The following is a 57,281-nucleotide window of genomic DNA, read 5'->3' on the forward strand; positions in this document are numbered from 1 at the left end:
GATCGTCATTTCGGCGATTTCCTCGGAAGTCGGCACCATCTTCACATAGGTATCGGTGAAGAATGTCGCGCCGCGCTGCGAGATCAGCAGGCTCAGCGCGGAAAGTTCCAGAACCCCTTCCCGCTTGCCGATGATCTGCGAAACATCGCGCAGATGCTTGGCAAATCGGCCTTCGACGCCGCAGATCAGCGCATCCGCATCGCCACGCCGCACGGCTATCGCACCGATGACGGTGGAGTTGGTGCGAACGACGGTGCGGGCGGCTTCCGGGATGACACCCTTACGGCCAACGAGGGAGAAGTATTCGTCGACATAATCCTTGTATCGCGGATCGTCCTGCGGGTTGACCAGTTCGAAATCCACGCCCGGCCGAATGCGTAGACCGTAGCGCTGCAGACGCGTTTCGATGATCGACGGGCGACCGATCAGGATCGGCCTGGCGATTTCCTCTTCGAGCAGCACCTGGGCGGCGCGCAGCACGCGTTCGTCCTCGCCTTCGGCAAAGATCACCCGCTTCTTCTGCGCCACCTTGGCGGCAGCGAAAATCGGCTTCATGATGAAGCCGGAGCGGAACACGAACCGGTTGAGCTGGTCGAGATAAGCCTCGAAATCCTCGATCGGCCGGGCTGCTACACCGGTTTCGGCGGCGGCCTTGGCCACAGCCGGTGCAATGCGCAGGATCAGCCGCTGGTCGAACGGCGATGGAATAAGATAGTCAGGCCCAAAAATCGGCGTTTCGCCGCCGATTGCCTTGGCCGCGACTTCGTTGACCTCCTCGCGCGCCAGACCGGCAATCGCTTTTACCGCCGCCATTTTCATGGCTTCGTTGATGGTCCGGGCACCGCAATCGAGCGCGCCACGGAAGATGTAGGGGAAGCAGAGAACGTTGTTGACCTGGTTGGGATAGTCCGACCGCCCCGTGCAGATCATCGCGTCTGGGCGAATGGCCCGCGCCTCTTCCGGCATGATTTCCGGCTTGGGATTGGCGAGCGCCATGATCAGCGGCTTTTCCGCCATCTGCACCAGAAGCTCGGGCTTCAGGACGCCTGCTGCCGAAAGGCCTAGGAAGACATCCGCGCCGCCGATGGAATCGGCAAGCACCCGGTTGGCGCTGTCCTGCGCATAGACGTCTTTCCATGGGTCCATGAGCACCTCGCGGCCCTTGTAGACCAGGCCTTCAAGGTCATGCACCCAGATGTTTTCGCGTTTCGCGCCGAGAACGACCAGCAGGTTGAGACAGGCAAGCGCCGCCGCCCCCGCACCCGAGGCGACAATCTTGACCTCGCCGATCTTTTTGCCGGCAAGCGCGAGCCCGTTGAGGATTGCTGCGGCGACGATGATCGCGGTGCCGTGCTGGTCGTCGTGGAAGACGGGGATGTTCATCTTGTCACGCAGCTGACGCTCGACCTCAAAGCATTCCGGCGCCTTGATGTCTTCGAGATTGATGCCTCCGAAGGTCGGCTCCAGTGCCGAGATGACCTTGACCATGTCGTCGATGCCGGGCGCGTCGATTTCGATATCGAAGACGTCTACGCCGGCGAATTTCTTGAACAGGACGGCCTTGCCTTCCATGACGGGCTTAGAGGCCAGCGGACCGATGTTTCCAAGGCCGAGCACAGCCGTGCCGTTTGAAACGACCGCCACCAGATTGGCGCGCGACGTGTAGGCGGCGGCCAATTCCGGGTTGTCTTTTATGGCAAGACAGGGGGCGGCCACGCCGGGCGAATAGGCAAGTGCGAGGTCGCGCTGGTTGCCGAGCGGCTTGATGGCCTGGATTTCCAGTTTGCCCGGTCGGGGATAGCGATGGAAGAAAAGCGCCTGTTCGTCCAGTTCTCCACTTGCCGGCACTGCGCCGCCCTTGCCCTTGTCATCAGCCATCGTACGATTCCCTTTTTATAAGCCACAGACATTTAGCGGATTCTCGTGTCAAATCCAGTTCAATGAGCTGCTGATTAACCTGGGTTCAGTTAATACAGCCAAACTTGCAATGCTGACGGCTATTTCAAACGCTCAAAGTCGCTGGGTTGCAAAGCAGGTGTGCCATCCGCGCCGACAGCTTGACTTCACCTTGACGATGCGCAATTCCGGAGACATCGCGCCAATCCAGTTGGATCCGAAGCCATGTCGACACGTCCGCATTCCTCGTCCTGGGCCTATGTCGTGATGGGCGTCTCCGGCTGCGGCAAGACTTCGGTGGGAAAGGCGATTGCCGCCCATCTCAACCTGCCATTTGTGGAAGGCGACCAGCTTCATCCGCAAGCCAACGTCGAGAAGATGTCGCAGGGCATCCCGTTGACCGATGATGACCGATTTCCATGGCTGGACAAGATCGGAAATGGACTTGCGACGGCACTTGCAGGCGGAAACGGTGTCGTCGTGTCATGCTCGGCTCTACGCAAGATCTACCGCGACCGGCTGCGCGCCTTTTCCGGAGAACGTCTGGTCTTCATCTTTCTCAACGGCTCGGAGGAGCTTCTCGCGGGCCGGATGGCTGCGCGCAAAGGCCATTTCATGCCCGTTTCGCTGCTCCGCAGTCAGTTTGCCACTCTGGAGGATCCATCCACCGAACCGCATGTTATCAGCATCGACATCAGCGGACCAACCAGCGAGGTCGTGGATATGGCAATTGCCGCCATCGACCGGCACCGGCAGGGCCACCAGCCCTAAGCCCTATTTACTTCGATCCGATCCCAACGACCAGAACGCGCTTTTCGGCAGTTGACTCGTGCAATTGGATTGAGGCATCCTAATATCAGACATCGATCAGGAATTGCATTCTAAGCAGGCATTTCAAACGGCATTCGCGTTCAAGGACTGACATCTGGGATGGCAGGGACGCTGGGAGGGCACGTTGAATATTGCGTCAAGATCGTTCGGAACGGCTTTTGCCGTTGCTTTGTCAGTGGCTTCAGTCGCACCCGCCATGGCTGCGGATCTGGTGATCGCAATGCCCAACTGGCCATCCGGCCAGGCAACGGCGAATATTCTCAAGCTCGCCATCGAAAACGAATTCGGCCTAAGCGCAGAAGTCCGTGAACTGGGTGCGCTTAACGCTTTCAACAAGCTGGAATCAGGCGAAGTTGCCATTCACCCCGAGGCATGGCGGCCGAATTTCGATACCATCATCGACAAGTTCGTCACGAAGAACAAGACCGTCGTGCTGACCAAGCACTCGGTTGCTGCCTGGCAGGGCTTCTGTGCAACGCCGGCGGCTGCGAATGCCGACGGTATCAAGGCAATCGAAGATCTGAACGACCCCGCAAAGACCAAGGCTCTGGACACCGACGGCGACGGCCGTGGGGAAATCTGGATCGGTTCCCCCACCTGGCTTTCGACCGGCATCGAAAAGGTAAGGGCAAACAGCTACGGCTATGCCAAGAGCATTGCCCTCATCGAGACCGAAGAAGAAGTGGCGATGGCCGCCGTGGATGCCGCAATCGCCACCGATCGCCCCATGGTATTCTGGTGCTACGCGCCGCACCACGTTTTCAAGCTGCACGATGTTGTCAGGCTGACCGAACCGCCCCATGACGGATCCAAATGGAAAATAGTGGCACCCAGCGATCCGATGTGGATCAGCAAGTCGACGGCCCTGGGAGCCTGGGACGCGGCCCGCTTCCACATCGCCTACGGCGCGGCTTTTGCGAAGGATCACCCGGATATCGCCAGATTTCTCGAGAAGGTCGATCTCTCCACCGATGAGGTGGCCAATATGAGCTACGCCCTCGAAGTGGAACGGCAGTCGCCGGCCGACTACGCGAAGAAGTGGGTCGAGGCAGAAAAAGCCCGTATCGATGGGTGGGCAAAACCATGACGAACCGCTTCCTCGCACTCAAGCGTCGCAATTTCCTGGGCTTGGCACTCGGCGCGACTACGCTCTTGGCCCCGCTGCCCGCCCTTCCGGCAACGGAAGCAATGGCCAAGACGCAGATCTGGGATCCAAAAGCGCGCAAATGGGTCAACTACGACTCAAAGAAGGCGCGGCAATACTATATGCGCAACAAGATGCAGGCGCCCGAAGCGTTCCGCAAACAGGTCGTCACCTTCCGCACGGCCGAAAAGCCGGGCACGATCATCATCGACGGCAATCAACACTATCTCTACCTCGTTCAGCCTGACAGGCAGGCCATCCGCTATGGCATTGGCGTGGGACGCGACGGTTTCGGTTGGGCTGGCATTGTGCGCGTGGGTCGGATGTCCGAGCAATGGCCGACATGGACGCCTCCAGCCGAAATGGTGGCACGCGACGAAAAGGCGCGTAAATGGGCGAACGGCATGCCGGGAGGTCCGGACAATCCACTCGGGGCCTTTGCGCTCTATCTCTATGAAGGCGACCGGGACACGATCTACCGCATCCACGGCACACCGGAACCCTGGACCATCGGCCTCGACGTTTCCTCAGGCTGCATCCGCATGCGCAACGAGGACATCATCGATCTGCATTCGCGCGTCCAAGTGGGTGCGAAGGTGATCGTACTGATGCAGGGGGCGGCTCTTTACAAGGGCGTCTGATTCAACCGGCGCTAGCAGGGCATTTGAAATTTACTTAGGGGGATGGACGTGTTCAATACTTGCTCGAATGCTCTCAAGTTGATCCTGACCGCGGCCTGCCTTGTGCCGATTGCGGCATGCCAGAGTGCACCACCGCCTGACAAAATGGCCCGGACCGAGATGCAGACCGCGCCGGCGGACCTGCAATTGCTGTGCGCCAATGCTGCCGCAGCCCCTTCCGGAGTGGATGCTTCGAAAATCTTGCCGGTCAGTTCCAGCCGCACGGATGCTGAAAACTATTCCGTCCAGCTCGACGCCGCCGGCAAGAAATTCGCCTGTGTGGTCGACGTCAATGGCTCCGTCAAGTCGGTTGTTCCGGCCTAGGCGGCTGGCGACAGGCGACTCATTTTAGAAGCCACTAAGAATTGTGTCGGATTGCGATCGGTCATGACCCCTGCGAGGTTTTCAAACCGGTGCTTTCGTGCCAAACAATCCTGATGAAGGACATGATTCCGAAGAAGGCTGGCGACGGCATCACACGGCGTAATCTGCCGGCCGAAGAACGCAGGCGCGAGTTGCTCAATGCAGCGCTTGATCTGTTCTCCCAAAAGGGTCAAAGCATCACGGTTCAGGAACTGGCCGACCGGGTCAATGTTACCCAACCGCTGGTGCATAGGTATTTTCCCGCCAAAGCGGACCTGATCGCCGCGATCCGCGACACCCTGCACAACGCACATTGGGATCCGCAATGGCAGGAAATCCTCACAGAGGGTAACCGTGATCTGGGCGAACGCATCAAGGCTTTCTATGCTGCCTATCTCCCGCATGTCTACAACGATCGCTGGTATCGCGGCTTCTGGTATGCAACGTTGGAAGATCCGAGCTTCGCGCAGGCTTATGTCGACCATGTTCACGACGAGCTGCTGGTGTCGATCGCCAACGAAGCAAGGCGCGCCTTCGGATTTGCGTCGATCGAGGATGTCCCGGTTTTCGAGCGCGAAATGGAACTGATCTGGGGCCTGCACTCCACGGTCATTTTCGTCGGCATCCGGCTCTACGTCTATCACACGCCGGTATCCAACGACCTGGCCGCCATCATCGGTGATCAGGTGCGCGCTTATCTGGCGGTGGCCCCGATCGTCCTTTCGGAATTGATGCCGAGCTAGATCCTAGCTCGCGGCAAACCCTGCATGAAAAGTCACAACCCCGTGGGGTTCCACGCCGCCAAATGGCAATGCCTGGAAGTATTCAGGCGGAACATCCGCCAGCACGAGCCCGGCTTGGGCTTTGAAGCCGAACCTGCCGTAGTACATGGGGTCGCCGAGCACCACGCATCCACGTGCGCCTATTGTCTTCAGCCTCTGCAGCCCCTCGTGCACCAGCGCTGCCCCGATGCCCTTGCCCTGCTCGCCGGGCAGGACAGAGAGTGGACCAAGGCCGAACCAACCCATATCCCTGCCGTCGATTTCAACCGGGGAAAAACCGATGTGTCCAACAACCTCCCCAGCCTTGTCAGCCACAAGGGAGATCACCAGAACCCCGGCCTCGCGCAGCGCATCGACAATCGCCGCCTCGGTGTGGCTGCTGTGCGGGGCATACTGAAACGCCGACGTTACGAGCTTGCCTATCGGGCCGGCGTCCAAGGGGGCTTCATCTCGAATAAGCATGTATCATCCTGCAATGCGTTCGGCGCCATCTAGAAGGATTGCCCGACCACGCGCAACAGCCACGTCGCAAACTTGGCCTTTACGCGCCAGTCAGACTGTGCACCCGTTCAATGGACGCTCGCAGGTGGATCCAGCCGTTTCATGAATCGCTCGCCGAGCACGATGATTGCGCCGGCCGCAAAGATCAGCCCGGCTCCGAAGAAAACATTGTCCTGCGGCACATCTCCCCAGATCGCAAATCCGAGCATGAATGCCCAGATCAGCGAGGTGTATTCGAACGGCGCGAGGATCGAAACCGGTGCCCGGCGCATGCTTTCGAAGAACGCAAATTGCGCGATGCCCGCGAGCAGGCCCGTCCCAGCCATCAGGCCGAGTTCCGTCGCCGAGACTGGTGTCCAGAGGAAGAGGCAGGCAATGCCGGTGACGACGATGAAGAAGCCGCTCGAAACCATCATTTGCACGATGGTTTTTTCGTGCATTGCCGTTTTGCGAAGCAGCACGGTCGATACCGCCCACAACACGGCGGCCAGCAGCGCCAGACCGACAGGAAGCGACAGCGTCATGCCGTTGCCGATTGGGTTACAGGCGATCACCACCCCGATGAAGCCGAAAATCACTGCCACCCACCGGATGGCCGGCACGCGCTCCTTGAGGATCGGCACTGCGAGCAGCGTGATGATGACTGGCGATGCATAGTAGACCGTCGTCAGTTCCGCCAAACCAAGATCGCGCGCAGCCGAATAGAAGGCGAGCCAGGCGCCGAGCAGAAGCAGGTTGCGAAAGAACAGCGGCAACAGCACCGGCGAGGTGACCGCGGCAACGACGACCGGCTTTCGCCCGATAGCCAGACATATGCAGAAGATCACCACACTGCGGATGAACAGGATCTGGAAGACCGGAAGTCCGACCACAAGCAGCTTGACGGCCGCATCCTGCAATGAAAACAGGAAATAGGAAAATGACGTCAGAATGACGCCTGACAGCACGGTCTTGTTCATGGGGGCTCCGGACGCACGCACCCTGCCATCGCGAAAACGCCGACTCAGTTGCAGGATCGCATCCTTGATACCTGCCCAGCCGTGTTGGTGTAAGCGTTCGGCCCACAAATAATTCGCCGCCAAGGCCCCACCCAGAGCACCCCTAAAGCGTGTGCGCCAGAGTTTTTGAGCCGGCAGTTGTTGGCCTGGATTAGGCCATCAACCGGACATGTTGGGAAATTCACCAGCCGAAGCCGCGCTCCGCAGCAGCGCGCATGGTTCTTCCGAAAGCCCGCGTGTCGACATACTTTCGAGCTTTGCAACGATATCAGCGAGGCCCCTCGCCTGCGCATAATGCATAAGGCCGCCTCGCCATCTGGGAAAACCGTAACCGTGAATCTCGACGAGATCGATGTCGGAGGGTCGCAAGGCGACCTTGTCTGCGAGGATTTTTGCGCCCTCGTTGACCATCGGCAGCACGATGCAATCGACGATATCGTCATCGTCCAGAACCTGCCGCAGCCGATCGCCCGCCTCTTCGCCGATGATCCGCTCCACCGTTTCCGAATGCAGCGGCGTCCTTTCGCCTTTCACATAATCGTACCAGCCACCGCCGCTTTTCTGGCCGAAGCGTTCCATCGCGCAAAGCCGGTCGGCAACCGGCGCGAATGGCGTTTCGCCCCGGTCCCGGGCCGCGCGCCGCTGGAAGGCGGCGATGTCCAGCCCACCCAGATCCTGCGCCTCGAACGGCCCCATCGGCATTCCAAAGGCCCGCATGGCGGCATCCACGGCATGTGGCGCGATGCCCGACAGCAGCAGCTGTTCGGCCTGCGCCCGGGTCACCTTGAGAATGCGGTTGCCAATGAAGCCGTCGCAGATACCCGCGCGCACCGGAATCTTGCCGAGCTTGCGGGCAAGCGCAAAGCCGGTTGCCAGAACATCCGGCGCAGTGTGCCCGGTCGGCACGATCTCGAGCAATTTCATCACATTCGCCGGGCTGAAAAAATGCAGACCCAGGAAACGCTCCGGCCCCTCCATTCCGGCGGCGATGCTGGCGGGATCAAGATAGGACGTATTGGTCGCGAGCATGGCATCGGGACGACACACCGCGGCTAGCTTGTTAAAGACCTCGCGCTTGACCTCGAGATCCTCGAACACCGCTTCGATAACCAGGTCGGTATCGGCAAGCGCATTGTAGTCTTCGGTGCCGTGCACGCCCTTGACCCGCTCCACGACCTCCTCGGCACTGAGGCGTCCCCGCTTGACCGAACCGCCATAAATCGCAGCCACGTTGCCGAGGCCGCGTTCCACCGCTGCAGCGTCTCGCTCGACCAGTCGCACCTCAAACCCCGCGTCCCTAAGCGCGACCGCGATGCCCGCGCCCATGGTACCGCCACCGACGACTGCCGCCGAACCTATGTCTCGAGCCGGAACGCCGGAAATTTCCGGTGGGCGGGATGCAGCGCGCTCGGCGAAGAAAACATGCCTGAGCGCTGCCGCCTGTGGCGAGGCGCGTAGCGCAAGAAAGGTTTCCCGCTCGAATGCCATGGCAGCTTCGAAATCGGCCTCGCTTGCCTTTCGCAGGCATGCGAGCGCCCTGAGCGGTGCCTCCTCGCGACGGGCGCGCGCAGCAACTGCTTTCTCGGCCTTAATCCAGAAGTCCCCCTCAGGCTGCGCGGCGGGGCGCTCGCTGAGCGGCAAAGGCAGGGGGTTTTCCAGCGCCTGCCTTGCAAATTCCACCGCTCCCGCGCGCAGGTCGCCATCGATGATCGTGTCGATCAGTCCGGCCTCAAGTGCGTCGGTGGCGGCAAAAGACGAGCCGGTTGTCACCAGTTCCACTGCCGTTTCCATCGTGGTCAGACGCGGCAGCCGCACGGTGCCGCCTGCACCTGGCACCAGACCAAGGCGCACTTCGGGCATCCCGACACTGGCCGACGCGTCCGAAACCCGAAACAGGCAGGCCATCGCCACTTCGAAACCACCGCCGAGCGCACTGCCATGGATGGCTGCGACCCATGGCTTTTTCGATCTTTCGATGCGCGCGACGACATCAGGCAAATACGGCGGCTGCGGCGGCTTGCCGAACTCGTTGACATCGGCGCCCGCGATGAAAGTCCGGCCTGTGCAGGTCAGGACAACCGCCACGATCGACTCGTCGGCCTCCAACTCTTCAGCCGCATCCCATAGCGTCTGGCGCAAGGCCTGCGACAACGCGTTCACAGGCGGGTTGTCGATGGTTACGACGGCAATGCCGTCGTCACGGGTAATGGTGGCAACCATGGAATCAAATCCCCAGATAGGCCTGACGGATACGTTCGTCTGCGATCAACTCGGCGGCCGGCCCCGACATCGTGATGCGCCCGGTTTCCATGACATAACCACGATCTGCTATAGAAAGCGCGCCGAAGGCATTTTGTTCCACGAGCAGCACCGTGACATCGTGGGCGCGCAATCCTTTCACCACATCGAAGATCTGCGCGACAAGGATCGGTGCGAGCCCCATGCTTGGCTCGTCGAGTAGCAGACAGGAAGGACGCCCCATCAGGGCGCGCGCGATGGCCAGCATCTGCTGCTGGCCGCCCGACAGGCCACCTGCAGCCTGGTCCCTCTTCTGCTTGAGGATCGGGAACATGACGAACGCATCTTCCATGTCGCGCTCCACCTTCTCGTCTGCGAAAAGGTAGGCGCCGAGACGCAGGTTTTCCTCGACAGTCAGATTGGTGAAGATCTGTCGACCCTCGGGCGATTGCGCCAGCCCACGCTTGAGCCGGCGATAGGCGGGAACTGCCGTCAATGCTTCGCCACGAAAGACGATCGAGCCGGCTGATACCGGCTGGATCCCCGACAGGCACTTGAGCAGAGTGGTCTTGCCAGCACCATTGGCGCCGACGACGGTCACGATCTCGCCGGCACTGACCGAAAGTTCGATGCCGTGCAGAACCTCGATACGCCCGTAACTCGAACGCAGCCCCTCAACCGACAGCATCGGCATCCTCCTTGGCCTGCGCGCCGAGATAGGCCTCGATCACGCGCGGATCGCGCGACACGACAGCCGGCTCGCCCTCGGCAATTTTCTCGCCGTGATCCAGCACGACGATATGATTGGAAATGCGCATGACCATCTTCATGTCGTGCTCCACGAGCAGTATGGACACACCCTCCGCCGCAACCTCGGCGATAAGATGGTCGATCTCTTCGGTTTCCACAGCATTGCAACCCGCCGCCGGCTCGTCGAGCAACAGCACACGCGGCTTGAGCGCCAGCGCCCGTGCAATCTCGAGCCGTTTGAGCGCGCCGTAGGAAAGCGAACTCGCCTCCTGTTCGGCGGCCTTTGCAAGCCCGACGCGTTCCAGCAACAGTCGAGCGCTGGTTTCCGATTGCCGGCTACGCGCCCGAGATCCGGGCAGGCAGAACAGATCCGCCAGCACGGAACCTTTTTCATGAAGATGGTGGCCGGCGACTGCGTTTTCGAGAACGCTCATCGACTGGAAGATCTGCAGGTTTTGAAACGTGCGCGACAGGCCGCGCCGCGCCAGAAGATGCGGTCCCATGCCGGTCACATCTTCGCCCTCGATCAGGACTCGTCCCCGTTTTGGAAGATAGACGCCCGAGATCATGTTGAAGAGCGTGGTCTTGCCGGCGCCGTTCGGGCCGATGACGGAGACGATTTCGCCGGGCTTGAGCGAGAAGCTGACATCATTGACCGCGCGCACGCCGCCAAAGTCGATTCCGAGCCCTTCCACCTGAAGAAGTGTCATTCTCCCCTCCCTCCGATACGGCGCATGATGCTCGGCAGCAGGCCGCGCGGCATGAAGATCATCACCAGCATCATCACCAGCCCGAGCATCACCTGCTCGTATTCCTGAAACACCGTCAGCACCTGCGGCAAAGTCGTCAGGATCGCCGCGCCGAGGATTGCGCCCGGAACGGACGCAGCTCCGCCAAGAACGGCCATCGTCACCATCTCGATCGAATGCATGAAACCCGCCACGTCAGGGGTGATGAACTTGTTCTGCAGCGCAAGCAGCGAACCTGAGACAGAGGCATAGACGGCAGAGATCACGAAGGCCTGCAACTTGAGGCGTGCGACATCGACACCAACGGTCCGTGCGGCGATTTCCGAGCTGTGGAGCGCGCGCAAGGCCCGTCCGGTGGGGCTGTTGTAGAGATTGAGCGCCAGCCAGGCGCCGACAACAAGCACGAAACCAGAAAACGCATACCAGAACGCGGTATTGCTTAGATTGAGCCCGATGTCCTTGAGCAGGCCACGCAGACCCAGGTCTTCGACCGCCATGCCGTCTGGACCGCCGGTCAGCCAGGCTTCGTTGGAGAGAACCATGGATACGAGCACGCCGAGACCAAGACTTGCCACCGCAAGATAGTAGCCTCGCAGCCGCAGGATCGGCCGGCCGACAAGCCACGCGAGCGCACCGGAGATGATTGCACCGAGCACGGCCGCCAGGCCCGGATGCAGGCCGAGATGCGCCGGTGCGAGCGCACAGGCGTAAGCGCCGATCCCGGCAAAACCGGCATGGCCCAGGCTGATCTGTCCGGCATAGCCGATCAGGATGACGAGGCCTGTGACCGCAACGCCGTTGACGAAGATCAGCGAGCCGACGCGGAAGTAATAGGAGGATGGAAAGAATATGGGCGCGAGCGCGATGAGCGCGGCCAGCCCCAGCAGGATTATGGTCTTTGCCGAGAGCTTCATGATTACACCCGATCCGTGGACTTGGCGCCGAAAAGGCCCTGCGGCATGGCAAACAGCACGCCGAGGATCACCACGAATGCGGCCGCATCCTTGTATTGCGAGCTGATGTAGCCGGCGGTCATGGCTTCCAGGATGCCGAGCAGCAGGCCGCCGACAAACGCACCCTTGGGGTTGCCCATGCCGCCGAGCATCGCGGCGGCAAAGCCCTTGAGAGCCAGTGAAATACCGATGTCATAGCTCGTCAATGTGATCGGCGTGACCAATACGCCCGCCAGCGCACCGATGGCTGCAGAAAGCGCGAAGGAGAGCGTCATCACATATCCGGTGTTGATGCCGACCAGTTGCGCGGCGATCCGGTTGTTGGCGGTCGCAAGCACGGCGCGGCCGGTGAGCGTCTTGGTAAAGAACAGCCACAATCCGAAGAAAACCGCGAGCGCGCCCGCGATCACCCAGAGACTCTGAGGCAAGATGGTCGCGCCGATAATCTCGATGGGGTTATCGCCCGAGAAAGATGGTAGACGGTGAAGCTGCTTGTCGAACGCAATCTGGCTTACACCGCGAATGAAGATCGAGGCGCCGATGGTGATGATGATCAGCGACACGACCGGCGCACCGCGCGCCGGCTCGATGGCCAGCTTGTTGAGTGCAACGCCGACAGCGGCGGTGGCGATGATGGCCAGCAGTGCGGCAAGCGGCAGCGGCAGCCCGGCGTCAAAGGCGAACACCGTGATCATGCCGCCGAGCATGACGAACTCGCCCTGGGCAAAATTCACGACATCGGAAGCGTTGTAGATGATGGTGAAGCCGAGCGCGACGAGTGCGTAGACCGCCCCCACCGTGATCCCGGACAACAGGAATTGCATTAGCTCTGACATCGATGCCTCCCTTGGGCTGCAGGCGCGTGTTCGGCCCGTGCACCGGTCAGATGCACGGGACCAGACTGGTCGCAGTTATTCGACGATCTTCCACTTGCCGTCGCGGATTTCGAGCATCCGGAAAGCAGTGAGATCGAGGCCAAGGTGATCCTCGGGGGACATCGTGACGGTGCCGGTCGTGCCCACGAGCTTGGAGGTGGATTCGATGGCGTCGCGGATAGCGGCGGGATCGGCCTTTCCTGCGCGGTTCAGCGCGTCGACGAGGATGCGGAAGGCGTCATGTCCATAGCCGCCGAATGTGGAAACCGGCTTTCCGGTCGCCTTTTCATAAGCTTCCTTGTAGGCCACGACGACAGAACGCTGCGGGTCGCTGTCCGGCAGCAGACTGGCGACGAGCAGTGCGGTGCCCGGCAGGCGAATGCCCTCGGCGGCGGCGGGACCGGCCAGCTCGATGAAGCTGTCGGAAGCCACACCGTGCGACTGGTAAAGTGGAAGCTTGATGGCGAGCTGAGCATAGTTGCGCGTCACGATGGCCGGACCCTGGCCGAAGCCGGGATTGAGGATTGCCTGGATGGCCGCGTTGCCCTTGATGTTGGTCAGCTGCGGCGTCATGTCGGCATCGGTCGGGCCATAGGTCTCATCGGCCAGGACTTCGATGCCATAGTCGCCGACGATTTTCAGGCACTGCTTGTGCATCGAGGCGCCAAAGCCATCGGAACCCGAGATCATGCCGATCTTGGTATAGCCTTGCTTCTTCATGTCTTCGAAGATCTTGGCGCAGGCCATGCGATCGGTATGCGGCGTCTTGAAGGTAAAGGGCTTGACCGGGTCGATGATTTCGATCGCTCCCGCCAGCGAAATGAACGGGATTTCCGCATCTTCGACGACCGGAATGATCGCCATCGAAGTGCCTGTAGTGGTGCCGCCGATCACGGCCACAACCTCATCGTCCTCAATGAGGCGGGTCGCAAACGTGCGCGCCTTGTTGGGATCGCCACCGTCGTCATAGACGATCAGCTCGATCTTTTCGCCGAGCACGCCGCCCTTGGCGTTCAGTTCATCGACCAGCATCTTCAACGTCTTTGCCTCGGGGTCTCCGAGGAAGGATGCCGGTCCGGTTTCGGAAAGCGTTGCGCCGATCTTGATATCGGCGAACGCCGGCGCGGCAAATCCAAGCATGACGGCCAGCGAGCCGGCTAGCGCAGTCGAGAAAGTCAGTTTCATGTCGTCTCCTCCCAGAGAATAAAGGATTGGGTTGGTTATTAAGTCTTGGGTTGGCGCCACATCGCCACGCGGAAACGATTGGCGACGAAGGCCGCATCGGTCAGGCTGGCATTGCCGGAGGGGTTGCCGCCGGTGACATGGAAATCGCTGAAAGCCGCACTTTGATTAACGAAGATACCGCCGGTCAGGTTCACGGATAGGTTGACTCCGGCGAACGCGAAGTCACCGGCAGCAGCCTCGATCCGCGCCCTGTCCGTCTCATAGAGAGCAGCCGTGATCGCGCCCTTGCTTCTTGCCAGATCGGCCGCGCGGCGAATGCCGTCGTCTGCGCTGCCGACGGCGATGACGAAAGCGATGGGACCAAAGCGCTCCTCTTCATGCGCATCGGTGTCGTCGGCATCGACGGCGAGAACCAGCGGCGTTGCCGTGCGTGCGCCCGGCGCGCCCGCGATCGGCGCGGAGTCACGGACGACACGGCCAAGCCCACGTGCCGCCTCGACGCGGGCGAGCGTTGCCGGATTGGCAATCGCACCGCAAACGCCCGCCGCCCGCGCCGGATCCGAAAGCAGACTGTCGATCGCGCTGGCAATGCCTCCTGCGACCTCATCATAGCTTTTCAGACCCTGTTCTGTGACGATGCCGCCGCGTGGAACAAATATGTTCTGCGGAGCCGTACACATCTGGCCGCTATAGAGCGACAGCGAGAATGCGATATTGTTGCACATGCCGGCAAAGTCGTTCGTCGAGGAAATGACGATCGAATTGGCCCCCGCCTCCTCGGTATAGACCTGCGCACCTGCCGCATTGGCACGCGTCCATTCGCCGAAGGCATTCGAGCCGGTATAGTCGATGATGGAGACCGCCGGATGGGTCACGAGATCGCGGGTGATCTCCGCACCCGTGGTATCGGCAGCGAGCAGCACGACATCGGCTGGAAGACCCTGTTCCGCGAGAACTTCGCGCGCCACGGCAACCGTGATCGCCAACGGCAGGATCGCGCCCGGATGCGGCTTGACGATAACGGTATTGCCAGTGGCGAGGCTGGCAAACAGCCCGGGATAGCTGTTCCATGTCGGGAATGTCTGGCATCCGATCACCAGCCCGATGCCACGCGGCACAATCCGCCAGCGCTTTTCCAGCACGATAGGCTCGGCCTTGCCTTGCGGCTTGGTCCAGACCGCCTGCGAAGGCGTGCGTGTCATTTCCATCCAGGCATAGGCGACCGCCTCAAGACCGCGATCCTGCGCATGCGGTCCACCCGCCTGAAACGCCATGGCGAAGGCCTGCCCGGTCGTGTGCATGACGGCATTGGCCATCTCGAAGCTGGCGCGATTGAGCCGCGCGAGGATTTCCAGACAGATACCGACACGCTGCTCAGGCGGGGCGGACGCCCATGCCTGTGCGGCTGCCTGCGAGGCAGAGATAAGCGTTTCGACGCGGGCTGCCGGATAGGTGATTCCAAGGGCGGGACCAAAGGGCGAAACTTCCGCGCCGACGCGACTTTCTTCGGGGTGAGCCGGCAGCGAAAATGATTTGCCGAGCTTGGCATTGTACGCCGCCAAGCCGTCATCCTTGGCCGTTTCGCCGTAAATCTTGCCGCTTGGAACTTCAGGATAGGCAGACCAGTAGCCACGTTCGGCCGCGGCCTTCTGTGCCGCTTCCAGAGTCTGGCGGTGCCGTTCGAACAGATTGTTCACCCGAAGTTTCCTCCCTCGCTTTTCTTTATAATTGACTGACCGGCCGGTTTATGCAACAACTTTTTTCAGGAAGCTGCGGAAAAGGCCCCCGCGGCACGGGAGAAAACATGTCCGATTCCGATACAATCCTGTCGTCACTGGCAGATGGCGTGCTGCGCCTGACGCTCAATCGCCCCGACAAGCTCAATTCCTTCAACGAGGAAATGCATCTGGCGCTTCGGGCCGGTTTCGAGCGCGCCCACAACGACCCTGAAGTGCGCACCGTGCTGCTGACCGGCGCCGGTCGCGGCTTCTGCGCCGGGCAGGACCTGAGCGACCGCGATCCGCGCAAAGGCGTCAAACTCGACCTCGGCCACACCATCGAAACCTTCTACAATCCCTTGCTTCGGCTGATCCGCAGCCTGGAAAAGCCCGTCATTTGCGCTGTCAACGGCGTGGCGGCCGGTGCAGGCGCAAACATCGCCTTTGCCTGCGACATTACGCTCGCCGCACGTTCGGCGCGCTTCATCCAGGCATTTTCGAAGATCGGCCTGGTTCCGGATTCAGGTGGCACATGGAGTCTTCCGCGTCTGATAGGCGAAGCGCGCGCCAAGGCGCTGGCGCTGACCGCCGAGCCGCTCGGCGCCGAGAAGGCAGCTGACTGGGGCCTGATCTGGAAGGCCGTCGACGACGCCACCCTCATGGATGAGGCAAACGCGCTTGCAGTGCAGCTGGCAGCCGGCCCGACCAAGGGGTTGGGCCTGACCAAGCGCGCCATCCAGGCTGCGGCCAGCAACACGTTCGACGAGCAGCTCGATCTCGAACGCGACCTGCAGCGCGAGGCCGGCGCGAGCGCCGACTATGCCGAAGGCGTCGTTGCCTTCTTCGAAAAGCGCAAGCCGGAGTTCACTGGACGATGAATGCTGCCAGCAAACTTTCGCCGCAGGCGCTTGCTGAAGCCTGCGCCAAAGCCATGTGGGACGAGGACAACGCCTCCGAGCACCTCGGCATGAAAATCGAGACCGTCGGCCCCGGTTCGGCGACGCTGACGATGACGGTGAGCGCCATCATGACCAACGGCCACAAGACCTGCCACGGCGGCTATATCTTCACGCTGGCAGATTCCGCCTTTGCCTTCGCCTGCAACAGCTACAATCAGCATGCCGTCGCACAGCATTGCTCGGTTACGTATATCGCACCGGCTTTCGAGGGCGATCTCCTCACGGCCAGGGCGCACGAAGTATCGCGACGCGGTCGCGGCGGCATATACGACATCGAGATCACCAATCAGAAAGGCGAGCAGATCGCCGAATTCCGCGGCCATTCGCGGACCGTCAAGGGCACGCATCTGCCGGAAGGCTGATCGCAGTCCAATACTACGTGGAATTCTCGGAGGAGAAATAGATGGAAGACCTCTCACCCCGCCCCGGCGACCTGGAGCCGATCGAAACCGCCTCGCGCGACGAGATATCAGCTCTTCAGCTCAACCGCATGAAGTGGTCGCTGACCCACGCTTATGAAAACTCGGCGTTCTACCGGGCGCGTTTCGATGAGGCGGGCGTTCATCCATCCGATCTGAAGTCGCTGTCCGACCTGGCGAAGTTTCCCTTCACCACCAAGAAGGATCTGCGCGACACTTATCCTTTCGGAATGTTCGCCGTTCCACGCGAAAAGCTTTCACGCATCCATGCCTCCTCGGGCACGACCGGCAAGCCGACTGTCGTCGGCTATACCGCCAAGGATATCGACACCTGGGCGACAGTGGTTGCCCGCTCTATCCGCGCCTCGGGCGGACGCGCCGGTGACGTAGCGCACATTGCCTACGGCTACGGCCTGTTCACCGGCGGTTTGGGCGCCCACTACGGCGCCGAGAAGCTCGGCTGCACGGTTGTCCCCATCTCCGGCGGCATGACCGAGCGTCAGGTCACTTTGATGCAGGATTTCAAGCCGCGCATCATCATGGTCACCCCGTCCTACATGCTGTCCATCCTCGACGAATTCCGCCGGCAAGGTATCGATCCGCGCGAAAGCTCGCTGGCCGTCGGTATCTTCGGCGCCGAGCCCTGGACCAATGCGATGCGCCAGGAGATCGAGCAGTCCTTCGACATGCATGCGGTCGACATCTACGGCCTCTCCGAAGTCATGGGTCCGGGCGTCGCCAACGAATGCGTGGAAACGAAGGATGGCCTGCATGTCTGGGAGGATCACTTCTATCCGGAAATCATCGATCCCGTGACCGGCGAAGTGCTGCCGGACGGCGAAATGGGCGAACTGGTTTTCACGACGCTGACCAAGGAAGGCCTGCCGATCATCCGCTATCGTACGCGCGACCTCACCCGCCTCCTGCCGGGCACGGCCCGCTCGATGCGGCGGATGGAAAAGATCACCGGCCGTTCCGACGACATGATGATCCTGCGTGGCGTCAATGTCTTCCCGACCCAGATCGAAGAGCAGATTCTCAAGTGTCGCGGACTTGCCCCGCACTTCCAGATCGAGCTCAGCCGCTCGGGCCGCATGGACAACATGACGGTGCATGTGGAATGCACCATCGAAGCCGCTGAAGAAGCGATGCGCGCCCACTCGGCCAAGGAATTGGCACATCACATCAAGAGTATCGTCGGCGTCAGCACGAAAATCACCGTGCACGCACCCGGCGAAGTCGCCCGCTCCGAAGGCAAGGCGAAGCGCGTGGTCGATAACCGGCCCAAAGAATGAGGACAACCGCCCGGCGCAGTGGCGAAAATGCACCGACTCCGTTTATAGGAGGAACATCAGCCTCCTCGATCCGGGCGGATGCGACCGGCAAAGAAACTCGACAGGGACAGCATGGCACGTACCCGCGCAAGCGATTTTGAGGAAAAGCAACGCAGCATCTTGAGCAGCGCTGCCGCGGTCTTTGCTGAAATGGGCATGGAGAAGGCGTCCATGGCCTTGATCGCAACCCACAGCAATGTTTCCAAGGCGCTGCTCTATCACTACTACCCCGGCAAGGACGCGTTGATCTTCGACATCATCCGGACCCATCTTGCCGAACTGGAAGCCGCCGTGGAAGCCGCGGACCAGCCCGAGGTCGCACCGCAGGATCGCCTGCGGCGGCTGGTACGCACGGTAATCGAATGCTATCGCGGCGCCGACAACGAGCATAAGGTGCAGCTCAATGGCACGACAGCGCTTTCAGAGGAGCAGCTGACGGAATTGCGTGCGATCGAACGACGGATCGTCAAGCGTTTCTCAGGCATCATCAACGACATCAATCCGGAACTCGATCGCGACCGGCCGTTGCTGATGCCGGTGACCATGTCTTTGTTCGGCATGATGAACTGGGTCTATATGTGGTTTCGCCCGAACGGGCCGATCACACGCGAGGAATATGCCGATATTGCCACGACCCTGATCCTCGAAGGTGTCCGCGCGGTTCGCTGACCACGTCTGGTTCAATCCCCGAACTTCACCCGCTCGAGGATGAGCGGATCGTATTCCGGTGCCTTGATCCGCCGGCGTCCGGGCTCGGGCGCGGCTAAGGGATCAACCGGCAGAAGCTTGTCGCGAGCCTCCAGCGCCAGCCGCTGGTAGACGGCGGTACCTCGGCGCTTCCAGTCGATTTCCTTTTCCGTGAGTTCGCGCACCACCCGCGCCGGCGCGCCGACGACGAGGCTGTTGGGCGGAATTTCCGCGCCCGCCTTGACGAAGGCCATGGCAGCCACGATGGAGTTCTCGCCAATCACCGCCTCGTCCATGACGACCGCATTCATGCCGACCATGGCGTTGCGACCGATCCGGCACCCATGCAGCACGGCTCCATGACCGATATGGCCTTCTTCCTCGATCAGCACGTCCAAATCCGGAAAGCTATGGACCACGCAGGTTTCCTGCACGTTTGAACCCCGTTCCATCACGATACGGCCGAAATCGCCGCGCAGCACTGCACCGGGACCGACATAACAGGCCGGCCCGATGATGACATCGCCGATGACCACCGCGGCGGGGTGCACGAAGGCTGCGGGATCGATGACCGGCACAACGCCGTCATAGGAATAAACCTGCGCCATGGTCTCAGGTCCCCTCATATTCAGCGTCACGCCCGGTTTCAGCGACTGCTTCGAGCCGGTTGGCAAACTCTCGCCGCAACGTCCGACGCAGTTCGGCGGCGCGGTGGCGGCGCTGATCCAGCATGGTCTCCGGCTGCCACTTCGGCACAGCCACCGGATGACCAGCGCTATCGACAGCCACCATGGTAAAGTAGCACGAATTCGTATGCCGCCGATTGCCCGAACGGATCTCCTCCGCCTCGACCCGGATGCCGACCTCCATCGAGGTACGACCGGCATAGTTGATCGAGGCGCGAAATGTCACCAGTTCCCCGACGTTGATAGGTTCCTTGAAGATCACCTGGTCAACCGACAGAGTGACGGCATATTGCTTGGAGTACCGGGATGCACAGGAAAATGCGACGCGATCGAGCAGGTTCAACAAGGCGCCACCATGCACCTTGCCGCTGAAATTCGCCATGTCTGGCGTCATCAGCACCGTCATTTCAAGACGGCGGGCGTCCTGCTCGGTCGATACCATCGCTTACCCCCAGGTCTTGGCCACCATCGTCAGAACGTCATATTGGGCAACCGTGGCGCCGGTCTGGTTGGTGACGCGGCAATCCCACCGAACTTCACCGTGCTCGGCTTCTATTCGCGGATTGATGTCCTTGCAGGTCAGCCGGACCTGCAACGTATCGCCAGGATTGACGGGTGTAAGGAAGCGTAGATTGTCGACACCGTAATTGGCAAGTACCGGACCGGGCGCGGGATCGACAAAAAGGCCGGCCGCAAACGAGACGATCAGGTAGCCGTGCGCCACACGCCCGTCGAAGAACGGATTGGCGCGCGCCGCTTCCTCGTCCATGTGGGCATAGAACGTATCGCCGGTAAAATTGGCGAAATGCGCGATGTCATCGAGCGTCACCGTACGTGTCGCCGTGACCAGCTGGTCGCCGATCTTCAGTTCGGCGAGCGACTTGCGGAACGGATGCCGGCCATCCGAATAGGTGGCCGCGCCCTCCGTCCAGCGACCGGTCACAGCCGTCAGCAGGGTCGGAGCGCCCTGGATGGCCGTGCGCTGCATATAGTGCTTGACGCCCCGCATGCCGCCGAGTTCTTCGCCACCGCCTGCCCTGCCCGGGCCGCCATGCACGAGACCAGGCAATGGCGAGCCGTGACCGGTCGAGGTCTTGGCACTCTGACGGTTGCCGATCATCACGCGGCCGTGGAACGGCGCGAGACCAAGCACGGTCTCCCGTGCAAAATCGGGATCGTTAGTGAACACGGACGACACCAGACTACCCTTGCCGCGGCGGGCAAGTTCAACAGCGTCGTCCACCGTGTCGTAGGGCATCACCGTGCTGACCGGCCCGAAAGCCTCGACGTCGTGAACAGCCTGCGCCGAACCCGGATTGTCGCAATAGAGAAGCACGGGGTTGAGGAAGGCGCCGGCAGCAGCATCGCCGGAGACGATTTGCGGCTGGTCCGGATTGCCGGCGACGATTTCGGCTTCCGCGGCGAGATCGCGAATGCGTGCACGCACCTCGTCACGCTGGGCAAGGCTTGCGAGCGGACCCATGCGGACATTCTCGTCGGCGGGATTGCCGAGCACGGTTTTTCCGAGCCTATCGCCGAGCGCCTTGATGACCGCGTCACTGAACGCACGCGGAACGAAGACACGACGGATGGCGGTGCATTTCTGCCCTGCCTTGACGGTCATTTCGCGCGCGACTTCCTTGACGAAGAGATCGAACTCCTCAGTGCCCGGCGCAGCGTCGAGGCCGAGGATGGACGCATTGAGACTATCAGCCTCCATGCTGAAACGAACGGAGTTCTCTGTGATGGTGGGATGTGTCTTGAGCTTGCGGCCGGTATAGGCCGATCCGGTGAAGGTCACCACATCCTGGCCATCGACATGGTCGAGCAGATCACCGACCGAGCCGGAAATCAGCTGTAGCGCGCCTTCGGGCAGAATGCCGCTTTCGATGATCCTGCGCACCATCAGTTCGGTCAGATAGGCCGTCTGGCTGGCGGGCTTGACGATGGCCGGCATGCCCGCGAGCAACGTCGGCGCAACCTTTTCCAGCATGCCCCAACAGGGAAAGTTGTAGGCATTGATATGCACCGCGACGCCTTGCAGCGGCGACAGGATATGCTGGGCGGAAAACGTGCCGTCCTTGGAAAGCGCTTCGACATCGCCGTCAAGCAGCACGCGCGTGTTTGGCAGTTCGCGCTTACCCTTCGAAGCGTAGGAAAGCAGCGTGCCGATGCCCCCTTCGATATCGACCCAGCCGTCGATACGGGTCGCACCTGTTGCCAGCGAAAGCGCGTAGAATTCTTCCTTCTGCGCCATCAGCGCCTGGCCAAGTGCCTTCAGCATCGCCGCACGCTCATGAAACGACATACGACGCAGCGCCGGCGCAGCTTTTTGCCGGCCATATGCGAGCGCCGCCTTGAAGTCGATGCCGGTGGAATCGATCAGCGCCACCGGTGCTCCGGTCGATGCGTCCAGCAGCGGTGCGCCCTCTTTTGCCCCTGCAGCCCATGTGCCGCACACATAGCTTTCGAGCCGGCGCGGCCGGTTTGCTGAAATGTTCACGTTCCTATTCCTTCCTGTCAGTTCAGGCCGAGCGCAGCAAGCTGCGCGTCAACCGTTGCCTGCCATTCGGCCAGCAACGTTTCATTGGTTGCGTGGCGTAAGCCGAAGCGCTTGAGCATATCGAAGCGCGCCGAGCCGGCCAGGCCGAAACTTGCCGCGACGCGCGGCCGCCAGTATTCGATCGATGCGCGCGCTGCCTTGCGGCCATCTTCCGATTTGACGATCTGCTCAAGGCCGGTGACGCCGAGTTCCATGTGGCGCGTTTCGCGAGGCAGGACTGCCCTGAACACTTCGGCCAGTGGCTGGTAGGAAACCCGCCCCAACTCCCGAAGCTGGATGACGCTTGCCGCGCCCATCAGCACGTTCATCACCACGGCATCCACCCAGCCGTCGAGCGGATAATGGAAGACCGACAGGCGCATGTCGCCGCCCTGCCGCACAGTGCCGATGTCGGCGTCGCGGGCAACGCGTGCCGCCCACGGGTAGTGGACCGCATAACGGCCGGTATCCGCGCCGAACGTACCCATGACATCCAGCACCTGGCCAGCATGATCGGTCTTCTCCAACACGATCTTCGCCGCCGAGATACGTTCCTGTATTCCTGGCGCATCGTTGATGATGTCGGCAAAACCGGCGGAACCCGCCAGTTCGCTGTCAACGAAGCTCGCCATCAACCTCAAAAGCTCGCCACGATAGCGCGGTGGCACGTTGGAGGGCGAGGTCAGCATGCCGCCCTGCGCCAGGTAGTCTTCGATAGACATTGTGTCCACCATCGGTCTCCTCCTCGGTTCGCTTCAGGCGAGCTTATTGGTCGTAGCTGACGACGATCCGATCGGTCAGCGGGTAGCACTGGCAGGTCAACACGTAGCCCTGCGTGACTTCATAGTCTTCGAGCGCATGGTTGGTTTCCATCTCCACCTCACCCTCGATCACCTTGGCGCGGCAGGTCGAGCAGACGCCGGCCTTGCAGGCATAGGGTGCGTCCATGCTGTTTTCCAGCGCCGCTTCCAGCAGGCTCTGGCCGTGCTTGGGGAACGTGAAGATACGGGTCGCACCATCGAGCGTCACCGTCGCCTGACAGGTAGCGCCCTTGTCGACACCGCCGGCGTTTTCGACCTTGTGGCGGGCGCGGCCCGGCTGCGAGGACGCGAACAGCTCGAACTTGATCTGCTCGTCGCGAAGGCCGTGTTCGCGGAGCGCACCGGCGATGGCCAGCATCATCGGTTCGGGACCACAGATGAAGGCGGTGGTGATCGATCCGATGTCTATCCAGCTCTTGAACAGCGCCGCGCATTTGGCCGCATCGACGCGACCGGTGAAGAGGTCGATGTCCTGCGCCTCGCTCTCCAGCACATGCAGCACGGAAAACCGGCCAAGGTAGGTGTTCTTCAGGTCTTCAAGCTCTTCACGGAACATGATCGAACTGATCTGGCGGTTGGCATAGACTAAGGTAAACGTCGAACGCGGCTCGCGCGCCAGCGTCGTCTTGATGATCGAAAGAACCGGGGTGATGCCGCTGCCGCCGGCAAAGCCCAGATAGTGCTTGGCGACCTCGGGCTCGATCGGGGTGAAGAAGGTGCCCATCGGCGGCATCGCTTCGAGCGTCTCGCCAACCGAAAGCTGTTCGTTGGCCCAGGTCGAGAAGCAGCCGCCATCGACCCGCTTGATGCCGACCTTCAGTACGCCCTCGTCGCGACCTGCGCAGATCGAATAGGAGCGGCGCAGTTCCTCGCCATCGAAATTGCGCCGGAAAGTCAGATACTGGCCCTGGGTGAAATCGAATGTGTCCTGGTCGTCCCGGGAGGGAGCCAGCGTCACCACGACGGCATCGCGCGTTTCGCGGCGGACGTCGGTCACTTCAAGGGAATGGAAACGTGCCATTTATGCGGCCCTCATTCTTTTCGCATCGCTCAGATGCATTTGAAATAGTCGAAAGGTTCGAGGCATTCGGTGCAGCGGTAGCTCGCCTTGCACGGTGTAGAACCGAACTGGCTGATCTTCTCGGTTTTCGTCGAGCCGCAGCGCGGGCATTCGATCACAAGGTTTGAAGCGCCCGCCAGGCGATCGATCCGCTTCATCAACACGCCATCGACAGCGGTGCCGTCTATCGGCGGAGCAATGCCGTATTCCTTCAGCTTCCGCCGGCCCTCGGCACTGATCCAGTCAGTGGTCCAGGCGGGTGAAAGCTGTCGCTTGAGCGTCACCTTCTCCACACCACGCTCGGCCAGTGCCGCCTCGATGTCGAGATTGATGATGGTGGTAGCGGGACAGCCCGAGTAGGTCGGCGTGACCGTCACAACCAGCGTATCGTCATTCCATTCCACATCGCGAATGATGCCGAGATCGGTGAGCGAGATGACTGGAATTTCGGGATCTGGCACTTCGGAAAGCCACTGCCAGACCTCTTGCGTCGAAGGATGCAGCCGAGCCTCCATGACAGTCTCCTACCAGGTCGCGCCGGGATAGGCGCGCTGCAGGAATTGCAGATCGGCCAGGATGTAGCCGAGATGCTCGGTGTGGACGCCGCGCTTGCCGCCCTTGTGCATGAAGCCGTCGGCGGGCTTCTTCAAGGTCGCCTCATCGAGGGCTTCCGAGATGATCTCGTCCCATCCGGCCTTCAGGCTCGAAGGTTCCGGTGCAAGGCCCGCACTGGCGACAATCATGTCGGCATCATCAGCCATGAACATCTCGCCGGTATAGGGCCAGAGTTCATCCAGCGCCTGCTGCATCCGGCGATGGCTTTCAGCCGTGCCATCACCGAGGCGGATGACGAGGTCGCGGCTGCGATCAAGATGATAGGACACTTCCTTCAGCGTCTTTTCAGCGATCTCGGCGATCCGGGGATCCGGGGATCCTTTCAGCCCCTTGAGCAGAAGGTAGTGCCACGCATCGAAAAGGAACTGGCGCATCAGCGTCTTGCCGAAATCGCCGTTCGGGCGTTCGACGAGCAACAGGTTGCGGAACGCATGACCATCGCGCAGAAAGGCAATGTTGTCGGCCGTCCGCCCCTTGCCCTCGACTTCGCCGGCAAGGCCAAGCCAGAGCTGCGTCTGGCCGATCAGGTCGAGCGCGGTGTTGGAAAGGGCGATATCCTCTTCCAGAGCCGGCGAATGGCCGCACCATTCCGACACGCGGTGACCGAGGATCAGGGCGTTGTCGCCCAAGCGCAACAGGAATTCGAAGAGAGCGGACCGGTCGATGGCCGCATCGGTCAAGGCCTGGGCGCTCATCACATGTGCCCCACTTCTTCCGGAATGTCGAAGAATGTCGGATGACGATAGACCTTGGAATTCGACGGTTCGAACAGCGGTCCCTTGTCGGACGGCGCGCTGGCCGTGATGTCGCTCGAGCGTACCACCCAGATGCTCACACCTTCGTTGCGACGGGTGTAGACATCGCGGGCGTTGTTGACTGCCATCTCCGCGTCCGGCGCGTGCAGGCTGCCGACATGACGATGGTTGAGGCCATGCTGGCCGCGGATAAAGACCTCCCAGAGGGGCCATTCATTGGACATGTTTCACTCCCTGGCTATTGTGACAGCGTCATCCACCGTTTCAGATGACGCTCGCGATTTCGCTGCTTCATGTCTGCCGCGCGCCCCTCATCTGCCCTGCCGGGCATCTTCTCCCCGAGGGGAGAAGAGGGAACGTGCCGCTTTTTCCGGCCTCCCCCTCTCCCCTCGGAGAGAGGGTAGGGTGAGGGGGCCCTTGCTATTTCTTACTCGGCCGCCATGCGGGCTGCGGCACGGCGGGACTCGGCTTTCTCGGCGTGCGCCACGAGACCGTCACGGAACCATTCGCCATCGCTCCACGCCTTCTTGCGGGCGTCAAGACGTTCAGCGTTGCATGGACCGTTGCCGGCGATGACGGCGAAGAACTCGCTCCAGTCCGGCTCGCCGAAGTCGTAGCCGCCCTTTTCCTCGTTCCACTTGAGATCAGGATCGGGAACCGTCAGCCCGAGATATTCGGCCTGCGGCACCGTCTGGTCGACGAACTTCTGGCGCAGTTCGTCATTGGAATTCTGCTTGATCTTCCATGCCATCGACTGTGCTGAATGCACAGAAGCGTCATCAGAGGGTCCGAACATCATCAGCGACGGCCACCACCAGCGGTTCAAGGCGTCCTGGACCATCGCCTTCTGTTCCGGCGTGCCCTTGACCATCTTCATCAGGATGTCGAAGCCCTGGCGCTGATGGAAGCTTTCTTCCTTGCAGATGCGCACCATGGCTCGCGCATAGGGGCCGTAGGAACAGCGCTGCAGCGGCACCTGGTTCATGATCGCCGCACCATCGACGAGCCAGCCAACCGCGCCGATATCGGCCCAGGTGAGCGTGGGATAATTGAAAATCGAAGAGTACTTGGCCTTGCCGGTGTGCAGTTGGTCGTAGAGTTGGTCGCGACTGACACCCAGCGTCTCGGCGGCGCAATAGAGATACAGGCCATGACCGGCTTCGTCCTGCACCTTGGCGAGCAGGATCGCCTTGCGTTCGAGCGTCGGCGCACGGGTGATCCAGTTGCCTTCCGGCAGCTGTCCGACGATTTCCGAATGCGCGTGCTGGCTGATCTGACGCACGAGCGTCTTGCGGTAGCCCTCCGGCATCCACTCCTTGGGCTCGATCTTCTGGCCGGCATCGACGCGCTCCTGAAAGGCGCGCTCGACCGGATCCATCTCATCAAGCGTCCTGACGCGGGCGGCGTCGGTTTTCACCATCTGCGCATACATGATCGGTCTCCCTTGCTTGGCGTGTCAGACGCGTTCGAGAATGATGGCAATGCCCTGGCCGACACCAATGCACATCGTGCAGAGTGCGTAGCGTCCGCCCTGGCGTTGTAACTGGTAGGCAGCGGTGGTCACGAGCCGCGCGCCGCTCATGCCGAGCGGATGGCCCATGGCGATGGCGCCACCGTTCGGGTTGACGTGCGCGGCATCGTCGGGAAGGCCGAGTTCGCGCAATGTCGCAAGCGCCTGGGCGGCAAATGCCTCGTTGAGTTCGATGACATCCATCTGGCCGATGGAAAGGCCGGCACGCTCCAGAACCCGCCTAGCGGCAGGGGCCGGGCCGATGCCCATGATGCGCGGCTCTACGCCAGCCGCCGCCATCGCGACGATCCGAGCCTTGGGGGTCAAATCTTGAGCCTTCACGGCCGCCTCGCCGGCAATCAGCAGCGCGGCCGCGCCGTCATTGACGCCCGATGCATTGCCGGCGGTCACACTGAGATCGGGACCATTGACGCCCCTGAGCTTGGCAAGCTGCTCTGCTGTCGTGCCGGGGCGCGGATGCTCGTCGCGATCGACAATGATCGGATCGCCCTTTTTCTGCGGAACCTTGACCGTCACCAGTTCGTCGGCAAACAATCCGGACTCTTGCGCTGCAGCCCAGCGCGCCTGGCTACGGGCCGCGAACGCGTCCTGGTCGGCGCGATTGACGCCGAAATCAGCAGCAACATTGTCAGCGGTCTGCGGCATGGAATCGACACCGAACTGCGCCTTCATCTTCGGATTGACGAAGCGCCAGCCGATGGTCGTGTCATAGACGGCATTGGAGCGGGAAAATGCGCTGTCGGCCTTGGGCATGACGAACGGCGCCCGGCTCATGCTCTCTACGCCGCCTGCGATCACCATATCGCAGTCGCCGGCGCGGATGGCGCGAGCTGCCATGCCGACGGCATCCATGCCAGACCCACAAAGGCGGTTGATCGTGGTCGCGGGAATGGAGACCGGCATGCCGGAAAGCAGCACGGCCATACGGCCAACATTGCGGTTATCTTCGCCGGCCTGATTGGCGCAACCATAGATCAGGTCATCCACCTTCGACCAGTCAACGCCGGGGTTTCTCTCCATCAGGGCACTCAAGGGAATGGCGGCGAGGTCGTCGGCGCGAACCGAAGACAGGAGCCCACCATACCGCCCGATAGGGGTCCGCACGGCATCGCAGATGAAAGCTTCAGGCATGTTCTTCCTCCTGGCCGGCAGCCATATTAGCACATTCGCCGACCGATCGGTTAGCTTTTATCATGGCGAACATTACATCGCAATAACAAATATCGAGATTTGTGTAATGTTCGATTGTCACACCCAGCTAGGGGTATTCCGCCAGCAAGCGTTGCCGATGAGCAATTTCCGCCACAGACAGATTGACAAGGCGACCCTTGAACCAGGAATGAATTTCGCCTAGATAACCGCCCATCGATCACTTCAACAGGATGTGTGCCCGAATGGATTTCAACCCGACCGCAACGCCGATCTGCCTTGCCAACCGGGAAATTCATATCCATGCCTGCATCCATCACTCTCTCCAGTCTTTCGTGGTCCACGCCTGACGGAAAGCTCCTGCTTTCCAATCTCGATATGAGCTTCGGCGCGGAGCGCACCGGCCTCGTCGGTCGCAACGGAGTTGGAAAAACCACCCTTCTCAAGCTGATAGCCGGAGAACTGAAACCTCAGTCCGGAACGATTTCTGTTGGCGCCAGTTTTGGAACCCTGCGCCAAAGCGTGCAGGTGCATCAGGGCGAAACCGTCGCGGATCTGTTCCATGCGACCGAAGCGCTCGCCGTCCTGCGCCGCGCCGAGGCGGGACTGGCGACAGCCGATGAGCTCGTCACCGCTGACTGGACGCTGGAACTCCGCGTCGCGTCCACGTTGGCACAGGCCGGTCTGCACGTGCCAGCGGAAACGCAGCTGGCCACTCTCTCGGGCGGACAACGCACGCGAGCCGGTCTGGCAGCGTTGATATTCGCGGAGCCCGATTTCCTCATACTCGACGAACCAACCAACAATCTTGACCGCGAGGGCCGCATCGCCATCATCGATCTGCTGGCAAACTGGCATGCCGGTGCAATCATCGTCAGCCATGATCGCGAATTGCTCGAAACAGTCGATGCAATCGTCGAGCTCACTTCGCTCGGCGCGACCCGATACGGCGGCAATTGGAGCCAGTATCGGGAGCGCAAGGCCTTCGAGCTTGCGGCCGCACAGCGCACCCTGGCCGATGCGGAAAGGCAGGTCGAGAACGCCGCCCGCACTGCGCAGATGACGGCGGAGCGGAAGGCTCGCAAAGATCGCACGGGCAACAAGAAAGCGGCCAAGGGCGATATGCCGCGCATCCTGGCGGGCGGGCGCAAAGCACGCAGCGAAGAAACGGCAGGCAACAATTCCCGCCTGGCGGAACGCAAGAGCACACAGGCGCTCGTTGCCGCCACTGCGGCGCGCGAACAGATCGAAGTTCTTCAGCCCCTGTCGGTCAATCTCGCATCAACCGGGCTTCCCGCGAGCAAGACGGTGCTGAGGGCAAACGCCGTGACCGCAGGTTACCAACCGAACCAGCCAATCGTCCACAACCTCTCCTTTGACATCACCGGGCCGGAGCGTGTTGCGGTCACCGGTCCGAACGGCTCGGGCAAGTCGACGCTGCTGGCACTGATCGCAGGTGAGTTGAAACCGTGGGTCGGGACGGTCAGCCTCTTGACCACGCTCGCCATGCTCGACCAGCAGGTCGGCATTCTCCAACCTTCGCTTTCCATCAGGGACAACTTCCGCAGGATAAATCCCGATACCGATGACAATGCCTGCCGGGCCGCCCTCGCCCGGTTCATGTTCCGGGCCGGAGCCGCGCTGCAGACGGTTTCCACGCTAAGCGGCGGCCAAATGCTGCGGGCGGGCCTTGCCTGCGTTCTGGGTGGATCGACACCGCCGTCTTTCCTGATCCTCGACGAGCCGACAAACCATCTGGATATAGACTCGATAGAAACCGTCGAGGCGGGGCTGCGGGCTTATGACGGAGCACTTCTGGTCGTCAGCCATGACGAACCATTTCTGCAAGCAATAGGGATTTCACGCAGACTCCAGCTACCTGAACCGGCAACATAGCCCGGACGGCGGCGCGGGCAGCATTGGCTGGCTACGGCCCAACTGACCCGAACCGCGCCTGTGTCGCCTCCGTGACTTTCGGCAACGGACCCGAACCATTGACGAAAGTTTCCGCGACATGCTCGTCGGCCGATCGAGATAACAGCTTGTAAAGACGTTCGAAAAGTTGCCTTGCTTCGAATCCTGGCCAATCGTCCGGCAGCGCCTCCGGCGGCAGGCGCGGATCACGCAGCACAACGCTGCGGAAACGATGGACAAGAAGCAGCCTGATGACCAGGCAGGTTTCCGCGGAGGGCTGCAGATCGTCGGCCAGCAGTGCTTCCACGGGCGCGAACTGTCCAAGGAATTTCTGGTAGGCAGCCGCGTGCGGCTTCAAATCCCAATATCCGGCAGCAAAAGCCTGCAGTTCGGCATGGTCCGATGCGACTTTGGCCTCGAATATCAGCACCGGCTGAGCGAAGTCAGGCTTGCGTGGTCCGACCAGCATTTGACTATTCAGCCTGGCATAGCCGGCACGCTCCAGCGCCGGGATCAACTCGCCGCCGGCAGAATCTGGGACGTGGACGAAATTCCAGTCCCGCTCGTCGCGATGGGCAAACAGGATCTGTGCAGCATGGGAAAACTCCTTGCCGGCAGCGTCCGAAAGTCGGTAGTAGCTGCGACGCCCGGCGCGCTCGCCCACGAGTTGTTCCGAGGAGACGAGGCGGGAAACGGCTGTCCTGACGAGGGTGTCGCTGATCCCGACCCGCGCGCAGGTCTCGATAAGGTTACCCACCCAGACGACATCGCCCCTTGGATCGACCACATCGCCGTAGATGGTGACGATAAAGCCCGCCGCCTTGAGGGGGCTTTCCAAGACAATACGATCGATGAGATCAGCGGCTTCGCGCTCGAAATCGCTACTGTGTGTCGGCAATCGGCACCCTTTCCTGTTTACCGACCCATTATCAGAACTGACCGGTGGTTCAATCGCCTTGGCGTCATGGCCGGCAGTCGCCGCAGGCGCACTATCAGGACCGGTACATAAATTTCACGTCGATGGCTCCTACCTGGCATAATCCTCTGCCCGGATCTCGGCCAGTCCGCGAACTGCATCGCGATTGCCGGTCGCCGCCAGCGCCTCAAGAATGGTCAGCGCATCCGCTCGGCGATTGAGTTTCCTGTAGGCATAGGCGCGCAGCACGAGCAGATCCGTCCGTTCGGTTTGCAACTGCGCCAGTTGATTGAGATAGACAACGGTCTCGCGATAACGGCCGGCATCGAAAGCATCCGTCGCGCGATTGCTGAGGATAGCCGTCTGCAGCTCGACCGCCCGTGACAATCTCTGTTTCGCCTTCGTGGCCGACACGGCGGCGTCGTTGACGAGCCCGGCCCTGAGGTAAGCGAGGCTCTGGCCATAGGCTGCGTCCTCGCGAATCTTTGCCGAAGCGCTGCGCAAGGCAACACCGAATGCGCTTGCTGCTTCCAGCGGCCGCTTGAGATTCATCAGGCACCAGCCGCGACCAATAGCAACGTCGGGGTGGAGCATTTCGGGGTCGACTGTCGTCCGGCATCCTGCAGCGGGTCGGGCGGCGCTGACCACGGCGCGGCGGGGACTCTTAGCAATGGGCTCCTCGCTTAGCCTTGATTCCGGCAAGCTTTCCCGGCGCGCATAGTCATCGACCTCGTCGATAGCCGTGTCCGCATCGACACGGTTGACCGGTTCGACCCTACTGATCCTGTCGGCTCTCTCGCTTGTTGAATCCGGCAAGGGGATCGTGTCATACGCCGTCTTCTCTCTCTGCGGTTCCGATACTCTTGCAATGCGCTCTGATCGCCCGGCCCATACATTCTGTATCTGCCTGACCCCTGCCATGTCCTTCAGCTGCAGCCTTGCAACAGCCAGGCCATAGGCGGCCGGCTCATAGTCCGCCTTCCAGCCAAGCGTCATCCGGAACCATTGAGAAGCCGTCTTCGGCTGGCGAAACGCCAGCGCATACCAGCCGAACTGCTCGGCTGTTCGCACTTCCTTCTTCTCCGTTACCGCAGCAGCGATGCGCCGCAGCACTTCCTGATCGAGCACCGGGGGTGGTTCGCCCGCCAGGAGGTTTGCCGTTGCGGCGAAATAGGTGGCGCTCGCTTCCGCCGACGCGTCGCGCCAGCGATACATGACGTTTTCGGCCTCTCGCGCATCCTTTCTCGCAATCAAGGTAAGGGCGAGCCCCTGCGCTGCAGACGCGGTGTCTGTGATGTCATGTGCCGTGCGAAAGTAGCGCTCCGCTTCAGCCATGTCCGAACGCTTTATATAGTGCCAGCCAAGCAGCAGCGCATCCGACGCATTTGCCTGCTTTTCGACGTCCTTCCGCAACAGATCGAGATAGGATTGGGCGACGACGAGCTTGTCGTCCTTGCCCCCTTCGGCCACGAAACGGCGGGCGAGATCACCGAGAACGGGTTCGAACTCGGGCTTGCCATCCGGCAATGTCTTCTCCAGCAACAGCAGCGCCTGCATCTGCTCATAGCCGAGGACCGCAGCCGCTTTCTGGATCGTTGCGATGCGCTCCGGCGTCTTTGTGCAGTTCTTCAGAATATAGGTATAGGCATCATCAGCGCGGGCCAGGCGATCGGTTTTGGCAAACGCCTCAGCCACGCGCCAGAGCACATCGACGTCGCTGCAGGTCAAAAGGCTTGGCGTCTCCGACCCGATCGTTACGACATCGGCATATTGCTTAGCATCCGAGGCGGAGATGAGCGCAAGCCGCTTTTCGGCAACGGCCAGGCGCTCCGTAAGATCGGAAGGCGGGGTCCAGCCGGGTTCTCTAACCTGCCTGTCATTGATTGCCTTGTGCAATTCTGCAAACTTGGACTGCGAATAGAGCGCCCACATCGCTTCGAGTTGCCGATCGCTGTTTTCCGGCACCGCGAGTGGGTCGGCAGGCGGCACCCAATCGGGATAGAGCGCCCGCAGGCGGGCAATCTCGGCTTCCAGCCGCGCCTTGTCGCCCTTGCTAGCAAAGTAGCGCAGAGCACTTTCATCGACCACGGGCTTCTTCGCCGGTTCGGCCGGTTGCTGGGCAGGCTCGGCCTGCGCCACGATGCGCTCGCCTTTCGCCACGGCGGTTGATTTGGCGAGCCAACCAGTTGGGTTGCCCATCAGTTCCGAACGGATGAAGTCGGCATTCGACGCCGCGAGCAGAACGGTGAGCGCGGTTGTGCCGGTAAATGTCAAGATTGTTGACTTCATGTCGTCAAACCAAACCATCCAGGTCGCATGCTCCGATCATCGATCTGCAGTCCCGGTTTTCTCCCGATATCCCATTGCCAATGCGCGTCTTCCAAAACCAACCTCAGGCCGCCATACTCGAACGGATGCGGCTCAGTCGCACTGGAACGGAAGTTCACAACGCGACAACGAACAAACGCAAGGTCCGATCCCTACCAAGCCCGTCTATGGTTAATTATTCGTGAACATATGCTAATGGATAGGCGTATTGACGCAAGTGCCCGCACTGGTCGGCATGCCTACTTTCCCCTGCCGAAAGAATTCAGAAGCGCCGAAGTGGCGAGACCCAACAGCACGGACGCTCCTGCAAACAGTACGGCATAGGAAAGGATGTTGGTCGAAAGCCAGTTGGCTGCGATCAGCCGATAATTGAAAAGAGAGAAGGGTTGAGTGGCGATCAGGTAGGAGCGCACGGCCGCAACCGACTTCACGGTCTTTTCCGCCTTGTCATAGAAGAGGACATGTCCGGACATGTCCTGCCAGCTCTTCTCGTCCGACAGGAAACTCATGCCCTGTTGCAACTCGTTGCCGGTCGGAGCGGCAAGCACCATCCAGGTCCCCGTCCCTTCGGGGCTTAGGCCCTGGGCGGCAAGGAAGGTCGACGAATTGTCCGGCAGGATATCGGTCTCGGCAGCTGGCAAGAACTGCAACGAGCCGAGCGAAATGTCGAAGGTGTCTTTCAACCACTCCTGGACGGCCGTGATCTGCCCCTGCCAGGTACCGCTGCGAACCCGCGCCTTCCATTCCTCGAACGCTTCCTTGTTGTCCAGTCCGGCGGCGACATCCGCCCCCTGGTTGCCCCATGCGGTGCGGCTTGCTTCCGAGATGTAGACACGGTTCAAGGCCAGGGTCGGTATCTGCGAAATGGCGCCGACGAAAATCGCATTGCGATCGCCGATGCGGGAGGTCGACGTCTCGACCATGGCTTTCAGCGGACGTCCCGCAGCAATTGCCAGCTTGCCGAGAAACATCGCGGTCGTCGACAGCGTCTGGCTGTCGACCCGATCCATGAACAGTGCGACATCGGTTGAGCCACGGCCATAAGGAAACCCGGTGCCGGCGACAGCTGACAGACTTGGCGACTGCGCGATGCGGGCAAAGTCCGGTATCCGGAACTCCGATGTGTTGAAGATGGCAAAACGCGGCCCGCCGGAGGCGGCAGCGCCGGGCACGCATGCAATATCGGGCTTGGCCTTGAGCACTGCCTCGACTTCAATGCGGTTGGCGCCCGGCTTGAAATGCCGCATCGTTACCCGGATCGGCAGATGGCGGAAGAGTCCGCCGTTGGTGGATGTGATGGGCACCGTCGAGGCAATATTGCCGTTCACATAGATGTCGATGTGGCTTCCCGGCAAAATCTCATCGGAATAGGCCGCGTCCAGCAGGATGGTGGCCTCACCATACGCATTGGCATAGAAGTCCGCTGGCACGCCGATCTCGAAGCCGGTGCGAAACAGCCTGCCGCTGAACTCCGTGGTCGGCACGCCAAGCTTGGCAAAGGTGAGGTTGCTACGGGCCCGAAGGTATGGCGTGTCGCTGCCGTTCCAAGCCTGTGTCCACAGCACGTCGCGTTGCCGGTCCTCCGGCCGCTCGAGCGGGCTCACCATGTTTTCAATTGCTGCTTCGACGGTCTGCCAGGTGGGGCCACTGAACACCAGAACCGACTTGCCGCCTTGAGTTTGCTCCACGAACCCCGTGAAGCTGCCATTGTCGGCCGATTTCGGCAGCGCCGGCATCAACGGCCGGAGATCTGCTGCGATGCCGACCGCGACGGTCAGTTCCCCAGGGCCGGCTTCCGGGCCAATCGAAGTGGCAATCGTGAAAGACTGGTTCGGCATCCGCCCAAGCAGCGCCAGTCCCTGGCTCAGGCGCATCAGCGCATCTGTCTGGTTCGGCTGCTGCAGTTTCGGCGTCACGACCCTGAAATGGGTGCGGCCCATTTTGTCGACCCCTATCGCTTTCACGTCGTCCAGGGTCGTAAGGACCTGAATGGCGTCAGGGTCCAGCGTCAGGAAAGTCCGTTCAGGAATGATCTCGGACCATAACTCGTAGGTGGACTGCACCGAACAGTCGGTGCGATGCTGCTGGATGCCGCGAAAACTCAGCTTGTTGATGCCCGGCCTCAACAGCCCGGTCGGCAGCTTGTAGCTGCGTTCGGAAATGCCATTGGGCGACTGCACTGGTTCATCGGCGATCAGCGTATCATTGACATAGACCGACAGGCTGGAGGTTTCCGGAGCAACGACGATGGCGTTGCGATAGCCATAGTTCAGGGTTCGCGCCGCAGCCGCCTGCGCGGGGGTGAGGTAGATCGTCCAGGTCTTGGTGGCGAACTCACCGTTGAGTTTCAGCGACTGGAACGGCAACAGGTAGCGGGGCTTCTGCAAAGGCGCCAAATCGATCTTTGGTACGATCACCGGCGCGGGGCGATCCTTGGACCCTGTATCGACGGGTTTGCCGTCCGGCCGGTCGATGCTCATGTCGAACGGGTCGCTAAGCGCACCATTCGAAATCGCCAGAGCCCCCATCAGGGCAAGCAACGGAACGAGCATTCTCATTGCTGCGCCTCCGGACGGGTACGGATCCCCTTGACGAGATAGATCAGCCCCCGGCTCGTCTGGTAGAACGCCAGGCCCAGGAACCACAATGTTCCTTTCAACAGGCCGGGATTATAGCGTCGCGCCAACTGGAAATCGCTCCACTGGTTGGAGTTGGCGAAGATCAGGTCAGCGACCAGATAATGATGGCGGGCGGCAGTCGGCACGAAACGGCAACCGATCGAGGCGACATCGCCGCTATCCTGCAGGTTTCGGATCGCGACCGGCAATTCTTCCTCAACCTCCGATCCACTCGACTTGAACCGGATAGCGCCCATTGTGTCGATAGCCACACCATGCGTCTCGAACTGGAACGCCTGGATGCGGGCACCTTGCGCGGAAACGTTTTCGATCGAGGCGGGGTAATGCTGGCCGTCGACGACGAAATCGCAACGCCGGCTGATTTTCACCCGGCGCGTGGCGGTCTTTTCGCCTCGCTCGGAGACCACGCCCAGGGCGCAGCCGGCCAGAATGAGATTGAGCAGGTTCCAGCCGCCCACCACGAGTGTCACATCAGCCTTGTAGGGCTCGGCATAGAAGCGGTAGATGCTGACGATCAACCCGACGAACAGGACGCCGAAGATCACGAAGAAAGGCCGGGCAATCTCCGACAGCCTGCTGACCAGCACGGATTCGTCCTTTGCCGTCACCTTGAAGGTCGGCTTGCGTGGATTGAGAATGACTGACACGACAGCGGGCAGCAAATGGACCGTCTGCACATATTCGTAGAGCTCCGAGATCCACGGCCAGCGAAACGAGCCATAGAGATAGTTCTGCATCATCAGGTTCACGAGCATGTAGGCCAGCGTATAGCCAAGGAACTCGCCGCCCGACGCGGTAAAGATCTGCAGATCGAAGAACAGATAGAACAGCGGGGCGATGAGGAACATCGTCCGGGGAAACGGAAACAGCCAGAACAGCGTCGAGGACATGTAGCAGAGCCGCTGAGCGATGGTCAGTCCGCCCTTAAACAAGGGGAAGCGGAACCGGAGGATCTGCATCATTCCCTGTGCCCAGCGGCTGCGCTGGCCGATAAAGCTGGCAAATGTTGCCGGCTGCAATCCGGCGATCAGCGGCTTGTCGACATAGACGCTGTTCCAGCCGCGCGAATGCAAGGCGAGTGCCGTCTCGCAGTCCTCGGTAATCGAAAGGCCGCTGAAGCCATCGGTCTCCTGCAGTGCCTTGCGGCTGAGGACCGCAGCAGACCCGCAGAAGAAAGCCGCGTTCCACTTGTCCAGGCCGCGCTGGATGATGCCATAGAACATTTCGTTCTCGCTCGGCATCTTCTCGAAGGTCTGCAGATTGCGCTCGACGGGATCGGGATTGAGGAAGAAGTGCGGCGTCTGCACGAGAAACAGCTTCGGATCGTCTTCGAAGTAGCCGACGGTTTCTTTCAAGAAATCGCGAGCAGGCGCGTGGTCCGCATCGAAAACAGCAATGAGATCGCCATCGGAATACTGCATGCCATTGTTGAGATTTCCGGCCTTGGCATGTTCGTTGCGCGCCCGCGTCAGATAACGGACGTCGAGATCGCGGCATAGAGCCTGGAGTTCCTCATGGCGCAACGTTGCGGCGCGGCTCTCCAGCACCTTGTCGGAATTGCGTTTCTGGGCCGTGGAGCCATCGTCGAGCAGCCACACGACCAGCTTGTCGGCTGGGTAGTCCATGCCCTTCGCCGCTGCCAGCGTATTGGCCAGCAGAGCCGCATCCTCATTGTAGCTCGGAACGAACACATCGACCTTCGGGAAATGCTTGAGATCAGCGGCGCGCGACGACCTCTGCGGCAATGGCTTGGCAACCACGAAAAGGCTCAGCGCCAGCATCGCGACGCTATACATCTCCGCCAGATAGAGCAGAAAGCCAGGTATGAAATTTTCGAGCTGGTTGAGCGGTGGCAGCGTGCTGGTCGTACGCCAGTAGACATACCGCAATACCACCGCTGTACCGAAAGCAAGGGCGATCAGTCGCCATATCTCCTGGGCGCGAAGGATCTTGATGATGGCCATGAGCGTGACGACTGTGATGCTGGCGATCAGCTGCGTCTGCAGATTAATCGGCAGCGTGATGACAGCCAGAATGCCGAGCGAGATCAAAGCCCAAATAAAAACTACTCTGATCCTGCCCATTTACCTTGTCCCTCGCCCTCATAGCGTTCGACTCTAACAACTAGCCCCTGTGTCTTAAGGAAGAATTAGCCTTAGTTGCCCCGATACTCGGGACGTCTCAGTTACACTCGCCATCGCAGCCGGGGGCCGGAACGACGACTTTGGCGCCAATAGATGTGTCTTGCGTGGCCGGCATCACTTCGCCGAGATCAGGGGCAGGCACATCGACGATGCTCTTGGCAGCGTCTTCCTCGCGTTGCTGCACCACCGCATCCGATTGCAGCCGTGCGACGCGCGGCCGACGCGGAACCGGGCGCGGCACGACGCTTTGTTCGCCAGCCGAAATTTCCGCCTCCCTCGGATAGATCGGACTGCCTTCCGAGCCCATATCTGCATCTATGGATCTCGGGCTGCCATACGGGTTCCATTGTACCGACGCGAAACTGCCGGTCAGCGTATAGCCGTACATGACCGAGAGCAGGTCCTTTTCGCTGCTGCCGCTTTCGCACAGTCTCAAGCGAATCTGGAACGCTCCGCTGTTGCGGAAATTCGAGCGTTCTCCTTCGGGACTGCGCAACTGTTGCCAGCCATAGATGCAGCTGTCCCCGGACGCGCTGTTGCCGAAGGCGTATCCGAAAGGACCGTAATTGTTGCGCAGGAACAATCCGGACATATGCATCGGGACGCCGGGCATCGCTGCCCTGATTTCGCGCCCCAGATCCGAGGTCAGCAAGGAGCGATAGGCGAGTGACTTCTGCCCGGCCGTACCAGCATCCATCGGCCCATACATCTTGACCAACAGCGAATTCTGGCCGGGCGTCGCCGCCGACGTAGACAAGACGACCTCTTGTTCCACGGCATTGGAATAGCGGGTCTCGATGACGCTGACGATGGAAGGCCCGCCGGGCGCCGGCAGGATCATCGCCTGGCTCGGATCGACCGTGGCCGCACGGGTAATCACCGTGCCACCCTTCGGTGTTGTGCAGCTTGAAACCATAGATGAAAACAGCACAAGCGCCACCAGGGACTTCGCCCCTACCTGCAGCGCGACCCTGGACTGGCGCAGCCTCCTGGCAAATGAGGCGCGAATCATTGGCTCAGTTGTCATACCGCATGCATACTGGAATAGCCGTCGTTGGTGTATCACGTTTCACTTATCCACACCCGACAACAAAGATAGACAGGCCCTGCAAGGGGCTATTTGCCAAGACTTGCGCGAAACTTGCCATAGCCCTGCATCAGGACGCCCAATCGATCGGAGCGCGCGAATTCTACCAGGGTTTTCAAGACAGAAAGTCATCAGAGCGGCCATCAGCCATACGGCAGCCTGCGCCACCTGAGTGCCAGCAATCAGCACAGTCCGCCAAGCCTTCGAACGCCCGCGAACTGCAGATTTTTTCCTTACCCCAATTGACCGAAATCAAAAATCATAGTTTGATTAAATCAATTTGATTGACTTCAAAAAATCAAAAGCAAATGGGGAACTATAGCATCATGAAAACAATGCGTTACCTCGAATTCACTCGCCGCTCCATGCTCCTGGCAGCGACAACTCTCGGAGCCTCTCTGGCCTATGCCGGCGCATTTGGCCTCGCAGCCAGAGCAGAGGCCGTGCTCTCGATGCATATCGAGGAGCAGACCAGCTGGGTCCGGAATTTCAACCCCTTCGATCTTGGCGGGCGGCGCCAGAGCACGATGGATTTCGTCTATGAACCTCTGGTCATTTTCAATGCCGATGACGGCGGCAAGCCGGTCTATCGTCTCGCGACCGGGTTTAAGTTTTCCGACGACCTGAAGTCCATCACCTACACGATGCGCCCCGGCGTAAAATGGTCCGATGGCAAGCCGCTCACCTCAGCCGACGTAAAGTATACGATCGAGCTGATGCTCAAGAATCCCGCGGTCGATATCGTAGGGGTGGGCGATACGATTGCCTCGGTGGAAGCGCCCTCGCCCGAGGAAATCAAGATCAACCTCAAGGACGTCAATTCCGAGTTTCCGGAATCGCTTGCCGATCTGCCTGTCGTGCCGGAACATATCTGGAAGGATGTGGCCGATCCGATCGCCTTCAAGAACGAAAATCCGGTCGGATCCGGGCCAATGACGGAAATCCGCCGTTTCACGCCGCAGGTCTACGAGCAGTGCCGCAATCCCAATTACTGGGACGCCGCTTCCCTGCATGTCGATTGCCTCAAGCTACCGCAAATTGCCGGCAACGACCAGATGCTGGCTCTGCTGCCCGAGGGGTCGATGGACTGGATCGGATCCTTTATTCCGCAAATCGACAAGACCTTCGTGGCGCTGGACCCGGAACATAACGGCTACTGGCAGCCGCCGGCCGAAACCGTGGCATTCATGATGAACCTGAAGAGCTCGGACCCGGCCAAGGCGGAAGCCTTCGACGATCTGAATTTCCGTCGCGCCTTCAGCCTTGCCATGGACCGCACATCGATGGTCGATGTCGCAGGCTTCGGCTATCCCAAGGCAAATCTCCACGCAAGCGGCCTGCCCCCGCGTTTCGAAGCCTGGCGCGACAAGGCAGCCGAAGGCGCCAAGGACGAGTGGATGGCCTATGATGTGGACAAGGCCAACAAGATCCTTGATGACGCAGGCTACAAGAAGGGCGACGATGGCTTAAGGACCACTCCAACTGGCAAGCCGCTCGCCTTCACCCTCATCATTCCAAATGGCTGGACCGATTGGATCGACACAGCTCAGATCGCCGCGGAAGGATTGCGCGCCGCCGGCCTGAACGCATCCGTGGGAACACCGGAATACGAACAGTGGCAAAAGCAGTTGCTTGAGGGCAGCTTCGATGTCGCCCTGAACTCGCGCGCCGACGGCTCCACGCCGTTTCGCGGATACTATCAAACGATGTCAACCGCATTCGCAGGCCGCATCACCGGCGCCGCAAGCCGCTATTCGAACCCCAAGCTGGACGAAGCCTTCAACGCTTACCGCAAGGCGACCACCGATGAGGATCGCAAGAAGCTCTTCGGTGAGATCCAGGTGATCGTCGCCGACGACTTGCCGATGGTGCCGGTGTTCAACGGCCCCACATGGTATCAATACTCCACCAAGCGCTTCACCGGTTGGGTGACCGCCAAGGAACCTGTCATGAATCCCGAGGACCATGACAATAACCGCATGCGCCTGGTACATCTTCTGCGTCTGAAGCCCGTGCAATAAGCTCGCGGTCGAAGGAACCAACGGGATGTATATTTCGCCCCGACGCCTCGGCGTCTACGCGGTCGCGCTTGTCTTTGCGATCGTGATGAACTTCACGGTTCCCCGGCTTATGCCGGGGACTCCGGTAGATGCCATGATCGCGCAGCTCGGATCGCGTGCCACGCCCGCGGCCATCGAAGCGATAAAAGCGCGGTTCGGCGCGGTCGACGCCCCGGTCACGACGCAGTTCATCGACTATCTCAAGGGACTGGCGACGCTCGATCTCGGTGTCTCGGTCAAGTATTACCCGCAGACCGTCGTCGAGGTCCTCAGTCGCTCGGCGCTCTGGACGGTTTTTCTGGTGCTCACCGCCATCATATTCTCGCTGGTGGTCGGGGTGACGCTGGGCGCGATCGCCGCTTGGCGGCGCGGCGGCCGTTTCGACACGTTTGTTTCGCCTCTCTCCGTCGTGATGATCGCGGTGCCACCGGTGATCATCGCACTGACCACGCTGTTCATCTTCGGAGTCTCGCTCCGCTGGTTTCCGGTCGGCTACGCCTATGATCCGAGCCTGGACCCCGGTCTGAACTTTGCATTCATCGGCAGCGTGTTCTTTCATGCCATCATGCCGGTCCTGACCCTTTCTCCCTATCTGATCGGCGAGTTCCAGACCACGATGCGCTCGTCGATGATCTCCGTGCTCGGCGAGGACTATGTCACCATGGGCCGGGCAAAGGGTCTGAAAGCCATCACGGTCATGTTCGGATACGGCGCGAGAAATGCGATGTTGCCGGTGCTGACGAACCTTGCATTGATGCTTGGTGCTGTCTTCGGCGGGTCGATCGTCACCGAGATCGTCTTCAATTATCCCGGTCTCGGCCTGACGCTGTTCACCGCCAGCGTTGCGCGTGACTACCCCGTCATTCAGGGACAGCTTCTGCTGATGACGCTCGCCACGCTCGGAGCCAACCTTCTCGTCGACATGATCTACGGTTTTGTCGACCCCAGATTGCGGGATGCTGCCACATGACGTCCGGTCTCAGAATTCTCCTACAGCAGAAGAAGGCAGTTGCGGGGCTAGTAATCATCGCCGCACTTTGCCTCATGGCAATCTTCGCGCCGATCATCGCGCCCGGGGCGCCTGCCGCGCGTGTCGGACGGTCACATCAGCCGCCGACGATCGAGCACGTGTTCGGCACGACGAAAATGGGGCGCGATGTCTACACCCAGTTTGTCTGGGGCTCACGCACCTCCATATCGATCGGATTCGTCACCGGCATTGCGATCACGGTGCTTGGCACGGCGATCGGTTTGACTGCCGGTTATATCGGCGGGCGCACCGATGCCCTGCTCGACCTCGCGACCAACGCCGTACTGGTGATACCGAATATCCCGCTACTGATATTGCTGGCCTCGTTTGCCGGCACGGTGGGACCGCTCTCGATCATGACGATCATCGCCCTGACCTCGTGGCCGTGGGGTGCCCGCATGACGCGGTCGCAGACGCTGGCGCTGCGCAATCGCGATTTCGTCACTGCCGCGCAAATGATCGGCGAACCGCGCTGGCGGATCATCTTCGTCGAGCTGCTGCCGAACCTGCTGCCGCTGATCGGCATCAATCTGGTCGGCAGCATCATCTATGCCATCGTCGCACAGACCACCCTCGAATATCTGGGCTTCGGCGATCCATTGCAGGTCAGTTGGGGAACGATGCTCTACAACGCCCAGAATTCGTCGGCGATCATCCTCGGCGCATGGTGGGATATCGGCGCACCCGCGGCCGGCATCGCCCTGATCGGCCTCGGCCTGGCATTGGTCAACTTCACCTTCGACGAGATCGCCAATCCGCAATTGCGCTCGGGCCCAGCCCTGAGCCGTTGGCTCAGCCTCAACAGCGCACGCAACCGCAGCCTGGGGACGGCGCAATGAGCAACAATCTGCTTCAGATCCGCAACCTGGATGTCGATTACCTCCTGGACAAGGGGGCATTCCGGGCCGTCAAGAATGTCTCTTTCGATATCGGTCGCGGCGAGCTGTTCGGCCTTGCCGGCGAATCCGGTTGCGGCAAGAGCACGATCGCTTACGCCATTACGCGACTCTCCAAGCCACCCGCCTGGGTCGCAGGAGGCGAAATCATCCTGGATGGACAGAACCTGCTGAAACTGCCGGAAGGCGAGATGCAGAAAATTCGCTGGCGACGCGTCGGCATGGTGTTCCAGAGCGCAATGAACTCGCTAAACCCGCTGATGCGCGTCGAGGCACAATTTCACGATGTGCTCCACAGGCACACCGGCTGCTCGCGCAGCCAGTCGCGCGAGACCGCCGAGGCGATGTTCAAGCTAGTCGGCATCCCCGTCAACCGGGTCGCGGACTATCCGCATCAGTTCAGCGGCGGCATGCGCCAGCGCATCGTCATCGCGATCTGCCTGGCGCTCAGACCCGAACTGATCATCATGGACGAACCGACAACAGCACTCGACGTCGTCGTCCAACGCGAAATCCTCGAGCAGGTTATCGACCTGCAGCGAACTTATGGTTTCTCCGTCCTGTTCATAACCCACGACCTTCACCTGATGGCACAGCTCTGCCATCGGATCGGGGTGATGCTGAAAGGCGAGTTGGTGGAAGTCGGAGACGTCAGGCAAGTGAGCCAATCGCCAGCGCACGACTATACCCGCAAGCTCTGGAATGCCATTCCCCAGCTTCCCTCCCGTTCGCATATGACGGGAGAACCTGCATGAGCATCGCTCCACACTTTCCGGTCGTTGCCTCCGAGGCGGTCATCCAGCTTGAGGACATCGAGCGTCGCTTCGGCCCGATCCAGGCTTTGCGCGGCATTTCGCTCTCGCTCGGTGCCGGCCGGGCGCTTGCTCTTGTCGGCGAATCCGGCTGCGGCAAGACCACCTGCGCCCGCATCATCGCCCGGATGGATCATCCCACCGCCGGCCAGCTTCGGTTCCGGGGCCGTGATTTCACAACGATCCGAACCAAAGGCGACGAGCTGGGCTATCGTCGCGAAGTGCAAATGGTGTTTCAGGATCCCTTCTCCTCGCTCAACCCGGTCTTTTCGATCGAGCATCATTTGTCCAGACCGATCAAACTGCACCGGCACGCCGAGGGAAAGGTCGCAATCGCAGCGGCAGTCTCCAGGCTGCTCGCCGATGTCGGTCTGGATCCCGACGTCACGATGCGAAAGTTTCCCCATGAACTTTCAGGCGGCCAGCGCCAGCGCGTCAACATCGCCCGCGCGCTCGCGGTACAGCCCAGCGTCCTTGTCGCCGACGAACCGACGTCGATGCTCGATGTGTCGATCAGAATGGGAATCTTGGAACTGCTCGCGCGCATTAAGCGCGAAAACAGGCTGGCCCTGCTCTACATCACCCACGACATAGCAACGGCCGCGCATGTCGCCGAGGAAATCGTCGTCATGTTCGCGGGCCAGATGGTGGAGTGGGGCGATACCAATGCCGTCATCGGCGATGCCCGCCATCCCTACACGCAGTTGCTACTGTCAGCCGTCCCCGATGGCAGTCGTCCATTCGTCATCGGCGAAAGCGCGCGTTTCCTGGAACGGGCCGAAAAGGTCAGGGCGCTGAGCAGACCAACATCGACAAGGGTCGAACAGGTCGGAGACAACCATTTCGTCCGCGCGCTTGCGGCACCGAACTGAAGGAGACTACCATTGGATTATCTCGTCAATCTCTCGCTTTTGAGCCCCGACGCCAATCTTGCGGACAAGATGAACAATGCCGGCGTTACGATCCGGCGTCCGTTGGCGCCCGAAGCAAAGCTCGTCACAGGATGGGTCGCTGAAAAATTCGGTGACGGATGGGCAAGCGAAACGGCCGTTGCGCTCACACGCCAGCCGCCGACATGTTTCATTGCCACACGCGATCAGAGGCTGGTCGGTTTTGCCTGCCACGAATCCATCGCGCGCGGCTTCTTCGGGCCGACCGGCGTGGAGGAGGAATCGCGCGGCCTCGGCATCGGCCACGCCCTGCTTCTCGCTTCGCTCTTCGATCTGAAAACCATGGGCTACGGATACGCCATCATCGGCGATGTCGGACCTTCAGGCTTCTATGAGAAGACGGTCGGCGCCACGCCCATCCCGAATTCCGCACCGGGCATCTATGCCGGGATGCTCAAAGTCTAATTCCGCATCAGAAACAAGAGAATATCATGCCGACAACGCGCCCATCCGCCTTGCAGCTCGAAACGTCGTGGCAACCTGCCGCAAACGGCAGCCCGCCAGCCTACACGCTCAGCCTGAAAAACCGTTCATCGCGGCCCCTTTCCCGTTTCAGGCTCTGCGTCAGCGGCCCCGGCCGCGTCGATCCTTCGGTAGAGATCGACGGCGGAACGGTCGGCGAAAGGCTTTCCAATTTCACCGCGTTTCTTCCGCCAGAAGGCTTCGAACTTGCCACGGGCGCAACCTGGACGGTTTCGGTCCATGCGCTCAGCTGGCCGCTCAGCCACTGGACGGATGGCGCAAACAGCGCCTATGTCGAATTCGATGATGGCAGCACGCTCTCGCTGCCTGTGTCGCCGACCCGGCTCATCGGCAACAACGCCCCGCTCAAACGTGGCGTGGAAGCCTATCCCGTACCCGACGTGCCGCCGGCGCCGGTCTCGATCGTTCCATGGCCCAATCACGTTTCGGTATCCGGGCGCCGCCCAACGCCCGCAGGCTTCGCGCTGACCGCGACCGATCCGAAGGCCGTCGCTGCCGCTGGAGCCTTCACTGATTTGGTCGATCTGCTGTTTGCGGTGGAAGGCATGGTGCGCCCGTCATCGGAAGGCGGCATGCCGGTGGCGCTTCGGGTCAAAAACGGTCTTGCATCCGAGGCCTATGAAATGGATTTCTCGGAAGCCGGGATATCGATATCGGCCAGCACGCAAACCGGACTGTTCTACGGTCTCGTGACACTCGGCCAGATATGGCGGGGCGTGCGCCTTCACCCGCATGCCTTCAAGTTTCCGCTGGAGGGCCAGATCCGGGACGAACCCGCTATGGGGTGGCGCGGTCTTCACCTCGACGTCGCCCGCCAGTTCTACGCCAGCGGCGAAATCCGTAAACTGCTGGCGATCCTCGCATGGAACAAACTCAACCGCTTTCACTGGCATCTGTCCGATGACGAAGCCTGGCGGGTCGAGATTGATGCCTATCCTGCGCTGACGGAAATTGGGGCCTGGAGAGGCCATGGACTCCCCGTCCCGCCGCTGCTCGGATCCGGACCCGAGCGCAGCGGCGGCTATTACACCAAGGCCACCGTCCGCGAAATCGTGGCATTCGCGAAGGATCTCGGCATTGAAATCGTCCCCGAAATCGACGTCCCGGGACATTGCTTTGCAATGCAGCAGGCGCTCCCGGAGCTTCGCGATCCTGCGGAAATCGGCAGCTATTATTCCGTCCAGGGATTTCCAGACAATTGCATCAACCCAGCCCGCGAAAAGACCTATGAAGTGCTCGAAACGATCTTCAGGGAGTTGATCGAGCTGTTTCCGTTCAAGACCATCCATGTCGGCGCCGACGAGGTGCCCCTCGGCGCCTGGTCGGGATCGCCTCAAGCGCTGGCTCGACTTGCCCAACTCGGCGGGCCAGCGATGGCGGAAGCCCACAGCAAGCGCTTGAACGTCATCACCAACACCCATGGCGCCGACGATATCAACGGATCCGGCACAGCGGTCCTGCAGGCTCTTTTCCTGGAGAGGATACAGAAATTCCTGGCCAGCCAAGGCTGCGTCACTGGTGGCTGGGAAGAAGCCGCACATGGCAATGTCATCGACAAGTCAGCATCTTATCTCTGCGGGTGGCGCAATGTCGAAGTGTCGGCTGCACTTGCGGATGAAGGATACGAGATGGTCGTCTGCCCCGGCCAGGCCTATTATCTCGACATGGCAAACAGTCCGGACTGGGACGAGCCGGGGGCAAGCTGGGCCGGCTGGTCTGCCCCGGAAATGACCTACAATTTCGACCCGGTAGCAGGCTGGAGCGACGCACAGAAGCAAAAACTGCGTGGCGTACAGGCCTGTATCTGGTCCGAGGCGATGACGGATCGCGCCGTCTTCGACCGACTGGTTTTTCCACGCCTCTCGGCGGTTGCCGAGACCGCCTGGACAAGGCCGGAAAGCAAATCATGGGAGCGCTTCAAGGCTTTCGCCGGGTTGATGCCAGTTCTCTATGATTATCCGTGAAGCTATCAGCCGACAGGCTTTTGCAACACATCGAATTGGGGATTTGTCTCTGAAAAGACCGGCAATGCCGCGGCGCCCAAAATCGCCGTATCGTTGCCGGTGGCGCCTATCATGATCCGCGGGATGTTCCGCTCAGCCGATGGGTTGACGGGATCGTAGAGCGGTTCCAGGCGTTGTACGAGGCGTTCTAGGATCGACGACGGCATCTGCCCCCCGAGAACCACGGTCTGCGGATCGAAAGCCAGTTCCAAAAAATCGATCACCTGCCGCATCGGCTCGACTGCGGCATCCAGCCATCGGTCGATTGCTTCTCCGCCATTTTCGACGAGTGCATCCAGTTCGGCCTGCGTGTGCTCGTCCGGATCGCGAATGTCGAGATACTCGTAGGCCGCGCCAAGGGAAATGTACCGGTCGAGGCATCCGCGCTTACCGCAGCGGCACGCCAAGCCATTCGGCACGACGATGATATGGCCGATCTCACCCGCATTGTTGCGGCTGCCCCGGTAAAGATGGCCGTCCAGGAACATGCCGGCCCCGATGCCCCCGCCCAGAAACAGGTAGACGAAGCTGTTCAGCCCACGGGCCACGCCATAGAGGCGTTCTCCGATCGCCGCAGCCGTTGCGTCATTCTCCACCAGCACGGGCACGCCAACCAGATTGTGCAGTTCCGGTGCAACCGGAAAATCCTGCCATCCGGGAAGTGCGATCGGCGTGAGGGACGTAACCCCTTCCGTTGCGTAGCGCCCAGCCATGGCGATGCCGACACCAAGAAGTCGTTGACGGTCGAAGCGATAGCTGCGCTGCAGTTCCTCGGTGATCTCAGCCAGAATGGGCATTGCCTCCGCCGGGGTCGGCCGATCGATCGCACGCCGGATTCTCGCCCGTACGGTCCCCGAAAGGTCGGTCAGCACGCCTGCCGCATGATGGCGCTCCAGCTCCAGCCCGATCGAATAGGCCCCGCTCGGATTGATCGAATAAGGCGTAATGGGTTGCCCGCGCGCCACCTTCTGCGGCGCATCCGCTTTCAGGAGCTTTGAACTGGCGAGTTCCTCGACGATGTTGGACACGGTCTGCGTCGTCAGCGCCGTCAGCCGGGCAATTGCCGCGCGCGACAAAGGTCCGTTCGTTCTGATCGCTTCGATCACGACACGTCTGTTGTGGGATTTCGCCTGTTCGAGATTCGTACCTGAAATCGACTTCATGTTTCGGCTTATACAACATATGGGCTTGCGCAGGAATCTGCGCTTCTGCTGCTTACCGCATACGGGGTTATGGCCGGGATAGCCAGCAGATTGCGCTGAACGACTGCCGGGGAGACTTGGTCTCGTAGGAACTGCGCCCGGCCTATCACATTCCGGCCGAAGCCAGACGTTTGAGCGCTTCCTCGACCGTTACGCGCCGATAGGTTTCGGACACCAGACCGTTTTGCCTGAGGGCGACACGTCTTTGCTCGACAAGACGACGCTCTTGCTCGCTGACATCGTTGGAACGCAGCCGCAGCCAGTCGACATAGGACGTATCGAGCTCCTTCACTGGCCGCTCGGACACCGGTCTAGTCGCGGCAAGACGCTCTTCCGAGAACGGTTTCAACGCCTGGGTCGGATTATGCTCCGTGCGACGGTCATTGCCCGAAATAACGAGATCTGCCTCTGCGACTCTTCCACTTGCGCTGTAGACGAACGCGGATGCGATGCGGTCGTAGGCCGCGTCTTCCTCTTTGGGGCGATGGACGACTTGCCGCATCGGACGGTCCGGAACGGCGATCCGCGTGATCCCCCGGTCGTTGATCGCATCGAGGACTTCGCGGTGATCTGTCGTCTCCAGAATAACCTCGCGCCGCGCGGGCCAGAAGTCGTAAGGCGCATGCGCCCCTCGCCCTCGCCCGACATGGAATGCGTATATTTCAGGATAGACCGTGAGTTCCTTGCGGCGACTGGGCTTCGCATCGTAGAAGGCCATCATCGCGATCTGCAGCAAATGCGTTGCTCCAATTCCGCCAAACGCCTCATCGATCACAACACCGAAACGATCGTATGGATGGAAATCCGGAAAAACATCGGCAATCGAAGCGGGACGTCCGTCTAGTTCGATATCGAACATATCGGATTTCAGCAGAGTAGCGACATGCATGGGCAACATCTCGTGATTGGCAGCTTGCTGTCCGACTTTGGCAAGGTGAGGCGCCGATGTCCATACCTCCCCTTTCGTCCGCTCGCGGACGCATAGGACCGGCCGCCCGACGCGGAAATAACGTGACGGCGCTACCGCCTCGCTTGCCGCTTCAGGACCCGGCACCCAGAAACGCCAGGCGCGTGAAGATCGTGTAGTGCGCCTCCGACACCATCATGGCAACGAACACCAGTACCAGCACCGGCGGCACCACGATGGCGTAGACCAGTGCCAACCGTTCCCATGCCATATGCATGAAGACGGCGACGATCAACCCGGCCTTCAGCAGCATGAAGGTGATGATCAGGAACCACCTGAGCAATCCCTGGATGGCAAAATAGTCGACCATGTAGGAAAAGGCGCTAAGTACGAACAGCAGCCCCCAGACCAGCAGGTAGAGCCGGATCGGATGTTGTTGCGTGGCAGTTTGTGACATCGCTCACCTCACCAGAGATAGAAGAACGCGAAAATGAACACCCAGACCAGATCGACGAAGTGCCAGTAGAGGCCCATGATCTCGACGGCCTCGTAGTTGCCCTTCCTGCTGGTAAAGAAGCCCCGCCTCTCCGTGTCGTAGTCGCCTCGCCAGACTTTGCGGGCAACAATCAGCAGGAAGATGACGCCGAATGTCACATGGGTCCCGTGAAAGCCGGTGATCATGAAGAAGGTCGAACCGAATTGCGCCGCTCCCCACGGGTTTTCCCAAGGTCGCACGCCTTCCGAAATCAGCTTGCTCCATTCAAAGGCCTGCATGCCGACGAATGTCGCGCCGAGAAGCGCGGTCAGCAGCATCAGGACAGCGGTTACGCCGCGCTGTCGGCGATAGCCGAAATTGACGGCCATCGCCATTGTGCCGCTGCTGCTGATGAGGACGAAGGTCATGATGGCGATCAGGATCAGCGGGATTTCCTCGCCTCCGATGGTCAGCGCAAACACTTCGCTGGGATTTGGCCAGGGCACGACGGTCGACATGCGCGCCGTCATGTAGGCCAGCAGGAAACAGCCGAAAATGAACGTGTCGCTGAGCAGAAAGATCCACATCATCGCCTTGCCCCAGGAGACGTTCTTGAACGCCCGCTGGTCGGATGACAGGTCGGCCGCGACGCCCGCCAGTCCCGGAGGACGCGCCAGGGGTTCGGCGGCATGTGTTTCAGCAATGTGCGACATCAGCGAAACTCCCTAGGAAAGCAAGCCGCGACACAGATCGGCGAAGTCGTTAGCCCAGCCGGCAAACAAGGCCAGAAGCACCAGCCAGACGAAAAGCATGAAATGCCAGTAGATGGCGCAGAGATCCACGCTGAGCGCCAGTGTCTCAGGAGACCTGCCGCTTTGGGCGCGGACAATCGTGCGTCCCAGAACGACAAGGCCGCCAAGTATGTGCAGCCCATGCAGCCCGGTGATCAGATAGAAGAAGCTGTTGGCCGGATTTTCGGCAAGCACATAGCCCGCTTCCGTGAGCTGCCACCATGCGAAGACCTGCCCGACGAGAAAGAGGACGGCCGTCAATGCCGCGAACATAAGCGCGATGTTGACGCTTCCCCGGCTGTCGCTACGGGTTTCGATCTTGGCCCATTGCAACGCGGCACCGCTTGCGACAAGCACAGCGGTATTCACCCACACCACCTTGGGGAGTGGCAGCCCCCACCAGTCGCTGGCACCCATCCGCATCAGATAGGCGCTGATGAACAGCGCAAAGAGGGCCCCGACAACGGCGAGGAAGACGCCGAGCCCAATCTTGGCGGCGCCCAGCGGGGATCCCTGCAGGCGCGGCAGATCCCCCGCCTGCCCCGTTTCCAGCCAGGGCTTGGATGTCAGCCGCTGCCGGGCCATCCACCAGACGACGATTAAGGCGACGCCCGCCAGGAAGATCAGGATCGCGCTCAAGCCGACACTCCTCCGGGATAGCCGACGGCGGCCGGCTGGTTCTGCGGGATGAAGTCTTCCTTCGCGCCAGGCACGCTGTAATCATAGGGCCAGCGATAGACCACGGGCAGTTCCTTGCCCCAGTTGCCGTGCACCGGCGGTGTCTGCGGTGTTTGCCATTCCAGGGTCGTCGCGCGCCACGGATTGCCTCCGGCCAGCCGACCTCTGCTGAGGCTCCAGGCCAGGTTGAACAGGAACAGCAACTGCGCCGCACCAACGACAAGCGCAGCGATCGTAATGAATTCGTTCAGGCTATGCGCCGATGGCGGAATGAAGGCTGTTTCGCCCAGCTCGTAATAGCGGCGTGGCACCCCCAGCAGCCCAAGATAATGCATCGGAAAGAAGATCGCATAGGCTCCAAGGAAGGTGACCCAGAAATGCACCTGCCCCATCGCCTGGTTCAGCATCCGCCCTGTCACTTTCGGATACCAGTGGTAGATGGCGCCAAAAATCACCAGGATCGGCGCGACCCCCATGACCATGTGAAAATGCGCGACGACGAACATGGTGTCGGACAGCGGCACGTCGACCACGACATTGCCCAGAAACAGGCCTGTGAGCCCGCCATTGAGGAAGGTGACGATGAACGCGAGGGCAAACAGCATCGGCAGCGTCAGGTGGATGTCGCCCCGCCAAAGGGTCAGCACCCAATTGTAGACCTTGATCGCGGTGGGCACGGCAATGATCAGCGTTGTGGTCGCGAAGAAGAAGCCGAAGTTCGGGTTCATGCCGCTCACATACATGTGATGCGCCCAGACCACGAAGCTCAGCGCCGCGATGATGAGGATCGCCCAGACCATCATGCGGTAACCGAAGATGTTCTTGCGCGCATGCGTGCTGATCAAGTCCGACACGATCCCGAAGGCGGGAAGCGCCACGATGTAGACTTCGGGATGACCAAAGAACCAGAAGAGATGCTGGAAGAGGATTGGACTGCCGCCGCCCTGCTTCAGTTGCTCTCCCATTTCGACGATTGCCGGCATGAAGAAACTCGTGCCCAGCAACCGGTCGAACAGCATCATCACACAGGCGACAAACAGGGCCGGAAAGGCCAGCAGCGCCATGACCGTGGCCGTGAAGATGCCCCACACGGTCAGCGGCATGCGCATCAGCGTCATGCCACGCGCCCGCCCCTGCAGCACCGTGACGACATAGTTCAGGCCGCCCATGGTGAAGCCAATGATGAACAGGATCAGCGACGACAACATCACGATGATGCCCCAGTCGCGGCCGCCCGGTGTTCCCGAAAGAAGTGCCTGCGGGGGATACAACGTCCAGCCCGCGCCGGTGGGACCTCCGGGCGCAAAAAAGCCGGCGACCAGCACCAGCACCGCCAGCAGGTAGAGCCAGTAGCTCAGCATGTTCGCATAGGGAAAAACCATGTCGCGGGCACCCACCATCAAGGGAATGAGGTAGTTGCCGAAGCCGCCGAGAAACAGCGCAGTCAGCAGGTAGATCACCATGATCATGCCGTGCATGGTGATGAACTGATAGTAATGCTCGGCATCGATGAAGTCGAAAGAGCCAGGAAATCCGAGTTGCAACCGCATCAGCCAGGACAGGACCAGAGCCACGACACCGATGGCAATCGCGGTCAGCGAGTACTGGATGGCGATCACCTTCGCGTCCTGGCTGAAGACATACTTCGTCCACCAGCTTTTCGGATGGTACAGTTCCACATCCTCGACTTCTGCCGGACCGATGACTTGCCCGGAGATGGTTTTGATGTCGACCATTGCACTCCTCCCGATCCGACGCTGTCTTCCCGGCTGTGCCCTGCTTCAATTCGCCGGTTACTCTGCCGCCGCTGCCGTCATTTGCGTGAAAGTCTGCTGCTCATTCAGCCATGCCTGATATGCGGCCTCGTCGTCGACCACGACCGTTGCCCGCATCTGCGAATGCGCGACGCCACAGAGCTCCGCGCACAAAACCTCGAAGGTGCCTGTCCGCGTCGGCGTGAACCAGTAATAGGTGACGCTCCCAGGGATCATGTCCATCTTGGCGCGGAATTCCGGCACATAGAAATCGTGCAGCACATCGATGGACCGCAACAGGATGTGCACGGGCTTGCCGACCGGAAGATGAAGTTCTCCACTCTGGACGATGAGATCATCGAGCCCGGCTTTATCGCCAGCCGCAACACCGAGGGGATTGTCTGAAGTGACCGCCCTCGTGTCGGCGCGCCCGAGCTTTCCGTCTTTTCCGGGTAGTCGGAAGCTCCACAGCCATTGCTGGCCGACAACCTCTACGGCCGCAGCATCCTGGGGCACGGTGACGTACTGCTTCCACACCATCAGGCCCGGCGCCAGCATCGCGGCAACGCCGATTGCGGTTCCGATGGCCAGCCACGATTCCAGCCGCCGGCTCTCCGGCTGGTAGGCCGCCACATTGCCCGGGCGATGACGGAAGCGCCAGACGCAATAGGCCATGAAGGAAACGACGAGCGTGAAGACAAGGCCGGTGATCCAGAAGGTGATGGTGATCGTGTCGTCGATGTAGTTCCAGTTCGACGCAATTGGCGTCCACCACCAAGGGCTCAGCAGGTGGAACGTAATGGAAGCCACCACAATCAGAACGAGAATCAGCACTACGGCCATTTCCTGCCCCTCACCCAGCCGCGGGCCTAACCCCGCGATCCGTCTAGAGAATTTTTAGCATTATCTCATAAACTGATCATGCCCGCAATTACCGCAAAAGTGATCCCCTTGATGGGTACAACGTCACATGAGTCGATCACACCGAACGACGTGCAGCTTCCCGTTGCTCCGCACATCCATTTAAGACTTGCGAGCATGGCGGCTTTGGCCTCGCTACTGCGAGTACTGTTTGAGATACGTGACCAGATTGGCGATATCAGTGTCGTCCTTGAGCCCTGGAAACGCCATCTTGGTGCCCTTCACCTTCGCTCTGGGATTATGCAGATAGTCACGCAGCGTGGCTTCGTCCCAGACAAGCCCGCCAGCCCCCGCCTCTTTCATGGCCGTCGAGTAGCTGAAATCCGGATGTGTTCCGGCCGTTCGACCGAACACATGGTTCAACGATGGCCCGACCTTGTTCTTGTCGGTATCGACGACATGACAGACGGCGCATTTCTTGAAGACGACCGCGCCCGCTTCGGCGTCGCCTTCCTGGGCGACCGCGCCATGTGGCAGGGCAATGGCAAGAGGCAGACTGATCAGAGCAATGCGATACCACATGGCAATCCTCATTCTCATCGAGCGAGATCAAAACCACAACCGGTGCAACCGGCCTCCATGCTTATCAAACTTTGTCGGCCTTGTCGCGCTTTGCCTTGCTCCACCCGGTTGCGCTTATGTGGGGAGCCGCCTTAACCCAGAAGGATCATGTCAACCCGCACGGATCATCTCGGCAGCCTTTTCCGCGATCATGATGACGGGCGAATTGGTGTTGCCGGAAACGATGGTGGGCATGATCGAGGCATCGACCACCCGCAGCCCGGAAAGACCGTGAACGCGCAACTGTGCATCGACCACCGAGAGGTTGTCGCTGCCCATCTTGCAGGTACCGACCGGATGGAAAATCGTCGTGGCGATGTCGCCTGCCCTTTGGATGAGTTGCTCGTCGGACTGGTATTCCCTGCCCGGCAACATCTCCTGCGGCTTGAAACGGCTGACGGCCTTTTGGGTCATAAGCTGGCGCGCATGCCGGATCGAACGCGCCGCGATCATCCTGTCTCCCGGCGTGGAAAGATAGTGCGGCCGGATTTCGGGCGCGACCGAAATGTCCCTGGTCGTAGCATGCACCGTGCCCCGGCTCTCGGGTCGGAGATTGCAGACTGACACGGTAACGGCGGGATACTTGTGCAACGGCTCGCCGAGGCGATCCGTGCTCAGCGGCTGCACGTGATATTCCAGATCGGCGGTCGCCACCGATGGATCGCTTTTGGCGAAGATGCCGAGCTGGCTGGGCGCCATCGACAACGGGCCAGAGCGGCGCAACGCATATTCCAGGCCCATGCCCGCCCGGGTGATGAGGTTGTGATAGAGCTGGTTCAGGGTTTTGGCGCCTTCGATCTTGAAGACCGTGCGGATCTGAAGATGGTCCTGCAGATTTTCGCCGACGCCAGGCAGATCGTGCAGGACGCCGATGCCGAGCGAGGACAGCAGCGCGCCATTGCCGACGCCGGAAAGCTCGAGAATTTTTGGCGAGTTGATCGCGCCTGCCGAGAGGATGACCTCTCCCCTCGCTTTGGCAATCGACGGCCGGCCGTTGCGCCGGAATCGAACGCCGCTCACCCGCTTGCCATCGAACTCCAGCCGTTCGGTCTCCGCTCCGGTCAACACACGGAGGTTGGCCCTGTCCATGGCCGGGCGCAGGAAGGCCTTGGTGGTGTTCCACCTGATGCCCCCCTTCTGATTGACCTCGAAATAGCCTGAGCCCTCGTTGTCGCCATCGTTGAAGTCGTCGGTCTTGGGGATGCCCATTTGCTCAGCCGCATCGCGGAAAGCATCAAGGATTGGCCATGACAGCCGTTGTTTTTCCACCCGCCACTCGCCGCCCGCACCGTGCATGTCGGATTTGCCGCGGTAGTTGTCTTCCGATTTGAGGAAATAGGGCAGCACGTCGTCCCAGCCCCAGCCGCCATTGCCCGCCTGCCGCCAGCCGTCGTAATCGGCGGCCTGGCCGCGCATGTAGATCATGCCGTTGATCGACGAGCAGCCGCCCAGCACCTTGCCGCGCGGATAGTTGAGCGACCGGCCATTCAGCCCGGCCTCCGAAGCCGTCTTCATCATCCAGTCGGTGCGTGGATTACCCATGCAGTAGAGATAACCGATCGGGATGTGGATCCAGTGGTAATTGTCCCTGCCTCCGGCTTCGAGCAGCAGCACCCGGTTCTTCGGATCGGCCGAAAGCCGGTTGGCAAGCACGCAGCCCGCCGAGCCCGCACCCACGACGATGTAATCGTAGGTGCCCTCGTCTGCTGCATTTTCATCGACGGTGTTCACGCTGCTGCTCCCAGGGCCGCCATGCGCTTCCAGATCGGCGTCATGGCATCGGATATGTCGCGATAGATGCGGTAGCGCTGCTCGTAGAGATCGGCAAGCGCGGGGTTGGGCGTATAATGGCGTTCGACCGTCACCATCGATGCAGCGCCCTCCGCGAAATCCCTGAACAGGCCGACACCGGTTCCGGCTGCGATCGCGGCACCCAGCGCACCCGTCTCTTTCGAACGGGCAATCGAAACAGGCACGCCGAGCACGTCGGTGAATATCTGCGGCCAGACCTTGCTGCGCGAGCCACCGCCCGAGAGAACGGCCTCGTCGAAACGTACGCCCGCCGCCCTGAGCTTCTCGATATGCCAGCGGTGACCGAACACCACTCCTTCCAGCACCGCCCGCATCAGATGCGCCTTAGTGTGCCAGCCGGCGACGCCATGGAAACCCGCCCGTGCATTGCCGTCGGTCTGGGCACCATAGAGGAACGGGTGGTAGAACGGTGCCGCAAGCTGCGGCTCGACGGAGGCTGCAAGCTCGCAGCAGAGATCGAAGGGCGACACGCCTTCCTCGCAATCGGCAAAGAACTCGCGCACCATCCATTCGAGATTGGCAGCCGACGTGGCGCTGTTTTCCATGGCCATGTAACGGGTGCGGTCAAAGCTTGACGACATGAAGATCGGTGCTTCGAGCTCTGGCCGATCCGTTATCACCTGGTTGATGCTCCAGGTGCCGGCAATGATCGAGGCGGCCCCTGTTCGGGTCACCCCGGAGCCGACTGCCGAGGCGA

Annotated in this window: 53 protein-coding genes (2 of these 53 only partly in view); 17 read left to right on the forward strand and 36 right to left on the reverse strand. The window is 60.8% G+C overall.

Going from position 1 to position 57,281, the window contains the following annotated elements:
* On the reverse strand, positions 1-1,878 hold the 5' portion of the coding sequence (locus JJB09_RS08785; protein WP_201656195.1) for an NADP-dependent malic enzyme. The gene continues 429 nt to the left of window position 1, outside the view; 1,878 of the gene's 2,307 nt are visible here — the first part of the coding sequence; it begins with the start codon at positions 1,876-1,878; the stop codon falls past the left edge of the window.
* A gap of 243 nt (positions 1,879-2,121) precedes the next feature.
* Between JJB09_RS08785 and JJB09_RS08790 the strand changes: the two genes are divergently transcribed.
* The 5 genes from JJB09_RS08790 (at position 2,122) to JJB09_RS08810 (ending at position 5,657) form a co-directional block, all read left to right on the forward strand.
* On the forward strand, positions 2,122-2,667 hold the full coding sequence (locus JJB09_RS08790) for a gluconokinase (protein ID WP_201656198.1): 546 nt from the start codon (positions 2,122-2,124) through the stop codon (positions 2,665-2,667).
* Between the two features lie 256 nt (positions 2,668-2,923).
* Positions 2,924-3,814, forward strand: coding sequence for an ABC transporter substrate-binding protein (locus tag JJB09_RS08795; protein ID WP_201656834.1), 891 nt, complete (start codon positions 2,924-2,926; stop codon positions 3,812-3,814).
* The gene (locus JJB09_RS08800) at positions 3,811-4,512 is read left to right on the forward strand and encodes a L,D-transpeptidase (protein ID WP_210341685.1); all 702 of its coding nucleotides are present in this window, start codon (positions 3,811-3,813) and stop codon (positions 4,510-4,512) included. Before JJB09_RS08795 ends, JJB09_RS08800 begins: the two co-directional genes overlap by 4 nt.
* 42 nt (positions 4,513-4,554) lie before the next feature.
* Positions 4,555-4,875: a hypothetical protein gene (locus JJB09_RS08805; protein ID WP_201656203.1), complete on the forward strand. Its 321-nt coding sequence runs from the start codon at positions 4,555-4,557 to the stop codon at positions 4,873-4,875.
* A gap of 113 nt (positions 4,876-4,988) precedes the next feature.
* Positions 4,989-5,657 carry a TetR/AcrR family transcriptional regulator gene (locus JJB09_RS08810; RefSeq protein WP_201656206.1) on the forward strand — a complete coding sequence of 223 codons (669 nt, stop codon included), beginning with the start codon at positions 4,989-4,991 and terminating at the stop codon, positions 5,655-5,657.
* A 3-nt stretch (positions 5,658-5,660) separates the two neighbouring features.
* On the opposite strand, the gene JJB09_RS08815 is transcribed toward JJB09_RS08810, so the two are convergent.
* The 9 genes from JJB09_RS08815 to paaN form a co-directional block, all read right to left on the reverse strand.
* Positions 5,661-6,158: a GNAT family N-acetyltransferase gene (locus tag JJB09_RS08815; protein ID WP_201656209.1), complete on the reverse strand. Its 498-nt coding sequence runs from the start codon at positions 6,156-6,158 to the stop codon at positions 5,661-5,663.
* A 107-nt stretch (positions 6,159-6,265) separates the two neighbouring features.
* On the reverse strand, positions 6,266-7,156 hold the full coding sequence (locus JJB09_RS08820; RefSeq protein WP_201656212.1) for a DMT family transporter: 891 nt from the start codon (positions 7,154-7,156) through the stop codon (positions 6,266-6,268).
* A gap of 198 nt (positions 7,157-7,354) precedes the next feature.
* Positions 7,355-9,415, reverse strand: coding sequence for a 3-hydroxyacyl-CoA dehydrogenase NAD-binding domain-containing protein (locus JJB09_RS08825; RefSeq protein ID WP_201656215.1), 2,061 nt, complete (start codon positions 9,413-9,415; stop codon positions 7,355-7,357).
* A gap of 4 nt (positions 9,416-9,419) precedes the next feature.
* Positions 9,420-10,121: an ABC transporter ATP-binding protein gene (locus JJB09_RS08830; RefSeq protein ID WP_201656218.1), complete on the reverse strand. Its 702-nt coding sequence runs from the start codon at positions 10,119-10,121 to the stop codon at positions 9,420-9,422.
* Positions 10,108-10,893 (reverse strand): ABC transporter ATP-binding protein, encoded by a 786-nt coding sequence (locus JJB09_RS08835; RefSeq protein ID WP_201656221.1) that lies wholly within the window; start codon positions 10,891-10,893, stop codon positions 10,108-10,110. Before JJB09_RS08835 ends, JJB09_RS08830 begins: the two co-directional genes overlap by 14 nt.
* Positions 10,890-11,846, reverse strand: coding sequence for a branched-chain amino acid ABC transporter permease (locus JJB09_RS08840; RefSeq protein WP_201656224.1), 957 nt, complete (start codon positions 11,844-11,846; stop codon positions 10,890-10,892). The genes JJB09_RS08835 and JJB09_RS08840 overlap by 4 nt, the downstream gene beginning before the upstream one ends.
* A 2-nt stretch (positions 11,847-11,848) precedes the next feature.
* Positions 11,849-12,721, reverse strand: coding sequence for a branched-chain amino acid ABC transporter permease (locus tag JJB09_RS08845; protein ID WP_201656227.1), 873 nt, complete (start codon positions 12,719-12,721; stop codon positions 11,849-11,851).
* Positions 12,722-12,796: 75 nt separating this feature from the next.
* Positions 12,797-13,945, reverse strand: coding sequence for an ABC transporter substrate-binding protein (locus tag JJB09_RS08850; RefSeq protein ID WP_201656230.1), 1,149 nt, complete (start codon positions 13,943-13,945; stop codon positions 12,797-12,799).
* A gap of 38 nt (positions 13,946-13,983) precedes the next feature.
* Complete coding sequence (gene paaN, locus JJB09_RS08855) at positions 13,984-15,642, reverse strand: phenylacetic acid degradation protein PaaN (RefSeq protein ID WP_201656233.1); 1,659 nt, start codon at positions 15,640-15,642, stop codon at positions 13,984-13,986.
* 107 nt (positions 15,643-15,749) lie between these two features.
* Here paaN and paaG point away from each other — a divergent pair, with 107 nt between their 5' ends.
* From paaG to paaK, 3 genes are read left to right on the forward strand one after another with little or no spacing between them, the layout of a single operon-like run.
* Positions 15,750-16,541 (forward strand): 2-(1,2-epoxy-1,2-dihydrophenyl)acetyl-CoA isomerase PaaG, encoded by a 792-nt coding sequence (gene paaG, locus JJB09_RS08860; RefSeq protein ID WP_201656254.1) that lies wholly within the window; start codon positions 15,750-15,752, stop codon positions 16,539-16,541.
* On the forward strand, positions 16,538-16,984 hold the full coding sequence (gene paaI, locus JJB09_RS08865; protein WP_201656257.1) for a hydroxyphenylacetyl-CoA thioesterase PaaI: 447 nt from the start codon (positions 16,538-16,540) through the stop codon (positions 16,982-16,984). The genes paaG and paaI overlap by 4 nt, the downstream gene beginning before the upstream one ends.
* Positions 16,985-17,025: 41 nt before the next feature.
* Entirely contained in the window at positions 17,026-18,336 is a 1,311-nt protein-coding gene (gene paaK / locus JJB09_RS08870; protein ID WP_201656260.1) for a phenylacetate--CoA ligase PaaK, read from the forward strand.
* Positions 18,337-18,392: 56 nt separating this feature from the next.
* Here paaK and JJB09_RS26610 read toward each other — a convergent pair whose 3' ends face one another.
* Positions 18,393-18,533, reverse strand: coding sequence for a hypothetical protein (locus JJB09_RS26610; RefSeq protein ID WP_246748629.1), 141 nt, complete (start codon positions 18,531-18,533; stop codon positions 18,393-18,395).
* Positions 18,534-18,546: 13 nt separating this feature from the next.
* On the opposite strand from JJB09_RS26610, the gene JJB09_RS08875 reads away from it, so the two are divergent.
* Complete coding sequence (locus JJB09_RS08875; RefSeq protein WP_246748630.1) at positions 18,547-19,044, forward strand: TetR/AcrR family transcriptional regulator; 498 nt, start codon at positions 18,547-18,549, stop codon at positions 19,042-19,044.
* An 11-nt stretch (positions 19,045-19,055) separates the two neighbouring features.
* Here the strand turns inward: JJB09_RS08875 and JJB09_RS08880 are convergent, their stop codons facing one another.
* The 10 genes from JJB09_RS08880 to pcaF all read right to left on the reverse strand — a co-directional run bounded on the left by JJB09_RS08880 (position 19,056) and on the right by pcaF (position 28,203).
* Positions 19,056-19,670 carry a transferase hexapeptide repeat family protein gene (locus tag JJB09_RS08880; protein ID WP_201656266.1) on the reverse strand — a complete coding sequence of 205 codons (615 nt, stop codon included), beginning with the start codon at positions 19,668-19,670 and terminating at the stop codon, positions 19,056-19,058.
* A 4-nt stretch (positions 19,671-19,674) separates the two neighbouring features.
* A complete protein-coding gene (locus tag JJB09_RS08885; RefSeq protein ID WP_201656269.1) occupies positions 19,675-20,190 on the reverse strand; it encodes an acyl-CoA thioesterase in 516 nt (171 codons plus the stop codon).
* Positions 20,191-20,193: 3 nt separating this feature from the next.
* Positions 20,194-22,251 carry a phenylacetic acid degradation bifunctional protein PaaZ gene (gene paaZ / locus JJB09_RS08890; RefSeq protein WP_201656272.1) on the reverse strand — a complete coding sequence of 686 codons (2,058 nt, stop codon included), beginning with the start codon at positions 22,249-22,251 and terminating at the stop codon, positions 20,194-20,196.
* A 17-nt stretch (positions 22,252-22,268) separates the two neighbouring features.
* Positions 22,269-23,024 carry a Phenylacetic acid catabolic protein gene (locus JJB09_RS08895; RefSeq protein WP_201656275.1) on the reverse strand — a complete coding sequence of 252 codons (756 nt, stop codon included), beginning with the start codon at positions 23,022-23,024 and terminating at the stop codon, positions 22,269-22,271.
* A gap of 31 nt (positions 23,025-23,055) precedes the next feature.
* The gene (gene paaE, locus JJB09_RS08900; protein WP_201656278.1) at positions 23,056-24,132 is read right to left on the reverse strand and encodes a 1,2-phenylacetyl-CoA epoxidase subunit PaaE; all 1,077 of its coding nucleotides are present in this window, start codon (positions 24,130-24,132) and stop codon (positions 23,056-23,058) included.
* Between the two features lie 29 nt (positions 24,133-24,161).
* Positions 24,162-24,686 carry a 1,2-phenylacetyl-CoA epoxidase subunit PaaD gene (gene paaD / locus JJB09_RS08905; RefSeq protein WP_201656281.1) on the reverse strand — a complete coding sequence of 175 codons (525 nt, stop codon included), beginning with the start codon at positions 24,684-24,686 and terminating at the stop codon, positions 24,162-24,164.
* Between the two features lie 9 nt (positions 24,687-24,695).
* The gene (paaC, locus tag JJB09_RS08910; RefSeq protein ID WP_201656284.1) at positions 24,696-25,481 is read right to left on the reverse strand and encodes a 1,2-phenylacetyl-CoA epoxidase subunit PaaC; all 786 of its coding nucleotides are present in this window, start codon (positions 25,479-25,481) and stop codon (positions 24,696-24,698) included.
* Positions 25,481-25,765: a 1,2-phenylacetyl-CoA epoxidase subunit PaaB gene (paaB, locus tag JJB09_RS08915; RefSeq protein WP_201656287.1), complete on the reverse strand. Its 285-nt coding sequence runs from the start codon at positions 25,763-25,765 to the stop codon at positions 25,481-25,483. The genes paaC and paaB overlap by 1 nt, the downstream gene beginning before the upstream one ends.
* Positions 25,766-25,968: 203 nt before the next feature.
* Positions 25,969-26,973 carry a 1,2-phenylacetyl-CoA epoxidase subunit PaaA gene (paaA, locus tag JJB09_RS08920; protein ID WP_201656290.1) on the reverse strand — a complete coding sequence of 335 codons (1,005 nt, stop codon included), beginning with the start codon at positions 26,971-26,973 and terminating at the stop codon, positions 25,969-25,971.
* Positions 26,974-26,997: 24 nt separating this feature from the next.
* On the reverse strand, positions 26,998-28,203 hold the full coding sequence (gene pcaF / locus JJB09_RS08925) for a 3-oxoadipyl-CoA thiolase (protein ID WP_201656293.1): 1,206 nt from the start codon (positions 28,201-28,203) through the stop codon (positions 26,998-27,000).
* Between the two features lie 321 nt (positions 28,204-28,524).
* Here pcaF and JJB09_RS08930 point away from each other — a divergent pair, with 321 nt between their 5' ends.
* A complete protein-coding gene (locus JJB09_RS08930; protein ID WP_201656296.1) occupies positions 28,525-30,117 on the forward strand; it encodes an ABC-F family ATP-binding cassette domain-containing protein in 1,593 nt (530 codons plus the stop codon).
* 31 nt (positions 30,118-30,148) lie between these two features.
* On the opposite strand, the gene JJB09_RS08935 is transcribed toward JJB09_RS08930, so the two are convergent.
* The 5 genes from JJB09_RS08935 to bcsN form a co-directional block, all read right to left on the reverse strand.
* Positions 30,149-31,033: a PaaX family transcriptional regulator C-terminal domain-containing protein gene (locus tag JJB09_RS08935; RefSeq protein ID WP_201656299.1), complete on the reverse strand. Its 885-nt coding sequence runs from the start codon at positions 31,031-31,033 to the stop codon at positions 30,149-30,151.
* 129 nt (positions 31,034-31,162) lie between these two features.
* Positions 31,163-33,340: a cellulose synthase gene (locus JJB09_RS08940; protein WP_201656302.1), complete on the reverse strand. Its 2,178-nt coding sequence runs from the start codon at positions 33,338-33,340 to the stop codon at positions 31,163-31,165.
* 278 nt (positions 33,341-33,618) lie between these two features.
* Positions 33,619-35,937 carry a cellulose biosynthesis cyclic di-GMP-binding regulatory protein BcsB gene (locus JJB09_RS08945; protein WP_201656304.1) on the reverse strand — a complete coding sequence of 773 codons (2,319 nt, stop codon included), beginning with the start codon at positions 35,935-35,937 and terminating at the stop codon, positions 33,619-33,621.
* Complete coding sequence (gene bcsA, locus JJB09_RS08950) at positions 35,934-38,102, reverse strand: UDP-forming cellulose synthase catalytic subunit (protein WP_201656307.1); 2,169 nt, start codon at positions 38,100-38,102, stop codon at positions 35,934-35,936. The genes JJB09_RS08945 and bcsA overlap by 4 nt, the downstream gene beginning before the upstream one ends.
* Positions 38,103-38,199: 97 nt before the next feature.
* Positions 38,200-39,174: a cellulose biosynthesis protein BcsN gene (gene bcsN / locus JJB09_RS08955; protein WP_201656310.1), complete on the reverse strand. Its 975-nt coding sequence runs from the start codon at positions 39,172-39,174 to the stop codon at positions 38,200-38,202.
* Positions 39,175-39,614: 440 nt separating this feature from the next.
* On the opposite strand from bcsN, the gene JJB09_RS08960 reads away from it, so the two are divergent.
* Genes JJB09_RS08960 through JJB09_RS08990 form a run of 7 tightly spaced genes read left to right on the forward strand, consistent with a single transcriptional unit; the run spans position 39,615 to position 47,444 of the window.
* Positions 39,615-41,270, forward strand: coding sequence for an ABC transporter substrate-binding protein (locus JJB09_RS08960; RefSeq protein WP_425523703.1), 1,656 nt, complete (start codon positions 39,615-39,617; stop codon positions 41,268-41,270).
* 25 nt (positions 41,271-41,295) lie between these two features.
* The gene (locus tag JJB09_RS08965) at positions 41,296-42,279 is read left to right on the forward strand and encodes an ABC transporter permease (RefSeq protein WP_201656316.1); all 984 of its coding nucleotides are present in this window, start codon (positions 41,296-41,298) and stop codon (positions 42,277-42,279) included.
* Complete coding sequence (locus JJB09_RS08970) at positions 42,276-43,178, forward strand: ABC transporter permease (protein ID WP_201656319.1); 903 nt, start codon at positions 42,276-42,278, stop codon at positions 43,176-43,178. The genes JJB09_RS08965 and JJB09_RS08970 overlap by 4 nt, the downstream gene beginning before the upstream one ends.
* Positions 43,175-43,990 (forward strand): ABC transporter ATP-binding protein, encoded by an 816-nt coding sequence (locus JJB09_RS08975; RefSeq protein WP_201656322.1) that lies wholly within the window; start codon positions 43,175-43,177, stop codon positions 43,988-43,990. The genes JJB09_RS08970 and JJB09_RS08975 overlap by 4 nt, the downstream gene beginning before the upstream one ends.
* On the forward strand, positions 43,987-44,919 hold the full coding sequence (locus tag JJB09_RS08980) for an ABC transporter ATP-binding protein (protein WP_201656325.1): 933 nt from the start codon (positions 43,987-43,989) through the stop codon (positions 44,917-44,919). Before JJB09_RS08975 ends, JJB09_RS08980 begins: the two co-directional genes overlap by 4 nt.
* 12 nt (positions 44,920-44,931) lie before the next feature.
* On the forward strand, positions 44,932-45,402 hold the full coding sequence (locus JJB09_RS08985; protein ID WP_201656328.1) for a GNAT family N-acetyltransferase: 471 nt from the start codon (positions 44,932-44,934) through the stop codon (positions 45,400-45,402).
* A 26-nt stretch (positions 45,403-45,428) separates the two neighbouring features.
* The gene (locus JJB09_RS08990) at positions 45,429-47,444 is read left to right on the forward strand and encodes a beta-N-acetylhexosaminidase (protein ID WP_201656331.1); all 2,016 of its coding nucleotides are present in this window, start codon (positions 45,429-45,431) and stop codon (positions 47,442-47,444) included.
* 5 nt (positions 47,445-47,449) lie between these two features.
* Here the strand turns inward: JJB09_RS08990 and JJB09_RS08995 are convergent, their stop codons facing one another.
* From JJB09_RS08995 to JJB09_RS09040, 10 genes are all read right to left on the reverse strand, one after another.
* Positions 47,450-48,646 carry an ROK family transcriptional regulator gene (locus JJB09_RS08995; RefSeq protein WP_201656334.1) on the reverse strand — a complete coding sequence of 399 codons (1,197 nt, stop codon included), beginning with the start codon at positions 48,644-48,646 and terminating at the stop codon, positions 47,450-47,452.
* 145 nt (positions 48,647-48,791) lie between these two features.
* Complete coding sequence (locus JJB09_RS09000; RefSeq protein ID WP_201656337.1) at positions 48,792-49,574, reverse strand: hypothetical protein; 783 nt, start codon at positions 49,572-49,574, stop codon at positions 48,792-48,794.
* A gap of 151 nt (positions 49,575-49,725) precedes the next feature.
* A complete protein-coding gene (locus JJB09_RS09005) occupies positions 49,726-50,049 on the reverse strand; it encodes a cytochrome C oxidase subunit IV family protein (protein ID WP_201656339.1) in 324 nt (107 codons plus the stop codon).
* An 8-nt stretch (positions 50,050-50,057) separates the two neighbouring features.
* A complete protein-coding gene (locus JJB09_RS09010; protein WP_201656341.1) occupies positions 50,058-50,780 on the reverse strand; it encodes a heme-copper oxidase subunit III family protein in 723 nt (240 codons plus the stop codon).
* A 12-nt stretch (positions 50,781-50,792) separates the two neighbouring features.
* Positions 50,793-51,497 carry a cytochrome c oxidase subunit 3 gene (locus tag JJB09_RS09015; RefSeq protein ID WP_201656344.1) on the reverse strand — a complete coding sequence of 235 codons (705 nt, stop codon included), beginning with the start codon at positions 51,495-51,497 and terminating at the stop codon, positions 50,793-50,795.
* Positions 51,494-53,272: a cytochrome c oxidase subunit I gene (gene ctaD, locus JJB09_RS09020; protein ID WP_201656347.1), complete on the reverse strand. Its 1,779-nt coding sequence runs from the start codon at positions 53,270-53,272 to the stop codon at positions 51,494-51,496. Before ctaD ends, JJB09_RS09015 begins: the two co-directional genes overlap by 4 nt.
* A gap of 57 nt (positions 53,273-53,329) precedes the next feature.
* A complete protein-coding gene (gene coxB, locus JJB09_RS09025; RefSeq protein ID WP_201656350.1) occupies positions 53,330-54,133 on the reverse strand; it encodes a cytochrome c oxidase subunit II in 804 nt (267 codons plus the stop codon).
* Positions 54,134-54,346: 213 nt separating this feature from the next.
* Positions 54,347-54,733 (reverse strand): c-type cytochrome, encoded by a 387-nt coding sequence (locus tag JJB09_RS09030; RefSeq protein ID WP_246748631.1) that lies wholly within the window; start codon positions 54,731-54,733, stop codon positions 54,347-54,349.
* A gap of 150 nt (positions 54,734-54,883) precedes the next feature.
* Complete coding sequence (locus JJB09_RS09035) at positions 54,884-56,503, reverse strand: GMC family oxidoreductase N-terminal domain-containing protein (protein WP_201656353.1); 1,620 nt, start codon at positions 56,501-56,503, stop codon at positions 54,884-54,886.
* On the reverse strand, positions 56,500-57,281 hold the 3' portion of the coding sequence (locus tag JJB09_RS09040; RefSeq protein ID WP_201656356.1) for an FGGY-family carbohydrate kinase. The gene runs 730 nt beyond the window's last position; the window shows 782 of its 1,512 coding nt (coding positions 731-1,512); the start codon falls outside the window, past its right edge — the gene reads right to left on this strand; it ends in the stop codon at positions 56,500-56,502. The genes JJB09_RS09035 and JJB09_RS09040 overlap by 4 nt, the downstream gene beginning before the upstream one ends.

This window comes from Phytoamicus setariae, assembly GCF_016722925.1.
GTDB classification, from domain to species: Bacteria; Pseudomonadota; Alphaproteobacteria; order Rhizobiales; family Rhizobiaceae; genus Rhizobium_E; species Rhizobium_E setariae.

Excerpts from the sequence above, each read along its gene's own strand:
- JJB09_RS08790 (WP_201656198.1), top strand. The coding sequence starts at position 2,122 with ATGTCGACACGTCCGCATTCCTCGTCCTGGGCCTATGTCGTGATGGGC.
- JJB09_RS08795 (WP_201656834.1), top strand. The coding sequence starts at position 2,924 with ATGGCTGCGGATCTGGTGATCGCAATGCCCAACTGGCCATCCGGCCAG.
- JJB09_RS08800 (WP_210341685.1), top strand. The coding sequence starts at position 3,811 with ATGACGAACCGCTTCCTCGCACTCAAGCGTCGCAATTTCCTGGGCTTG.
- JJB09_RS08805 (WP_201656203.1), top strand. The coding sequence starts at position 4,555 with ATGGACGTGTTCAATACTTGCTCGAATGCTCTCAAGTTGATCCTGACC.
- JJB09_RS08810 (WP_201656206.1), top strand. The coding sequence starts at position 4,989 with ATGAAGGACATGATTCCGAAGAAGGCTGGCGACGGCATCACACGGCGT.
- JJB09_RS08815 (WP_201656209.1), bottom strand. The coding sequence starts at position 6,158 with ATGCTTATTCGAGATGAAGCCCCCTTGGACGCCGGCCCGATAGGCAAG.
- JJB09_RS08820 (WP_201656212.1), bottom strand. The coding sequence starts at position 7,156 with ATGAACAAGACCGTGCTGTCAGGCGTCATTCTGACGTCATTTTCCTAT.
- JJB09_RS08825 (WP_201656215.1), bottom strand. The coding sequence starts at position 9,415 with ATGGTTGCCACCATTACCCGTGACGACGGCATTGCCGTCGTAACCATC.
- JJB09_RS08830 (WP_201656218.1), bottom strand. The coding sequence starts at position 10,121 with ATGCTGTCGGTTGAGGGGCTGCGTTCGAGTTACGGGCGTATCGAGGTT.
- JJB09_RS08835 (WP_201656221.1), bottom strand. The coding sequence starts at position 10,893 with ATGACACTTCTTCAGGTGGAAGGGCTCGGAATCGACTTTGGCGGCGTG.
- JJB09_RS08840 (WP_201656224.1), bottom strand. The coding sequence starts at position 11,846 with ATGAAGCTCTCGGCAAAGACCATAATCCTGCTGGGGCTGGCCGCGCTC.
- JJB09_RS08845 (WP_201656227.1), bottom strand. The coding sequence starts at position 12,721 with ATGTCAGAGCTAATGCAATTCCTGTTGTCCGGGATCACGGTGGGGGCG.
- JJB09_RS08850 (WP_201656230.1), bottom strand. The coding sequence starts at position 13,945 with ATGAAACTGACTTTCTCGACTGCGCTAGCCGGCTCGCTGGCCGTCATG.
- paaG (WP_201656254.1), top strand. The coding sequence starts at position 15,750 with ATGTCCGATTCCGATACAATCCTGTCGTCACTGGCAGATGGCGTGCTG.
- paaI (WP_201656257.1), top strand. The coding sequence starts at position 16,538 with ATGAATGCTGCCAGCAAACTTTCGCCGCAGGCGCTTGCTGAAGCCTGC.
- paaK (WP_201656260.1), top strand. The coding sequence starts at position 17,026 with ATGGAAGACCTCTCACCCCGCCCCGGCGACCTGGAGCCGATCGAAACC.
- JJB09_RS26610 (WP_246748629.1), bottom strand. The coding sequence starts at position 18,533 with ATGCCCATTTCAGCAAAGACCGCGGCAGCGCTGCTCAAGATGCTGCGT.
- JJB09_RS08875 (WP_246748630.1), top strand. The coding sequence starts at position 18,547 with ATGGCCTTGATCGCAACCCACAGCAATGTTTCCAAGGCGCTGCTCTAT.
- JJB09_RS08880 (WP_201656266.1), bottom strand. The coding sequence starts at position 19,670 with ATGGCGCAGGTTTATTCCTATGACGGCGTTGTGCCGGTCATCGATCCC.
- JJB09_RS08885 (WP_201656269.1), bottom strand. The coding sequence starts at position 20,190 with ATGGTATCGACCGAGCAGGACGCCCGCCGTCTTGAAATGACGGTGCTG.
- JJB09_RS08895 (WP_201656275.1), bottom strand. The coding sequence starts at position 23,024 with ATGGTGGACACAATGTCTATCGAAGACTACCTGGCGCAGGGCGGCATG.
- paaE (WP_201656278.1), bottom strand. The coding sequence starts at position 24,132 with ATGGCACGTTTCCATTCCCTTGAAGTGACCGACGTCCGCCGCGAAACG.
- paaD (WP_201656281.1), bottom strand. The coding sequence starts at position 24,686 with ATGGAGGCTCGGCTGCATCCTTCGACGCAAGAGGTCTGGCAGTGGCTT.
- paaC (WP_201656284.1), bottom strand. The coding sequence starts at position 25,481 with ATGAGCGCCCAGGCCTTGACCGATGCGGCCATCGACCGGTCCGCTCTC.
- paaB (WP_201656287.1), bottom strand. The coding sequence starts at position 25,765 with ATGTCCAATGAATGGCCCCTCTGGGAGGTCTTTATCCGCGGCCAGCAT.
- paaA (WP_201656290.1), bottom strand. The coding sequence starts at position 26,973 with ATGTATGCGCAGATGGTGAAAACCGACGCCGCCCGCGTCAGGACGCTT.
- pcaF (WP_201656293.1), bottom strand. The coding sequence starts at position 28,203 with ATGCCTGAAGCTTTCATCTGCGATGCCGTGCGGACCCCTATCGGGCGG.
- JJB09_RS08930 (WP_201656296.1), top strand. The coding sequence starts at position 28,525 with ATGCCTGCATCCATCACTCTCTCCAGTCTTTCGTGGTCCACGCCTGAC.
- JJB09_RS08940 (WP_201656302.1), bottom strand. The coding sequence starts at position 33,340 with ATGAAGTCAACAATCTTGACATTTACCGGCACAACCGCGCTCACCGTT.
- JJB09_RS08945 (WP_201656304.1), bottom strand. The coding sequence starts at position 35,937 with ATGAGAATGCTCGTTCCGTTGCTTGCCCTGATGGGGGCTCTGGCGATT.
- bcsA (WP_201656307.1), bottom strand. The coding sequence starts at position 38,102 with ATGGGCAGGATCAGAGTAGTTTTTATTTGGGCTTTGATCTCGCTCGGC.
- bcsN (WP_201656310.1), bottom strand. The coding sequence starts at position 39,174 with ATGATTCGCGCCTCATTTGCCAGGAGGCTGCGCCAGTCCAGGGTCGCG.
- JJB09_RS08960 (WP_425523703.1), top strand. The coding sequence starts at position 39,615 with ATGCTCCTGGCAGCGACAACTCTCGGAGCCTCTCTGGCCTATGCCGGC.
- JJB09_RS08965 (WP_201656316.1), top strand. The coding sequence starts at position 41,296 with ATGTATATTTCGCCCCGACGCCTCGGCGTCTACGCGGTCGCGCTTGTC.
- JJB09_RS08970 (WP_201656319.1), top strand. The coding sequence starts at position 42,276 with ATGACGTCCGGTCTCAGAATTCTCCTACAGCAGAAGAAGGCAGTTGCG.
- JJB09_RS08975 (WP_201656322.1), top strand. The coding sequence starts at position 43,175 with ATGAGCAACAATCTGCTTCAGATCCGCAACCTGGATGTCGATTACCTC.
- JJB09_RS08980 (WP_201656325.1), top strand. The coding sequence starts at position 43,987 with ATGAGCATCGCTCCACACTTTCCGGTCGTTGCCTCCGAGGCGGTCATC.
- JJB09_RS08990 (WP_201656331.1), top strand. The coding sequence starts at position 45,429 with ATGCCGACAACGCGCCCATCCGCCTTGCAGCTCGAAACGTCGTGGCAA.
- JJB09_RS08995 (WP_201656334.1), bottom strand. The coding sequence starts at position 48,646 with ATGAAGTCGATTTCAGGTACGAATCTCGAACAGGCGAAATCCCACAAC.
- JJB09_RS09000 (WP_201656337.1), bottom strand. The coding sequence starts at position 49,574 with ATGCATGTCGCTACTCTGCTGAAATCCGATATGTTCGATATCGAACTA.
- JJB09_RS09005 (WP_201656339.1), bottom strand. The coding sequence starts at position 50,049 with ATGTCACAAACTGCCACGCAACAACATCCGATCCGGCTCTACCTGCTG.
- JJB09_RS09010 (WP_201656341.1), bottom strand. The coding sequence starts at position 50,780 with ATGTCGCACATTGCTGAAACACATGCCGCCGAACCCCTGGCGCGTCCT.
- ctaD (WP_201656347.1), bottom strand. The coding sequence starts at position 53,272 with ATGGTCGACATCAAAACCATCTCCGGGCAAGTCATCGGTCCGGCAGAA.
- coxB (WP_201656350.1), bottom strand. The coding sequence starts at position 54,133 with ATGGCCGTAGTGCTGATTCTCGTTCTGATTGTGGTGGCTTCCATTACG.
- JJB09_RS09030 (WP_246748631.1), bottom strand. The coding sequence starts at position 54,733 with ATGTGGTATCGCATTGCTCTGATCAGTCTGCCTCTTGCCATTGCCCTG.